This window comes from Pseudomonas sp. KCJK9058 (assembly GCF_046230975.1).
Classification (GTDB): domain Bacteria; phylum Pseudomonadota; class Gammaproteobacteria; order Pseudomonadales; family Pseudomonadaceae; genus Aquipseudomonas; species Aquipseudomonas alloputida.
This window is the reverse complement of the sequence record NZ_JBJJLR010000023.1, coordinates 1-57,671: the sequence shown is the minus strand read 5'-3', so window position 1 is coordinate 57,671 and position 57,671 is coordinate 1. Positions and strand designations below refer to the sequence as shown.

Genomic DNA, 57,671 nt, shown 5'->3' with positions numbered 1-57,671 from the left:
CGGCAGCTACCTGGAAATCAAGCACAACCAGGAACAGTTCGGCGACCGTCAAACCTTCACCTTCGACCACACCCTGTTCGGCCTGGACAGCAAGACCGTGCTCGGTGCCGAATACAACAAGGTGCGATTCAACGTCGACAGCAATTCACCCTACAACGATGTCGGCGGCGACTACCTCGACCCGTGGCAGCCGCAGCCCGGCGGGTTCCATAGCGCCTCGCCGTTGCGGCCGCAAACGCTCTCGACCACCCATACCTTTGCCCTGTTTGCCGAGAACCGCCTGCAATTGAGCGATCGCCTGTCTTTGGTTACCGGCGTGCGTCGCGACCAGAACCACATCGACCGCGACAACTTGATCAACGACAGCCACAGCGATCGCAGCCTGCAAGGGGGCAATTGGCGCGTCGGGCTGGTATACGCAATCAGCGACGACCTGTCGTTGTACAGCCAGTACTCAACCAGCGAGGACGGGGTCAACAACCTCATCAGCCTCAGCCCCGCGCAGATGAACTATGACCTGACCGAGGCGAAGCAGACCGAGGTCGGCCTCAAGCAGCGCTTTTGGGAGGGGCGCGGCGAATGGACGCTTGCCGCCTACCACATCGTCAAGAAAAAGCTGCTGGTGGACGACCCCATCACGCACGAGAAGCAACAAGCCGGGCAGCAGACCTCCGATGGCCTGGAAGCGACGCTGGAAGTGGCCCTGGCCCATCAGTGGCAGGTGTCGGCCAGCGCATCGCTGGTACGCGCCAAGTACGACGACTTCGACGAAAGGGTCGGCGGCCTGCCGCAGGACCGGGCAGGCAACCGGCCGGCCAACGTGCCACGGCGTACCGCCAACCTTTGGTTGAGCAAAGGCTTCGGCCAGCAGGTGGAGGCTGGCATTGGGGCCCGCTATGTGGATGAGCGTTATGCCGATACCGCCAATACCCAGAGCGCCCCCGGGTACACCGTGGTCGATGCCAACATCGCCTGGCAGGTGTTGCCGGATGTGAAGGTGGGGTTGCAGTTGAACAACCTGTTCGATCGCGAGTATGTGCAGTCGGCGTTCAGCGGGCAGCAGTGGTTGATGGGGATACCGCGGTCGTACTTCGCGACGGTGGATTACAGCTTCTGATCTGGGTGGCTTGTGCCGCGAAGAGCCCGGCACAGGCCACACAAAAACCTCTATTCCCTTTCAGCGTGTTGTTATACGATAACGTTTCACATGAAATTCATTCCTACTAGACAACCCATGACAAGTGCCAGCGCCACGCCCACGCTGATCACCCAGCGCCTGCAGAGCATCGATGCCCTGCGCGGCCTGGTGATCCTGTTCATGCTCCTGGACCACGTCCGCGAGACTTTCCTCCTGCACCACCAGGTCAGCGACCCCATGGCCATCGACACCACGGAACCGGCGCTTTTCTTCAGCCGCACCCTCGCTCACCTGTGTGCGCCTGTGTTCGTCCTGCTGACCGGCCTGTCGGCCTGGCTGTATGGCGAGAAGCATCAGGGCCGTGGCGACGTCTCGGCGTTCCTGTTCAAACGCGGGCTGTTCCTGGTGGTGCTGGAGTTCACCCTGGTCAACTTCGCCTGGACCTTCCAGTTGCCCCCGAGCGTGATCTACCTGCAAGTGATCTGGGCCATCGGCGTCAGCATGATCGCCCTGTCGCTGCTGGTGTGGCTGCCACGCGCCGCACTGCTCGCCCTTGGCGCCAGCATCGTCGCCGGCCACAACCTGCTCGACGGCCTGCACTTTGGCGTGGATTCAGCGCTGCATGTGCCGTGGGCAATCCTGCATGATCGCGGCTGGCTGGCGTTTTCCGAAAACCTGCACCTGCGCACGTCTTACCCGGTGCTGCCGTGGATCGGCGTCATCGCCTTGGGCTACGGCCTGGGCCCCTGGTTCGCCCGCGGCAGCGATGCCGGCCAACGCCAGCAACACCTGCTAGTGGCGGGTTTGCTCGCGCTGCTTGGCTTTGTCCTGCTGCGCTTGTTCAACGGTTACGGTGAGGCGCCGTGGAGCGGTTACCCAACCTTCACGCAAACCCTGATGAGCTTCTTCAACATCACCAAGTACCCACCGTCGCTGCTGTTCCTGACCCTGACCCTGGGCTGCGGCCTGTTGTTGTTACGCGCGTTCGAACGGGCCGGCCAGGCGCGCTGGATCACTGCCCTGGCGGTGTTCGGTGCGGCACCGATGTTCTTCTACCTGCTGCACCTGTATGTGCTGAAGCTGCTGTACCTGGCCTGCGTAGCGCTATTCGGGCTCAACCATGGCGACTACTTCGGTTTCGACGGTGTTGCAGCGATATGGCTGGGCGCAGTACTGCTGGCGGTTTCGCTGTACCTGCCGGTGCGCGGGTTCGCCCGACTGAAGCAGCGCCGCCGTGACATCCGTTGGCTTAAGTACTTCTGAAAAGCGTTTTCACCTGGCGACGCGATGGTCTACCATGCGGGCCGCCGGTTTCCACCACGGAACTAACAGGGAATCCCAGGCCTGCCAATACGGGCCAAACGGAACTGCCCCCGCAACTGTAGGTGCCGAGCCTGCTCCATCAATGCCACTGGGCCTGTCGCCCGGGAAGGCCGGAGCCGGGCCGTGACGCACCAGTCAGGAGACCTGCCGGCCTACATTCACCAACCGGCGGGGTGTCCGGGATTGGCCATCCGTGTTGCCCCGGCCACCCGCTGGGCCTCGGCGATGCCTGTCCGTGCGTTCCTCACCAGAACTGTCCGATAGGAGATCGCCCAGCATGCTGCCCCGTTTCGCCACCCTGCTCGCTGGCCTAGGCTTCACTGGCCTGGCCCAGGCCGCTGCCACCCACTATCCGCTGACGGTCGACAACTGCGGCAAGCCGCAGGTTTTTGCCCAGGCGCCGCAGCGCGCCGTCACCATCGGCCAGGCCGGTACCGAGCTGCTCTATGCCCTGGGGCTGGGTGACAAGCTGGCGGGCACCTCGCTGTGGTTCAACAATGTATTGCCTGAATACCAGGCGGTGAACGCCAAGGTGCCGCGCCTGGCCGACAACGACCCCAGCTTCGAGGCGGTGGTCGGCAAGCGCCCGCAACTGGTCGCGGCGCAGTTCGAATGGATGGTCGGTGCCCAGGGCGTGGTCGCCACCCGCGAGCAGTTCGATGAGCTGAAGATCCCCACCTACGTGCTGCCATCGGACTGCGAGGGCAAGGACAACCTGGTCGGTGCAGACGGCACCCGCCTGCAAGCGTTCCAGGTAGACAGCATCTACAAGAGCGTCAGCCAACTGGCCGAGATCTTCGACGTTCAGGACCGCGGCGCGGCCCTGAACGTCGAGTTGCAAGGGCGCCTCGACAGCGCCAGGGCACAACTGGCCGGCAAGGACCTGTCGGCAACTTCGGCGCTGTTCTGGTTCTCCAGCGCCGACCTTGACATCGACCCCTATGTGGCCGGCCGCCAAGGTGTCGCCGATTTCATGCTGCGCACCCTCGGTGTGCGCAACGTGGTCGAGTCCAGCGAAGAATGGCCAAGCGTAGGCTGGGAAACCCTGGCCAAGGCCAATCCGACCTGGCTGATCATCGCGCGCATGGACCGCCGCCGTTTCCCCGCCGACGACTACCAGAAAAAACTCGAATTCCTGCGCAGTGACCCGGTAACCCGCAACATGGACGCGGTGAAGCACGACCGCATCATTATCCTCGACGCTGACGCCATGCAGGCCGGCATCCGCCTGTTCCGCGGCGTGCAGACGCTGTCCACGGCCTTCGCCAGCGGTAAAGCAGCCCCGTGATGAACCGCCTGTTACCCTGCATCGCGGTTGCCCTGGCCGCTCTGTTGGCCGCCCTGCTGGCCGGTACCGCCATTGGCGAAACCAACCTGTCGCCCAGCGTGGTTGGCCAGGTGCTGGCCAACCACCTGTGGCAAGCCGATTACCCGGTGGACCCGATCGACGCCGGCATCATCTGGAACTACCGCCTGACCCGCACCCTGGTCGCCGCCGCTTGCGGCGCCGGGCTGGCCACCTGCGGTGTCATCCTGCAGGCGATGTTGCGCAACCCACTGGCCGAGCCCTACCTGCTGGGGCTGTCTGCCGGCGCCTCGACCGGCGCGGTACTGGTCGGCCTGCTGGGGCTGGGTAGCCTGGCATTAAGCATGTCTGCTGGGGCCTTCATCGGCGCCGGGGCCGCATTCGCCCTGGTGCTGGTGCTGGCCCGCGCGGCCGGCCCCAGCAGCAACAATGCACAGGTCATCCTTGCCGGTATCGCCGGCTCGCAGCTGTTCAATGCACTGACCGCCTTCCTGATCACCAAGTCAGCCACCGCCGAGCAGGCGCGCGGCATCCTGTTCTGGCTGCTGGGCAACCTGAGCGGTGTACGCTGGCCTTCGGTGTGGCTGGCCGTACCGGTGGCGATTTTCGGCTTGCTGGTGTGCCTGTGGCATCGCCGTGCGCTGGATGCCTTTACCTTCGGTGCCGATTCGGCCGCCTCGCTGGGCATCCCGGTGCGGCGCACCCAGTTGCTGCTGATCAGTTGTGCAGCGCTGGTGACGGCTGTGATGGTGTCCATTGTCGGCGCCATCGGTTTTGTCGGGCTGGTTATCCCCCATGCCCTGCGCCTTCTGCTCGGCCCCGGGCACAGCCGTCTGTTGCCCGCCAGCGCACTGGGCGGTGCGCTGTTCCTGATTGCGGCAGACATTCTTTCGCGCACGCTGATCACCGGCCAGGTGATCCCGGTGGGCGTGGTTACGGCGCTGATCGGTGCCCCGGTATTCGCGCTGATTCTGGTCAGCCGACGGGGGCGCCCATGACAGCCATGACCGCTGTTCGCATCCCCCCGCTGGCCTGCCATGGGTTGGGGTTGCAACTGGCCGGCACTACCGTGCTCAGCGCTATCGATCTCAGCGTTGTCGCCGGTGAAACCCTGGGCATCGTCGGCCCCAACGGCTCGGGTAAGTCCTCGCTGTTGAAGTTGCTGGCAGGGCTGCGCAAACCCGCCTGCGGCAGCGTGCAGCTCCTGGGTGAGCCACTGGCACAGATGCCCCGCCGCCGTGTTGCCCAAGCGCTGGCACTGGTCGAGCAACAGGCCGACACACTCGATGCGATCAGCGTGTTCGACGCGGTTGCCTTGGGCCGCACGCCGTGGCTCTCGGCCCTGGCACCGTTCTCCCGGCAGGACTGCGCCATCGTCGAGCAAGCCCTGGCCGACCTCGACGCCCTGCACCTGCGCACGCGCCTGTGGGGGTCGCTGTCCGGTGGCGAGCGCCAGCGTGTGCACATCGCCCGTGCGCTGGCCCAACGGCCGCAGGTGCTGCTGCTGGACGAACCGACCAACCACCTGGACATTCAGCATCAGCTAAGCCTGCTGCAACAAGTGCAGGCGCTGCCGGTCACCACCCTGGTAGCGCTGCATGACCTCAACCAGGCGCTGACCTGCGACCGTGTCGCGGTTCTCGACAAGGGCCGTCTGGTCGCCCTCGGCAACCCCTTCGAAGTGCTTACCCCCGAGCGCCTGTTGAGCACCTTCGGCGTCCACGCCCACTACCTCACCGACCCTTTCGACGGCGCGCGCATCCTGCGCTTTCGCGCCCCCTGAACCTGGTAGCCTTGCCCATGCTGTTGCGCCCTGTCGCCCTGCTGCTCACCAGCACCCTGCTTGCCCCGACCGCACTGGCCGAAGTGCATGAAGTGAAAATGCTCAACCGTGGCAGCGACGGCGCCATGGTCTACGAGCCTGACCACTTGCGCATTGCCCCCGGCGACAGCGTACGCTTCCTGCCGAGCCACAGCGGGCATAATGCCGCCAGCGTGGCGGGCCTGCTACCCACCGGTGCCGAGCCGTTCAAGAGCAAGCTGAACCAACCGTTCGAGCACACCTTCCGCGTGCCGGGCGTATACGGTATCCAGTGCATTCCGCACGTGGCCATGGGCATGGTCATGGTGATCCAGGTCGGTGACGCGCCTGCAGCCGAATTGCCGGCCAGCTTGCCGGCGCGGGCCAAAGCCCGCTTTGCCGCACAGTTGCAAAAGCTCGAGGCCGGGCAGTGAGGCGGCTATTCGGGCCGCTCACACCCTGGCCGGCTCCGCCCCGTTGCACAGCAATGGCTTTACCGAGGATGGCAACTGGAACCTCATCAACCGCCGTGCGTTCGACCCAGTGACCCAGGGCGCGATCTTCATCGCCAATAGGCACGTTCCCACAGGTCAGCGTAATCGCAACTGCATGTGCGTGGTCTGCCACACCGGGTCCTGCTCCACATCCACCACCGTGAAGCCTTGCCGCTCCCAGAACGCAATGGCACCCGGCAGAAACGGATGAGTATGCAAGTAAAGGCAGTCCAAGCCCGCTTGCATCGCCCGTTCGCGCAAGGCACCAAACAAGGCAGCCGCCAGGCCATGCCTGCGGTAGGCCGGCAACACGAACAGCCGCACCACCTCGACTACCCGCTCTGCGCGGTAATCAAGCTGGGCAAAGCGATGGTCATAGGGCAAGTAACCGATCACCGCGACCAGCCGCCCACCCTCACGGGCTTCCAGAAAGCAGCCCGCACCGTCCAGGTAAGTGTCGGCGAAATGCGCCAGGTCACGCGGCAAGGGTGCGTTGGCGAGCATCGGGAAAAGCGCGCGCCGGGCGCTGTCGACAAACGCCAGCACTTCGGCAATAGCGTCACGCGCCACAGGTTGCAGGGTCCAGTTCGGCATCGGTCTATTGCCAGTGTGGTTGGGAGCGCACGGTTCTACCGCAGCGTGCCGCATAAGGCAAATCACAGGGCTCGTCGTGCCAAGGCGGACATCGGTATAATCAGCAGTCTTCACTGCCCGACCAGGCCACACCATGCCTCGCCTCCCGAAGTTGCTGTTACCCCTGTTGCTGGCTGCTGCATTCACCGCCTGCGACCAGAAACCCTCCCGTGAAGATCAGATCCTCAGCCAGCTGCCGCTGCAGGACGCCTACACGCACAACATCGAGCGCATGTCCGCGCTGCTGGGCCGCACTCACCCGCAGCTGTCGCAAGCGACCATTCAGGACGTACTGCGCAAGCACCTCACCGTCGAGGACCAGCGCCGGGACCTGTTCCGCCTGTACAGCGAAAAAAACTTCAGCGACGCCGAATTCGCCACCATCGTCGCCGCCACCCAGGACCCCGCCAAAGCTCGCGCCCTGGAAGACACCGAAGCCGGCAAACGCTTGAGCGAAAAACTCACCGCCCTGATGCGCGAAACCGCCCGCGATGTGAACGTGCAAGCCTTGGTGGAGCAGCGTATGCAAGAGGTGGAAGATGAGCTTGATGCGCTGGACAAAGCAGGCTCTTGACCGCTGCCCGGCAAGGTAACTTCCGTTCAGCCGCCCTTTACGATCACCCGAGGTCAGGATTGACACACACCAAGCATGGATTGCGCCTGGATCTACGTACACTCATTCTGGTGCTCTGCGCCCTTACCGCAGTGGTCATGCTGTGCGCCAGCTATTTCGCCAGCTACCGGGTGCAGCGCCAGCTATTGATCGACAACGCCCTGGAAGCCAACCGGGTGTATGCGACCAAGCTGGCCAGCATCACCGAAACCTTCATTGGCAACGCCTTGCAGCAACTGATGTTCAGCGCCGGCGTGCAAAGCCGGCAGTTGAGCGACACCACAGCGCTGCAGTTGGAAACCGACCGCGTACTGGGCCAGAGCATGGCCTTCAACTCCACCTTCGTGATCGATGCCAACGGTGTACTGCTGGCAGTATCCCCCGCCCCGCTACGCCACCTGGTCGGCACCCACGTGCAGTCACCCGGCGCTCTGGAAGCCCTGCAGGAACGCCGTCCGTTGGTTTCCACGCCCTACCTGTCGGCGGCCGACAACCTGGTGGTGGCGCTGTCGCAACCCATTTTCGACCGCAACGGCCGCTACCTGGGGTATGTGGGTGGCAGCCTGTACCTGCGTGAACGCAACATCCTCAACAGCCTGCTGGGCGAGCATTTCTACAAGGACGGTTCGTACCTGTATGTGGTCGACCGCAACCGACGCCTGCTGTACCACCCCAATAGCGAGCGGGTAGGCACGGTGGTGGAGGGCAATGCGCTGGTCGACCAGTTGGCGACGCTGGACAGCGGTACCCGGCAGCTGACCAATAGCCTGGGCGTGGAAATGCTCGCCGGCTTCGCCACCGTCCCCAGCGCCGGCTGGGGCGTGGTAGCGCAGCAGCCCTTGGTGCAGACGGTGGCGCCGTTGCACCACCTCGTGCTGAACGTGATCGCCAGTTCAGCGCCCTTGGCGCTGGTTGGCAGCCTGCTGCTGTGGTGGCTGGCCCGTACCATCGCCCGCCCGCTGTGGAAACTCGCCGCCGGTGCCCGCACGATGGACCGCGCCGGTACCGCCGAGCACTTGCATCAGGTGCGGGCCTGGTACTTCGAGGCGGCAGAGCTCAAGCGCGCGTTGCTGTTCAGCCTGAACTTGCTGCAAGAGCGTATCGGCCGGCTCAATCGGGACGCCCAGACCGATCCGCTGACCGGCCTGGGCAACCGCCGCAGCCTGGAAATCAGCCTGTCGTTACTGGAGGCTGAAAACCGGGAGTTTGCAGCCATTGCGCTGGATATCGACCACTTCAAGCGGATAAATGACAGCCATGGACACGAAGTGGGCGACCAGGTGCTGCGCCAGCTGGCGGAGCTCATGCGCCGTTGTTGCCGCGAGGGCGACCTGCTGTGTCGCACCGGTGGCGAGGAGTTCCTGATATTGCTGCCTGGGGCCACCCTGAACGTGGCGGCCGCGGTGGCCGAACGGTTGCGTGTGACCGTACAGGATATGCCGGTGGAACCGGTGGGGGCAGTGACGATTTCGCTGGGGGTGACGCACTGGGATGGCGAGACTCACGGCGAGCCCATGAACGCATTGGGCGAGGCTGACCGGGCGCTTTACCGGGCCAAGCAGGAGGGGCGCAACCGGGTCGCTTTTGCCTGAACGTCTAGAGTTGTCTGCAGGGGGCGGGCTTGCCCGTGAAATGCCGTTACAGGCAACGATGAATCGGTGACTTGTAACAATTCCTGTCATAAAACTGCAGTGTTTCAGTCATAGGATTGACCCCGACCTGACATTTTCACTTCATGGATGAGCGTCTCATGCGTCGTGTGGTTTTCAATCAGAAAGGTGGCGTCGGCAAATCCAGCATCGCCTGCAACCTCGCCGCTGCCAGTGCCGCCGAGGGCTACCGAACCTTGCTGGTCGACCTCGACCCGCAGGCCAATGCCACCTTCTACCTCACCGGGCTGGTCAACGACACCATTCCTGCCGGCATCGCCGACTTCTTCCGCCAGACCTTGTCGCCGGTTACCGCCGCCGGCAAGAAGCACCGCGTGGCCATCACCGAAACCCGCTACCGCAACCTGCACCTGGTCACCGCCAGCCCTGACCTCAGCGACCTGCAAAGCAAGCTGGAGAGCAAGTTCAAGATCAACAAGCTGCGCAAGTTGCTGATAACGCTGGGCGAGGACTATGAGCGAATCTACATCGACACCCCACCCGCGCTGAACTTCTACACCTTCAGCGCGCTGGTGGCGGCCGAGCGTCTGTTGATTCCGTTCGACTGCGACAGTTTCTCGCGCCAGGCCCTGCACAGTGTCATGGCCGAGGTCGAAGAACTGCGCCAGGACCACAACCCCGCGCTGGTGGTGGAAGGTGTGGTGGTCAATCAGTTCGCCGGGCGCACGGCGCTGCACCAGACTTTGGTCGATCAACTGCGCAACGAAGGCATGCCGGTATTGCCGGTGTACCTGAGCAGTTCGATCAAGATGCGCGAATCGCACCATGCCTCGGTGCCATTGGTGCATTTGGCGCCGCGGCATAAACTGGCCCTGGAATTCATCGATTTACTGGATGTGCTTGAGCGTGCGGCCTGACAGGCCGTTGGGGGTACTCCAGCTGTCACCTGCTGCACCGGTCGAATCAGGTATACCGAGGTCGCCCTCGACAAAGCGCGTTGCAGCGCTCGGCTATCTACTGGCAAGCACAATAACGATGGCGCGGCCCGACTGCGCCACTTTCAACATGGCTGCCAAAGGAAACCGGAGAGCACCCGCATGTCCGCACATCATGAGGTATCCCCCGCCACCCTGCGTAGGGTGATTGCCGCTTCGGCCATCGGCAATTTCGTCGAATGGTTCGACTTCGCCGTGTACGGCTTTCTCGCCACGCTGATCGCCAGCCAGTTTTTCGCCAGCGAAGACGCCAGCGTAGCCTTGCTCAAAACCTTCGCGGTGTTCGCCGTGGCCTTCGCCCTGCGTCCCTTGGGCGGCATCGTCTTCGGCGCCTTGGGCGACCGCCTGGGACGCAAGCGCATCCTGTCGCTGACCATCTTGCTGATGGCCGGCTCCACCACGTTGATCGGCCTGCTGCCGACCTACGCCAGTATCGGCCTGGCAGCCCCGGCGCTGCTGACCCTGGCCCGCTGCCTGCAGGGTTTTTCTGCCGGTGGCGAATATGCCGGGGCCTGCGCCTACCTGATGGAGCACGCGCCTGACAACAAGCGCGCCTTTTATGGCAGCTTCGTGCCTGTGTCGACCTTTTCCGCCTTTGCCTGTGCGGCGGTGATCGCGTATGGCCTGGAAGCCAGCCTGTCGACCGAGGCGATGAATGCCTGGGGTTGGCGCATTCCGTTCCTGATTGCAGCACCGCTGGGCCTGGTCGGCCTGTACCTGCGCTGGCGCATGGAAGAAACCCCGGCGTTCCGCGAAGCCGTCGCCCAAGGCAAGGAGCACGAGCATTCACCGCTGAAGGAAACCCTGCGCCACCATGGCCGGGTCATTCGCAACCTGGGGGCGTTCATTTCGCTGACCGCATTGTCGTTCTACATGTTCACCACCTACTTCGCCACCTACCTGCAACTGGTCGGCAACCTGACCCGCGCGCAGTCACTGCTGGTAACCACCGTGGCCCTGCTGTTCGCTGCGGTCGGCTGCCCGCTGGCCGGGGCATTTTCGGACCGGGTGGGGCGACGCAAGACCATCGGCTTTACCTGCCTGTGGGTGATGCTGTGCGTGTTCCCGGCGTACTGGCTGGCCAGCTCTGGCTCGATGTCGGGTGCGCTGCTGGGGGTGATCCTGCTCGCGGTGGGGGCATTGTGCAGCGGCGTGGTTACCGCAGCCTTGCTGTCGGAAAGCTTCCCTACCCGTACCCGCTACACCGCTTCGGCAATTACCTACAACGTGGCCTACACGCTATTTGGCGGCACAGCACCGCTGGTGGCAACCTGGCTCATCGGACAGACCGGCAGCAGCCTGGCACCGGCGTTCTACCTGGTGGTGATTGCGCTGGTGGCGTTGGTGGGCGGGTTGGCGTTGCCGGAAACGTCGCGGATTTCTTTGCATGACGACCTGGGTGTGGACGGGGTACGGGCTGGTGCCCGAAGGGTCGTTTGAGGTTGTTGGGGCTGCCTTGCAGCCCCACGTACTCAGCCTTCCTGCTGCTCATCCCGCCGATACGCCCACTGATACAACGCCGGCAACACCAGCAATGTCAGCGCGGTAGAAGACAAGATTCCGCCAATCACCACCGTTGCCAGTGGCCGCTGCACCTCTGCCCCGGTCCCGGTAGCCAGGGCCATCGGTATGAACCCCAGCGAGGCCACCAGCGCCGTCATCAGTACTGGCCGCAAGCGGGTCAGCGCCCCCTCCTCGACCGCCGCCCGCAGCGTGCGCCCTTCCTCGCGCAGCCCGCGGATAAAGGCAATCATCACCAGCCCGTTCAACACTGCCACTCCCGACAATGCAATGAACCCGACGCCGGCAGAAATAGACAGCGGAATATCACGCACCCACAGCGCCAGCACCCCGCCGGTCAGGGCAAAGGGGATGCCGGTGAACACCAGCAGGCCATCCCTGAGGTTGTTGAACATCATCAGCAACAGCGCCATGACCAGCAGCAAGGCCACCGGCACCACCACCTGCAGGCGCTCGGCTGCCGACTGCAACTGTTCGAACTGCCCTCCCCAACGCGTCCAGTAACCCGGTGGTACCTGCACCTGGTCGATCAGGGCCTGCTCAGCCTCTTGCACAAACGAGCCCAGGTCGCGTCCACGCACGTTGGCACTGACCACCACCACGCGCTTGCCATCCTCGCGGCTCACCTGATTCGGGCCCAGTTGCAGGTTCAGCGTGGCGACCTGCGACAGCGGGATGAAACCGATTTGCCCGGCCCCCTCAGCGGCACTGGCCGGAACCGGAATCAGCAGGCTGGCCAGCCCGTCGACATCGGTACGCAAGGTCTCCGACAGGCGCACGACCATGTCGAAGCGGCGGTCGCCTTCATACAGCGTACCGGCGGTGCGGCCGCCCACGGCAATGGCGATGGCATCCTGCACATCGCCCACATTCAGGCCATGACGTGCGGCCTTGTCACGGTCGATGTCGATGGTCAGTACCGGCAGGCCCGTCGTCTGCTCCACCTTCACCTCGGACGCGCCCGACACCCCTTGCAGGCTGGCAGCGATCTGTGCGGCAGTGCGGTTGAGCACCTCCATGTCGTCACCGAACAGCTTCACCGCCACATCACTGCGCACCCCGGAAATCAGCTCGTTGAACCGCAGCTGAATCGGCTGCGACAGCTCGTAGTTGCTGCCCGGCACACTGGCAGCGGCGCGTTGCACCTGGGCGATCAGCTCATCCCGCGGTTTGCCCGGGTCAACCCATTGTTCGCGCGGGCGCAGCATCACGTAGGCATCGGAAATGTTCGGCGGCATCGGGTCGGAGGCAATCTCGGCAGTGCCGGTGCGGGCAAACACCCGCTCCACCTCCGGCACCTGAGCGATGATCGCCTGCTCCAGGCGCTGTTGCATGTCCACCGACTGCGACAGGCTGGTGCCCGGCACGCGCAGGGCCTGCAGGGCGAAGTCACCCTCGCTGAGGCTGGGGATGAACTCGCTGCCCATGCGGCTGGCCATCACGCCCGACAACAGCACCAGGGCGGCGGCGGCGGCACATGCCAGTTTGCGCCGGCCCAGCACCCAGGCCAGCACCGGGGCATAGCGCTGCCGTGCCGTACGCATCACCAGGCCTTCCTCTTCCTTGACCTTGCCGGTGACGAACAGGGCAATGGCTGCCGGAACGAACGTGACCGAAAGGATCATCGCGCCCAACAGGGCCATGACCACGGTAAAGGCCATAGGGTGGAACATCTTGCCCTCGACCCCGGTCAGGGCAAAGATCGGCAGGTACACCACCATGATGATCAACTGCCCATAGATCAGCGGCCGGCGTGCTTCGCGGGCAGCGGCAAACACCTCATGGAACCGTTCGCCGCGGGTCAGCATGCGACCGTGGCGCTGCTGGGCATGGGCCAGGCGACGGATGGCGTTTTCCACGATCACCACCGCGCCGTCGACGATGATGCCGAAGTCCAGCGCGCCCAGGCTCATCAGGTTGGCACTGACCTTGTTGCTGAACATGCCGGTAAAGGTGAACAGCATCGAAAGCGGGATAACCATGGCCGTGATCAGCGCAGCGCGAATGTTGCCGAGGAACAGGAACAGCACGGCAATCACCAGGATCGCACCTTCGATCAGGTTCTTCTTCACCGTGGCGATGGCTTTCTCCACCAGGTTGGTGCGGTCGTACACCGTCACGGCGACTACGCCCTTGGGCAGGTTGCGATTGATCTCGACCAATTTTGCAGCGACCGCCTGCGACACCGTGCGGCTGTTCTCGCCAATCAGCATGAACACCGTGCCCAGCACCACTTCCCGACCGTTTTCGGTGGCTGCCCCCGAGCGCAGCTCTTCGCCAAGGCCAACCTGGGCGACATGGCTGACGCGGATCGGCGTGCCGTCGACGCTGGAGATAACGATGTTGGCAATGTCTTCGGCCGAGGCCACCTGGCCCGGCGCGCGAATCAGCAACTGCTCGCCATTGCGCTCGATATAGCCAGCGCCAATGTTGGCGTTATTGCGCTCCAGCGCTGCAATCAGGTCGTTGAGGGTGAGCTTGTAGGCCGCCAGGCGCTTGGGCTCTGGTGCAATGAGGTATTGCTTGGCATGGCCGCCGATGCTGTTGACCTCGGCCACACCCGGTACATTGCGCAGCTGCGGCTTGATGATCCAGTCCTGAATCACCCGCAGGTCAGTTGGGGTGTAAGGCGTACCGTCTTCCTTGAGCGCCCCCTCCTGGGCTTCCACCGTCCACAGGAAAATTTCCCCCAGCCCGGTGGAGATCGGCCCCATGCCCGCCTCGATGCCCTCAGGCAATTGCTCGCGGGCCACCTGCAGGCGCTCGTTGACCAGTTGGCGGGCGAAGAAGATATCGGTGCCATCATCGAAAATGACCGTGACTTGCGACAGGCCCGAGCGCGACAGCGAGCGGGTCTGCTTGAGCCCTGGCAGGCCAGCCATCGCGGTCTCGATGGCAAAGGTGATGCGCTGCTCGGTCTCCAGCGGCGAATAGCCGGGGGCGGCGGTGTTGATCTGCACCTGGACGTTGGTGATGTCCGGCACAGCATCGATTGGCAGTTTCTGGTAGCTGTGGATACCCACCGCGGCCATCAGGACCACGGCCAGCATCACCACCAGGCGCTGCTCGATGGCAAATTGAATCAGGCGTTCGAACATGCAGGTGTCCCCGTGATCAGTGGCTGTGCTCGGCCGAGCCCTTGCCCAGTTCCGACTTGAGGACAAAGCTGCCGGCGGCCGCAACCTGAGTACCGGCGGCCAGGCCGCTGGTGATTTCCACCTGGCCAGCATCGCGACGGCCAGTCTTCACCGGGCGCGCCTCGAAGCCTTCCTCCGTGCGGGCGAACACCACGGTCTGCGCCTCCCAGGTTTGCAGGGCGCTTTCCGGCACCGCCACGGCGGCATCGAAGCGGTCGACGCTGACAGCCACATTGACGAACAGCCCGGGGCGCCAGGCGCCATTGGGGTTGGCCAGTGTGGCACGCACAGTGGCGGCACGGTTCTGCTCGCCGAGCAGGCTGCCGACGTAGTTGACCTTGCCCAGAACCTGGGCGCCCAGGTCCGGCGCACTGACCGTGACTTCACGGCCGGTCACCACCTTGCCCAGGTCACGAGGGGCCACGGCGAAGGTGGCCCACACCCGGCTCAGGTCGGACAGGGTGAACGCGTTGCTGGTCTCGTCGACCACCTCGCCCACGGTCAGGTGCTTCTCCACGACGACCGCATCGAAGGGGGCGCGCAGTTCATAGCGGTTGCCGGCACCGGCCGGCCCCACCGCTGCGACCTTCTGCCGAGCATTGGCCAGGGCGATCTCGGCCTCCTGCAGCGCCTGACGTGCCTGCAGGTAATCCTGCTCGGCGCTGATTCGCTCCTGCCACAGCTGTTGTTCCCGTTGAAAGGTCAACCGCGCCAGTTCCAGGCGACGTTGAGCGGCCTGCTGCTCACTGCGCAGGTCGGAGATCTGCTGACTGGCAATCACCGCCAGTACCTGGCCGCGCTTGACCGCCTGGCCCAGCTCGGCGTGCACCGCTTCGACCACACCCGGCACGCGGGGTACCACATGAGCGGTGCGGTCCTCGTCAAAGCGGATCTCACCCGGGAAGCTGATGGCGGTGCCCAGCTCACGGGGGCCTGCGTCAGCCAGTTGTATGCCAGCCGATTCGATCTGCGCGATAGACAGGTGCATCTGGCCTTCTTCTTCGCCGTGCTCCTTCTCCGCATGGCCTTCGACGGCCTGCGCTGCAGCATGGCCGTGGCTGTCTTCACCATGGTCGTCATGGGGGGCTTGAGCCTTGGACGCCTGGCCGAGGTTGCCGGTCCAGGCCAGGCCCGTGAGGCCAAGCGCAGCAATGGCGGCAGCCAGAAGGGCTAGCTTGCGTGGGTTAGTCATTGTTGCTCCTGCTATTGGGTTTGTTGCTCACGCCATCGAGATCGCCGTAGATCCGCTCCACTTGTGCACGCGCGTCGGTCGCCGAGGCCAGCGCCTCGAGGTACAGCCCGCGAGCCTCGATCAGCGTGCGCTGGGCGTCGAGTACATCGAGGAAAGCGAACTTGCCCATTTCAAAACCGCGGGTGGCGGTGTCCACGGCCTGCTGCGCAGCAGGCAGGATGGTGCGGTCATAGGCTTCAACGTCCTGCATCGCCGTCTCCCACTGGCTGATGGCACTACGGGTTTCACTGCGCAGACGCAGCGCCACGGCATTGCGCAGGTCACGCGCCTGGTCGGCGCGGCGCGCAGCTGCCAGAACATTGCCTTGGTTGCGGTCGAACAGCGGCAACGGCATGGACAGGCCAACCACGTTCACTCGCTCCCGGTCTTCGCGGCTGTACTGGCTGCCAAGGCTGACGGTGAGGTTGGGGATACGCTGGGCTTTTTCCGCCCCCAGGGAGGCGTCGCCGCGCTCGACTTGGGCAGCGGCCAGGCGCCATTCGGCAGTCTTTTCGACCTGGTCAAGCAAGGTGTCGGCACCCGGCGCAATGCCTGGCGAAAGGTTGGCTGCCTGCAACCGGTCGAAGCTTGCCAGCGGGCTGCCCGTCAACCGGGCCAAGGCCTGGTAGGCCACGCTGCGCTGGGTTTTCGCGCGGCGCACTTCGGCCTGGGCCTGGGCCAGTTGCACCTGGGCACGGGTGGCCTCCACCGGTGATGACTGGCCTGCCGTAACCCGCCCTTGCACCACCCGCAGACCTCGTTCAGTCAACGCCTGCGACTGCTGAGCCAACTCCAGCGCGGTCTGTGCACGCAAGGCAGCGTGGAAAGCCTGCACCACATCGGCCCGCAGGGCGTTGCGCTGGCGCTCCAGGTCAAGCTGGGCAATGGCCTGGCCGGCACCCGCCACGGCGAGACGTGCGCCGCGCTTCCCGCCCAGCTCCAGCGGCTGGCTGAGGGTGACGGTGGTGGTGCTGGTGTCGCGGCGGGTGTCCTCGACCTCCCAGGCCAGCTCCGGGTTGGGGAGCAGCCCGGCCTGGCGCCGTTCGCCATCGGCAATGCCAATTTCACGGCCGGCTGCAGCCAGCTCCGGGTTCTGGGCGAAAGCGGCGGTAAGCGCCTGGGGCAGGCTCAGCACCTGGCTGGCCTGGGCGCCGGTGGCACTGGCCAGCAGCAGACAGAGCAAGGCGATCTTGCGGGGGATGGGCACGAAACAGTCCTCTGGGCGAAGCATTGGCGAGGGACTGTAGAAAGGGCTGGTTATCGGGGCGGTGGCGGCAAGATTACAATTGTGTAATGACGCCCTGCAGTTCGTTGCAGGGGCAGCTTTGCACGGCTGGGTACAGGGCATTCAACGCCCAATAAGTTCGATAATCGCCCACTTTCCCGGTGCGACGATCTTGGCCAATTGACGGAACTAACCAGTCAGTACAAAACTACGTGCATTCAACAACAACAAAGCGATGCCCGTCATGAAGCCCCTTATTCTCGTGCTCAACGGCCCCAACCTGAACATGCTGGGCACCCGCGAGCCTGCCCAGTACGGCCACGAAACCCTCGCTGACCTGGCTCAGGGATGTGCCGACACTGCCCACGCCCACGGCCTGGAAATCGAATTCCGCCAGACCAACCACGAAGGCGAACTGATCGACTGGATCCACGCCGCCCGTGGCCGCTGCGCCGGCATCGTGATCAACCCCGGCGCCTGGACGCACACCTCGGTCGCCATCCGCGATGCCCTGGTGGCCAGCGAACTGCCGGTGATCGAGGTGCACCTGTCCAATGTGCACAAACGCGAGCCGTTCCGTCACTTGTCGTTCGTATCGTCCATCGCCGTCGGTGTCATCTGCGGCCTGGGCAGCCACGGCTACCGCATGGCGCTGAGCCACTTCGCCGAGCTGTTGCAGGAGCGTGCGGCATGAGCCAGCAAGCCATCCTCGCCGGCCTGATCGGCCGCGGCATCCAACTGTCACGTACGCCGGCCCTGCACGAACACGAAGGCGACGCCCAGGCCCTGCGCTACCTGTACCGGCTGATCGACGCCGACCAGCTGCAACTGGACGACAGCGCCCTGCCCGGCCTGCTCGAAGCCGCGCAACATACCGGTTTCACCGGGCTGAACATTACCTACCCGTTCAAGCAGGCGATCCTGCCGTTGCTCGACGAACTGTCCGACGAGGCCCGCGGTATCGGCGCGGTAAATACCGTGGTGCTCAAGGACGGCAAGCGCGTCGGCCACAACACCGATTGCCTGGGCTTTGCCGAAGGCTTGCGCCGTGGCCTGCCCGACGTTGCACGGCGCCAGGTGGTGCAGATGGGTGCCGGTGGCGCTGGCTCGGCCGTGGCCCATGCCCTGCTGGGTGAAGGGGTAGAGCGGCTGGTGCTGTTCGAAGTGGATGCGACCCGTGCGCAGGCGCTGGTGGACAACCTGAACGCCCATTTCGGCGCAGAGCGCGCCGTGCTTGGCACCGACCTGGCCACAGCACTGGCCGAAGCGGACGGGCTGGTCAACACCACGCCGGTGGGCATGGCAAAGCTACCGGGCACGCCACTGCCGGTGGCGTTGCTGCATCCCCGCCTGTGGGTGGCAGAGATCATCTACTTCCCGCTGGAGACCGAACTGCTGCGCGCGGCCCGGGCACTGGGCTGCCGCACACTGGATGGCAGCTACATGGCGGTGTTCCAGGCGGTGAAGGCATTCGAGCTGTTCAGCGGGCGGCAGGCGGATGCGGCCCGGATGCAGGCGCACTTTGCCAGTTTCACCTGATAGAAAAGTGTTGGCTTCTTCGCGGGCACGCCCGCTCCCACAGGTACTGCGCAAACGTTACTTATTGCACTCTCCCTGGGGGAGCGGGCATGCCCGCGAAGAGGCCGGTACAGGAGAATCACCCTTTTTCATCCAGCAACGCCTGTATCACCTGTTCCTGCTCGCCATAATCCCCCTCGCCAACGTGCACATGGCGCACCTGCCCCTTGCGGTCGACAAAGTAATGCGCAGGCCAGAACTGGTTGCCCCAGGCATTCCACACCTTGTAGTCATTATCTACCGCCACCGGATACCCGATACCCAACCGGGCTAACTTGTCCCGCAACGTGTCCACATCATGCTCGTAGTCGAACTCGGGCGTGTGTACCCCCACCACCACCAGCCCTTGATCGGCATAGCGCCGCGCCCAATCATTCACATGCGGCAGGCTGCGCCGACAGTTGATGCAGTCCCAGGTCCAGAAGTCCACCAGCACCACCTTGCCCTTGAGCCCCGGGGCATCCACGGGCGGCGAATTCAACCACTGGCTGGCGCCTGACAGCGACGGCATGGCGCCGTAGCTGTCGCGTGCCTTCAGGTGCCCAGCCAACCCAAGCCCCATCAGCGCCAGCGCAAAACCACCTGCCTTGAGCATCCGGCGCCGATCAATTGTCATGGCAACCGCCCGTGGCGTAGGTGCGGTACTGCACGCTTTGCCGCTGGCCATGGGAGTCAAGGTAGTCCATTCGGGTGTTCACCAGGCCGCAGGCGTTGCTCTGATCGTCCTGCACCGACAGCACTTTCTTCACATCCAGAGGCTCACCGTAGCGGTACTGCATGACCCCGCCATCCTGCATCGGGGCCGTGGCGGCCTGGGCAGCGATGGCGCCGAAGCTGAGCACGGCGAACAGGCTGGCGCTGGCGATAGTCTTGACGTTCATGGCATCTCTCCTGGGTAACACTTGGGGTGGGGAGTGTTGCTCCCCGGTCGAGAGCCATTTCACGTCAGCCAGGTATCCCGCATGTGTCTCCCAGCGTTGTGATATGCGTCCTGCTGTATCCCTACCCGTGCCAGATACACTGCAATACAAACTCCCGCAGGCAAGGGCGAACGCGCTCGGTACACTGCGCCCAACCCCCTTTGCACAGGAACCCAGCGCATGGAACACGTCGATCACATCCTGATCGTCGACGACGACCGCGAGATCCGCGAACTGGTCGGCAATTACCTGAAGAAGAACGGCCTGCGCACCAGCATCGTTGCCGACGGCCGGCAGATGCGCGCCTTTCTCGAAGCCAACAGCGTCGACCTGATCGTGCTCGACATCATGATGCCTGGCGACGACGGCCTGCTGTTGTGCCGCGAGCTGCGCGCCGGCAAGCACCGCAATACGCCGGTGCTGATGCTGACCGCCCGCAATGACGAAACCGACCGCATCATCGGCCTGGAAATGGGCGCCGACGATTACCTGACCAAACCATTCTCGGCCCGCGAACTGCTCGCCCGCATCAACGCCGTGCTGCGCCGCACACGCATGCTGCCGCCCAACCTGACCATCAGTGAAAGCAGCCGCCTGCTGGGTTTCGGTCAGTGGCGTCTGGACACCACCGCGCGCCACCTGCTCGACAACGAAGGCACCCTGGTGGCCCTGAGTGGCGCCGAGTACCGCCTGCTGCGGGTGTTCCTCGACCACCCGCAGCGGGTGCTCAGCCGCGAACAGCTGCTTAACCTGACCCAGGGCCGCGAAGCCGACATCTTCGACCGCTCCATCGACTTGCTGGTCAGCCGCCTGCGCCAGCGCCTGGGTGACGATGCCCGCGAGCCCAGCTGCATCAAGACCGTGCGCAGCGAGGGCTACGTGTTTTCGCTGCCGGTGCAATTGCTCGAGTCCCCCTCATGAAATGGCCGCGCACCCTGGCCTCGCGCCTGGCGATGATCTTCTTCACCGGCCTGGTGTTGGCTTATGGTCTGTCGTTCGGCCTGCAGGCCTACGAGCGCTACATCAGCAGCCGTTCGATGATGCTCAGCAACCTCGAACAGGACGTGGCGACTTCGGTTGCCATCCTCGATCGCCTGCCTGCAGCCGAGCGTGCCGCCTGGCTGCCGCGCCTGGAACGGCGCACCTACCGCTATCGCCTCGACCAGGGCCTGGCAGGCGAAGCGATGGCCAGCAGTGACCCACCGATGGCCGCCGCGTCGATCGTCAAGGCCATTGGCAGCGACTACCGCCTGACCTTCCTGGAAATCCCGGGGCCCAATGCGCACTTCCAGGCGCACCTGAACCTGGCCGACGGCGCGCCACTGACCATCGACGTGACACCCGCACCGGTCCCGGTAGCCCGTTGGTTGCCCGTGGTGCTGCTGATTCAGCTGGCTGTGCTGTTGCTGTGTACCTGGCTGGCGGTACGCCTGGCCATCGGCCCGCTAACCCGTCTGGCCCAGGCAGTGGACAACCTCGACCCGGACCAGCCCGGCGTGCAACTGGATGAAAGCGGGCCACGCGAGGTGCGTTACGCTGCCGTGGCCTTCAACGCCCTGCAGGCGCGCATTGCTGCCCACCTCAAGGAACGCATGCAGTTGCTGGCGGCCATTTCCCACGACCTGCAAACCCCGATCACTCGCATGAAGTTGCGGGTCGAAGTGATGGATGAGGGGGTCGAAAGGGACAAGTTCTGGAGCGACCTGGATGAAATGGAACACCTGGTGCGCGAAGGCGTGGCGTATGCCCGCAGCATGGACAGCAGCACCGAAGCGACCTGCCGGGTCAACCTTGATGCCTTTCTCGACAGCCTGGTATTCGACTACCAGGACAGCGGCGCCCAGGTCGAACGCCACGGCAGCAGCGATACCCTGCTTGAAACACGCCCGCATGCGCTGCGCCGGGTACTGGTGAACCTGGTCGACAACGCCCTGAAGTTTGCAGGTGCTGCCGAGCTGCAAGTGTCACGCGAGGGCAGTACCACCATCATCCGCGTGCTCGACAACGGGCCAGGGATACCCGGTGACGAGCTGGATGAAGTGCTCAAGCCGTTCTACCGGGTGGAAGGTTCACGCAATCGCAGCACGGGTGGCACCGGCTTGGGATTGGCCATTGCCCACCAGCTGATCCAGGCCATGGGGGGCCGGCTGACCCTGAGCAACCGCGAACAGGGCGGATTGTGCGCGCAGATCGAACTCACCTGAAGTGCGATCGTTGGCAGGAACGGCCTTGGATCTCGATCGGGCCGTTCCTGTAAAACGCGAGGTCGCCTCTACAAACAGATACACAACTGCATCCCCCTGACACACTGCAGATACCCCGCCCCGAGACACTCCCGGTCACACAACCACACCCCGGGAGTCCCTGATGAAAGCCCTCACCTTGCCCTCCGGCTGGAAGCTGTTCGCCGCCCTCGCCGGCCTGACCTTGGCGATGACCGCCATAGTCCTGGCCAGCCAACCTGACCCGGACGGCTTGCGCAGTGCCATTCGTGCCACCGCACGCAGCTCGTTCGCACTGTTCCTGCTGGCGTTCCTGGCCTCGTCGCTGGTGACCTTGCTGCCTGGCACATCAAGCCGCCGCATGCTGCAAGAGCGACGCTACCTGGGGTTGGCATTCGCGTTCTCCCACACCGTGCACGGCGTGCTGATTTATCGCTACGCCCAGCAATTTCCCGAGCTGTTCTGGGCCGGCCGCACACTGACTTCCAGCCTGCCCGGCACAGTCGGCTACCTGTTCGTGCTGCTGCTCACCGCCACCTCGTTCAAGCCCCCCATGCGGCTGTTGGGCGGCCGTGCCTGGCAAGCGCTGCACAGCAGCGGCATGTGGGTACTGGCTGCCGTGTTCTGCCTGTCGTTCTACAAACGCATCCCCATGGGGGGGTGGTACCCGCTGGCGTTCGCCCTGATGTTCAGCGCCATCGCCGTCAAGCTCACCGCCAAAGTGGCCCGTAAACAACGCCGCAGCACCCGCGCCCTTGCCTGAGAGAGCACCGCAAATGACGACCTTGACCCGTACCCTGACCACCGTTGATCGCCTCGGCAGCTGGAGTGCCGACGTGCCATTACGGGTATTTCTGGCCTGGGAGTTTTTCGAATCCGGCCTGGAGAAATTCAATGGCAGCAACTGGTTCGCCGACCTGCAGTCCAACTTCCCGTTCCCCTTCAACCTGCTGCCCGCGGAGCTGAACTGGCAGCTGTCGATGTGGGCCGAGTTGGTGCTGCCGTTGCTGCTGCTGTTGGGCCTGGGTACCCGGCTGGCATCGTTGGGTTTGATGGTGGTCACCGTTGTAGCGATAGCGGCAGTGCACTGGCCGGCGCACTGGTCGGGCCTGGCGGAGCTGGCCCAAGGCTATGCCATTACCGACCAGGGCTTCGGCAATTACAAATTGCCATTGATCTACCTGGTGGCGTTACTACCCCTGCTGCTCAAGGGCGCCGGGCGCCTTAGCCTGGATCATTGGCTTGGCATGCGGTTCGGCAGATGAGGATCGGGGGCTGCTGCGCAGCCCCCTATGCCTTCAGACGGTTCCGACAATGACGCCCTGCTCGCGCAATGCCTCCAACAATGCCAACCCTTGCTGCACATCCCCGCCCAATGCCTGCAGCCGCTCTCTTCCAGTCCCCTGCTCCACCAGCAACCGATACGCCATAGGTGCCAACCGGGCAAAACGCACCTGCAACCGGGCATCGCGATAAACCAGCAGCAAGCTCGGCGATGCTGGGGCAGCCGTTGGCTGGTAGTCCCCGCCAATGCGTTCCACCGGCCAACGATAGGCCAGCACCCGCGCCACACAAGACAACAACGGCGCTCCAGCCAGCAGGTCACCACCCGGGTCATGCGCCGGGTCCTCGGCATCGCTCAGGTACAGCTGCGCCTCGACCCACTCATAATGCGCCAGCTCCAACTGCCAAGGGGTGTCCAGCGCCACACCTTGCAAGTAGTCGACGAAGGTCTCGGCAATTTCGGTAAACAACGGCGTCTGGCAACGGTAACTGGCGTAGAAATCACGTACTCGGGCGTGCCAGCGCTGCTCGCCCAACGCCTGGCGCATGACCGGGAAGCTGCCAGCCAGCAACCCTTCGATGGCACCATAGAACAATTCACGGTAAACCTTCAGGCGCCGGGCCTCGACGCCGGGCGGCGGGGCATGGCACTGTGGGTCGCGCAGGTGACGGGCCAAGGCATACTGCTGCGCACGCAGGGTCTCATTCATCTGCTTGCCCTCCGGCAGCGCATTGCGCAGCACGCATACGCGCCGTCTCGGCCAACAGTTCGGCCAAGGGCGGGTAGTTGAAATCACGCTCAAGCACCGTCGGCTTTACCCCAAAGCGCACGCAAGCGCTGGCGTACAGCGTCCAGACATCCTCCTTCACGGCCGCCCCGTGGGTATCCACTTTGAGGTCAGGCGCTTCATCGTAATGCCCGGCAACGTGCATCCCGGTCACGCGCGCCGGGGGCAAGCCTGCAAGGAATTGCTGGGCGTCGTAGCCATGGTTGCAGGCGTTGACATAGACATTGTTGACGTCCAGCAGCAGGTCACAATCCGCCTCTTCGAGCACCGCCTGGATGAAGTCGAGCTCGCTCATCGCCTGATACGGCGCGGCGTAGTAGCTGATGTTCTCCACGGCAATGCGCCGCTCCAGCTGCTCCTGAGCCTGGCGTATGCGCGCGGCCACATGGTGTACGGCTTCATCGGTGAACGGGATGGGCATCAGGTCGTACAGGTGCCCGTCATCACTGCAGTAGCTCAGGTGCTCGCTGTACAGTCGCACCTGGTATCGCTCGAGAAACTGCCGGGTCTGCTCAAGGAAATGGCGGTCCAGCGGGGCACTGCCACCCAGCGATAAAGACAACCCATGGCAGGTGACAGCAAAGCGCTCCGCCAACTGGGCCAAGCCCTTGCCATAGGCGCCGCCCACGGCAATCCAGTTTTCCGGCGCACACTCGAGAAAGTCCACTGCACCCGCCTCCATGGCCAGCAGTTCCGGCAACAGGCCGCGACGCAAGCCTAGCCCGATGTTCAACATCGCAGGACACATAAAAGTTCTCCAACAAGCACAACGCCCCGCCTGGCCAGCAGGAGGAGCGTTGTGGCGTTTCATGGGGTAGAACGTCAGGGCTTGCCGGTCAGGTGGCTGAACAAGCCATCAGGCATGGCTTTGCCATTGGCCTGGTAAATCGCCTTGAGGTGATCGGCCGCTTCCTGCTCGGAGATGAAACCGTCATGGTTGCGGTCGATCGTGTCGAAATCACGGGCACGGTCCTTGGCCACCGCCAGAAACTCATCGCGCGAGACCTTGCCATCGTGATTGCTGTCGGTTTTGGCGAACGAAGCGTCACCGCACTTGCCTTCACCACACTTGCCCTCAGCCCCAGCCTTGGCGCCGGCGCCGCACTTACCCTCACCGCACTTGCCTTCGCTTTGGGAAGCCTTGCCGCTCCCCCCGCACTTGCCCTCACCACACTTGCCCTCGCCGGCCACTTTGGCCGAGGCCAGTTGGTAACCTTGAGCCAGCGGCTCGACGGCGAACGCACTGTTGCTCAATGCCATGCTGCCGATCAGGGCGGCGCCGAGCAGGCCGAGGGTGTTTTTTGCTTGAGTCATGATGCAGCTCCACTGGGGTTGGAAAGTGGAGCCATTAGGCCGTTGCGGTTTGTCGTGGATGTATCGTGCCAGGCGCACTTTTGTATGGCAGTAGGTCTGCAGCACAGGCAGATACAGTGCGATACACACCACCCGGCAACGGGCCCCAAGTTGCCTTGGGGCCATCAGGCGTGATCAGTCTTCCAGCGGTTTGGGCGGGGCCGCTGGCTTGGCGGGCTTGGCTGGCTTGCTGTCCTTGTCCTTGGCTTGCGGGGCCGCCGCTACGGGCTCGGGCGCCGCCACCGCCTTTTCGCTGGCAGGCAGTTCATCGACCGCTTTGAGGATCACCTGTGGGTCGATGGCCTCGCCGGTGTCGTCGTCCTTGAGCATGTGCCGCTCACCATCCTTGCCCACCAGGATCACCTTGGTACCCTTGCTCGCACCCAGCTTCAGTTCCCGAATCAGGGCCATTGTGGTCTGCTGCTCGAGGTTCTTGTCCTCTCGCTTGCCCATCATGTTGGCGACGCTGTACAGGACAAGGTTGCGCTCCTTGAACGCTGCCTGGGTGGCCGGGTCTTCGAGCGCTTTGTTCAGCCCCCGCAACGTTGGGTCGGCACTGCTGGGAGCGATAACCACCAATGGTCTGGCCTTGCCCAGTTCCTTGGCTAGAGGCGCATCACTGTCTGCGGCAAACAGGGGGCCGGCAACAGCAAGCAAGGTTGCGAGGGTCAGTGACCGGACAAGCATGCGTATCTCCTTATTGTCTCGATAAACCAATGACTACAGATCACGGAGAAAAATCCGACAGGGAGCCTAAACCACTTCATTCCAGAACGGGGTGCGCAAAAGTAACTGTCGATTTCCGAGCCACCTGAAGCCAAGACTACGGCGCTGGTACAAACCACATTCAGCTTGACTGAGCATAGCCCAAAGCCGCTTTGGCAGGGCCGGGCAAGCCTTTGCCCTGAGCGCATGTCAACGTACATCGATCGAGGGCCCCTTGGGTCCCATTTCCATCGCTTGAATCGTCATATCCAGCATCAGCCCTCTGCGTGCAGCGCGCTGAGCATCACGAATGGCATCCGCCTGGTCGATCCTGGCCCCTTCGCTCAGCGCTTCGTCGTCAAGCACGGTTTCAAGCTGCCTTCTGAACGGCAGGTCGACCGCAGCGAATCGCTCAGGATGGGAACGCTCCAGGTGCGCCTGCCAAAATTCACGGTCAACCATGGAGCGGGCAATCTCTTCCGGTGTTTCTGCATCCCGCACCGCAGCCTCCGCCTCTGCAAGGTCCGCCTCCAGGACGCCTGAGATCGCAAGAAAGCTCATTTCTCCCACCTGCAATGGCAGGTCGAGACGCTCCCTCAGCCCGATCCTGAAAGCCAACCCCACCTCGCTTCCTTCCAGCGTCCTGCCATGCTGTAGCGCCCATCGGGTAGCGAACATGTCGACTGCATCCTGGCGCCATAAACGTCTGCCCAGGTCTAGCAAAGCGCGTTCGCTTTCTCCCTGAGCCGCGTGCTCAACCTGCCAAACCAGCAAATTCAGCTCAAGGTTGCTCAAGCACCAGGTTGCACCGTCCTGGCACCCCCACTCATCATTGGCCACTGACAGCAAGTTCTGCCGCAGCTCTGGCGTAATGGCCATCGCTTGCAATACCGCCATTACCCGATTGCCCAGTGCACGCGCATTGACACGGAAGTCTTCGGACAGCAACAACTGGCGAAGCACACGGAAAAAACGCTCGGCGTCCTGCCCTGCATCCAGCGAGTCCCAGGCAGCAAGCATCAAGCCGCGATGCTCCGGGGCCACGGCATCCCCCCAGACTTCACGCGCGTGCTGCAGCCGCAGAAGCACTTGCTCCTCGTCGAGGGCCGGATCGACGCTGCTCAACGAAGCCTGCAAGCGTAACGTCTGGGCCTCGCCCAAGGGGTTCGCATTCAAGCGAAACCGCCGCCGATGCCACACGGGCAATTGGTAGAAGCCCTCTGGAATGTGCCTGATCCGGTTATCCCGCAAGTCAACGGATACCAACTGAGCGTTGTCGAACACGCCCAGTGGAAACTGCGAGATCTGTGTGTCGCGCAAGTTCAGCCAACGCAATTCAGCCAAACCCGCCAACGTGAACCTGCTCCCCAGGGGGTTGTGGGACAGGTCGAGAGACTGCAGGCTCGTGCAACTGGCCAGTGTGGCGGTTTGTGCAGTGTTCAGGACGATCCGGTTATTGGTCAGGCTCAGATGCCGCAACTGCGGTATCTGCAGCAACGGCTGCGGAAGGCGCGTCAACAGGTTCCCTCCCAGATCGAGGGTTAGCAGGTTAGGGAAAGCCAGCAATAGGCTGCTGGGCACCTCCAGAAGGTCAAGGTGCAGCAGCGACAGGCTGGTCACACCTCTGAAGCTGACCTGTGGGGGTATGTTGGGCAAGCCGCTCGATCTGAAATTGCAGAACATGACGTGGAGGTTTTCCTGTGCATTGATCTGCAGTTCCCCCACGCCCACCGACCGCCGCCAACAATTGAACAACGTCTGGCGTAAAGCCTCTCGATCTTCCCTGACATCGCCCTGCCCTCGTGCCACCCAGGTATTCAGTGTGATGCGCAGGATGGCGAACTCATTGCGAAGGTCAGCCAGTACATGTTCAATCTGCTGCCCTGAACGCCTGGCGTCATCGGCGAAGGTCTCGACCTGCTCATCACTCAACCACGGAAAGAGATCGCGCAGCGTTGCCCTCAGGGCACTCCCCCTTGATGCGAAACCACCTACTCCGCCACCACCCAGTGGGTAGCCAATACGTCCATCGGCCAAGCGCATGGGCCCTCGGACAGCACCCGGGCGTACCGCGCCAAGCAAACGACTGATCTCATCACGATGGCGTGCCGCTTCGCGCGCCAGTATCACCCTGAGGTTGTGCGCAAATGGATCGCCGATCCCCATCGCCGCCCTCTGCGCTTCGGTATAGGCTGGCGCCATGACGTCAAACAACTCACCTGCCTCACCCAGCGCCGTGCCCTGGCTGCCATGCAGTTGAAACGTACCGTTCACGTGCACCAGATCGAACGCCCGCTGCCCTTGCTCGGTCTTCGCCAGCATCGGCCCGCCCAGGCAACCTTCGTACAGGCGCCAGCACACACCTTCACCTCCGGGTAGATACCGCAACAAGCCCAAGGCCACCCGTGCCAGGTCTGCATGCTGCGGGGTATCAAGGTACAACGCTTCAAATACCCGAGCCTGGCGGGTAGCCAGCACACTGCCCCTTGCCGCTTCGGCGAGCCCCAGTGCAACCCTGCCGCTGGACAGCAGCCGCGTGCGATCAATGCTGCTGGCGGCCTGTACCAGTGCTTGCGCAGTGCGCGCGCTCAGCCTCGGGAACACCCGGCGCAACGCCGCGCTGCCAGCGGTGTCGCTGGGCTGCAAGGCTTCGAAAAGGTGCTGCAGCAGTGTTCGGCGCTGTGTCCATGCCAACGCGGCCAGTGCCTGATCTGTCAGGCCACTCGCGCCTGGCAGGCGCCGAGCGTGATCGAGCACTGTTGTATCTGCTACCGGCTCGCCGCTGCGCAGACGGCCAATCATGCTGCGGATGCGTTGATCAAGCCTGACCCGCTCCACACTGTCGATCATCCCTGGGCTCGGTGCCTGGGCGTGTACATGCAGGCCACGCAGGTCGTCACCATCAAGGCCATGGAACAGCAGAACCTCATCGATCTGTTCGTCATTCAGCCCATTGAAGGGTTCGCCCAAACGCCGGAACATGCGGTATTTGTCGGTCCACCGAGCCGGTTGCTCGCTCCACAACCGCCAGGCACCTGCGCCATTGTGGCGCAGCAACGGCCCGTGGCCGTCGACCGGATACAACTGCCATTGATCATCACCCGCCTCTGCCACGCGATAGTGATGCCCGTCCATTTCGATCCAGGCCCGCCCGTCCTGACGCCGAATACCCAAGGCATCCCGGCTCGAGGCCGCAACGGGGGCCTGGCTTTGAAACAGGGTCAAGTCGTGTTGCCAAAGTTTCTCAGTGCCGTCCTCCAGCCGGGCCGGCACCATGGCATCGACCTTCGCAGAGCGTGCCCAAACCCGTCGAGCGACACCCACCCCGGCGACTGTGGTCGCCAGCACGGCAAGGTCTGTCGCCACGTGGGTCAAATGGTCGAGCGCCTCCTGACGATCGCCTTGCTGCCAGGCCTCGGCGCCATGGTAGACCTCACCCAGCAGTTCGCAGGCCGTCACGGCCAGCAGCGCCAGGCCAACCCCGGGCACAAAGAAACTGGCCAGGTTGAGCAGCGCCCATCCTTCGGCTGCAAGGCGCAGGTCATGCTGGCGCTGAACCTCACGATCCAGTCTGGCCACAGGCACCGCGATCATCGCCGCATCGTCCTTGATCTGGTGGATACGTGCCTGTGCCAGGCTGATGAACAACGGCTGCGGGTAAGCCTGCAAGCGCGGTTCGAGATCGCGAAAAGCCCAGCCCGGCAGGCCATCGAAGCGCTCCGCGACCTGGGCGAAAAAAGCCTGGCTGTCGCGCCGCAGCACGAAGCGGCTGAAAAAACGCTGGTAAGCCTTGTCTCGCAAGCGACGGCCCAGTTCGCGGTTCAGTTTGTCGAGGCTCTCGAACGCGCGCCAGGGCGAAAAAGGGTCTCCAGGCACGTAAAGCAACACCCGACGCGTCGTATTGAACAAAACGCCCTGCTCAACCACTACGAACACGGTCACCTGCTCAATCTGGCAACCCAGCAATTTCAGTTGCCTGGCCTGCACAAGGTCGCCCGCCAAGCGCGGCAGTTTTCCCTTCTCGCACACAGCTACCATCACATTGAGTTCGCTGGCATCCAGCGTTCCCTCTTGCCTGGCTTTGTAGGCGTCCACAAGCATGGTGTAGCGCATGGCATCTACAAGCTGCGATACCAGGCGCTCGGCACTGCCAGTGGGCGTGAGGATGGCATCCAGATGACGTTGATAGCGCTCACCCAGGTCCAGCTCACGACACAGTCCGGCAAACTCGATGCTCGTAGGGGGGTTGACCGTGCCGTGGCGTGGAAGCAGCAGGCGGTTACCGCGCGGCTGGCCACCTTCCTGCGCCTGCGCGGCCGTGAAGTTACGCAATGCCACTTCGAGCAGCGGCTTTTCTTCATAGACCACGGTAGTCAGGTGCGCGCCCACCGGCTGACTGTTGATCACAGCTTCCCGGCGGCCCTCCAGGAACCTGAGCAAGTGCGGGTTACGGCCAAGCCCGTAACGCTCGTCGAGGGCCTTTCCCAGGGCTGATGCGACGAAACTGTCGAGGCCTTCGATGCCTTGCAGCACCGTGTTCACTTGCTCACAGCAGCGAAGGCTGTTTGACAATGCCCTGCCGATCTCAGGCAGTTGCTCAGCGGGTGCATGACGCAACCAGGGTGGCAGGCGCCTGCCGATGATGCCGTCCTGGAACGCGTCGATGGCGGCCTGCGCATCTGACGGCAAAGGGGTGTCCATAGCGGGGGCCTCTTCATGAAAAGAGGCCAGACTAAGTTGCCTGCTCCCCGCCAGGCGCTATATAGCTAATGCCTGCGTTCAGACAACCGCCAACCCGCTAGCTGAGCGGACGCTGCACCGTGTTCCGGTCCAGCGCCTCCAGCGTCAACTGCAGCAACACCGCATGCTCGCGTTGCTGATTGCGGATCTGCAGCCGCGCGATTTCCTCGTCCCGATTCCCCAGCGCCATCAGCCGTTCCAGCTCAGCGTGCATGGATTGGGGCACTTGCAAGCGAACCGCGCAGGCCTTGCGCAAGTAATCCTGCCAGAACCACTGGCGTGACAGGTAATCAGCAATGCCCTCCCGGGTCTGTCGCGCCAGAACCCTTTCACGGGCCAGGAGAAGGTCCTGGCTACTCAAGGCAGGGATACCTGCATAGAGCATTTCATCGGGTTGGCCAGGCAAGTCCAGAGACTTGCGCAAGCCGATTCGATAGGCCAAGGCGAATTCGATCGATTCAGCGCTCGCCCCCACCCGATGAGCATGTTCAGCGGCAATTTGCTCAAGCACCGCCAACCGCCACATCCGGGCACCGAGCTTCAGCAAGGCCCGTTCAGGCCGGGCAGATCCGCTGTGCCTCGTGCGCCATATCATCACTCGCAGTTCCAGGTTGGCGAAACGCGCGGTGGCGTTATCCTGGCAACCGGTCGCCGCAGCGTGCTCGAACAGCTCCTGCCTGAGGGCATCATGCTCAGACATCGCCTGGAACATGTCGAACACACGGGCCGCGAGCGCGGATGCAGTCGATGAGAAGCTGAAGGCGCCCGATTCTGTCAGCATCGACAGGGTATTGAAGAACGCTTCCGATTGTTCCTCGGCCTCCAGATGGGCCCACAGTGCAGCCATTTCATCTCGGCGTTCGCCAGGCAGCGCATCCAGAATGCGCAACCGGTAAGGCACGCGACTGGCCTCAAGCAAATGCCAGTTTGATAACCCAACCTGCGCCCCCCCCAGCCGATTGCCGGAAAGCTCGACCCTGCCCAAGCGCCACAGCTGCGACTGATGAAAACCCTCGGGCAGTTCAGAAATACGGTTGCCGCTGAGGTTCAGGGTATGCAGTTCTGGCGCGTCCATCAGCCCGTAGGGGCACTCGGGCAACTGGGTGTTCGACAGGTAGAGGGCATTCAGCTCCGTCATTGCCTGGACGGAAAATGCCCTGCGCAACGGGTTGTCCGAAAGGTTCAGGTACACCAGGGATCGGCAATCTGCCAGGACCAACGCCTGGCCTTGGTCGAGGGTGATCTGGTTACCAGACAAGTCGAGTACCTCCAGCTTCTGGACAAGCATCAGAGGCAATGGCAAACGCCGGAGTCGGCAATGGGTGATTTCCAGGTTGCGCAAGTTGGGAAACGCCCGCAGAAACTCATCCGGAACGTGCTCCACGCGCATGGCGCGCAAGGCCAGGATCGAAACGTGGGGAAAGCCCACTTGCGCGGGCAGGGCCGGCAGGTGGCCCAAGCGGCTGATGGTCTGGGTCAGCATGAAGCGCCCGTCGTCCAGTGCTGCTTGTCCTTGCAGTTCCGGCACAAGACAGCGCCAGCAGTTGATCAGCCCCTTTCTGAACTCACGCCGGGCGGGCAGTTCTGATGACAGCAAGGCACTGCGCGCCCACTGGGTCAAGTGCCTCTTGAGCACCCCGTATTGCTGTTCCAGCCTATGTAACCTGGCCTGCGCGTCGCCTGATGCGAGCCAGTGCCCAATCTGCTCGTCACTGAAAGCTGGGTACAGATCACGCAGCCGAGCCTGAAGCGCCCTAGGCCTGTTCCGCCCCAGCGCCCCCCAGAACCTGCCGCCCGCCAAGGGGTAGCCAACCCTGCCATCAGCCAGACGTTGTGGCGGGAGAAACGAGCCGGTCGGCTGTTCCAGCCTGAGCAGATTCACCACGGTCTGGCGTTGCTCGATAGCAACGTCGGTCAGCGCCTGGCGCAGCGCAGGCACAAACGACCGGCCTTGGCCGATGGCCGCTTGCGATGCGTCGTCATAGGCTGCGGCCAAGGTCTCGAACAACTCCCCCCTCTCACCGGCAACCGTGTGCGTTCGGGTACGCAGGCGGAACAGCCCATGACGATGAAGCAAGTCAAACGTCTGCCCCGATCCCTCGACCGTCACTAACGGCTCGCTGGCATCACCGTCGTACAATCGCCACCCGGGCCCGCCAGCCCCCGGCACATGCACCAGCAGATTAAGTACCACACGCGCCAGGTCGAGGTTTTGCGGCGTATCGATGCTCAGCGCCTCATACACCCGCGCTATTCGAATCCGCGCAACCTGCAACCTTGCTGCCTCGGCCATCGGCAACGGCACGCGCCCCGTCTCACGCAAAAGCTGCAGGTCATCCTCGCTGGCATCGCGTAGCACCTCATCCGCAGCCAGGCGGTGCAGGCTGGCAAAATTCTGCCGTAAGAGACGGCCCGTTTCCGTGTCGGGATTCTGCTCTTCGTACACCGCCTGCAGCAGTGCTCGTCGCCCGGCCCAAGCCACATCGGCCAACGCTGCTCCGTCCTTGCCGGCGGCCTGTGGAAGGCGCATGACCTGCTCCAGCAGCAGCGGGTCTGCCGTTACCCCTCCCTCGCGCAAGTGGTTGATCAACGTCCCAATCCTGCCGGCGAGCCGCACGCGTGCGACGGTGTCGACCAGCGCTGCTTCCGGCGCAAGGCCATACACATGCCATGCCCGAAGGTGCTGATCATCGAGGCCATGAATCGCCAGCGACTGGTCGATCTGCGCATCGTCAAGGTCGCTGAATGGCCCGCCCAGGCGGCGGAACAACTGGCGTGTGTCGCCCCACTCGGCGGGCTGTTCGCACCACAGCCGCCACGCGCCGGCCCCATTGTGACGGAGCGGCGGCGCATAGCCCTGGTAAGGGAGCAATTGCCACTGTTCATCATCATTGTGCCAGGTCACCTCATACCAGTGGCCGTCCATGCTGATCCAGCGGCGCTCGCCAACACGGTGCACACCCTCCATGTCCGGCACCGCCGTATCTGACGGGCTTTCGCAGCGATAGGGGCCGAGGTCTGCGTTCCACAGTTTTTCCTCACCGTTTTCCAGCTGCGCCGGTACCAGGTTGTCCACCACACTCCAGGCGCGTCGGGCCATGGCGACGACGGCAACGGTTGCCCCGACAGCCAGCAATCCTTTGCCTACATTCAGCAGGTGCGCCAGTGCCGCATTGCGTTCGTTGTCCTGCCAGTCCCCTACCGCCTGGAACGTCTGCTCAAGCAGTTCCCAGGCCATCACCCCCAACAACACCGCGCCGATGCCCGGAACGAAAAACCCTGCAACACCCAACAGGGTCCAGCCTTCAGCACGCAAACGGCGGGCGTGTTCGGCCTGGACCTCGCGATCAAGCAAGGCTACGGGCGGGGCGATGACCGCAGCATCGTCCTTGATCTGCGCAATCCAGTCGTCAGCAAGGTGTTCGAACAATGGCAGGCGATAGGCAAAGGTCTGCTCATCGAGGTCGCGGGTTGCCCAGCTGGGCACGTCATCGAGCCGCTCACTGACGGCCGAGAAGAATCGCTGGCTATCGCGTCGGCGCACGAAGCGGTTGAAGAAGCGCCGGTAGTCATCTTCGCGCAGGCGTTTGCCAAGCACCCGGCGGGCATAATCTTCCAGGTCGCTGCGCACGCTCCAGGGGCCGTGCGGGTCACCCGGTACATAGACCAACACGCGCTTGCTGGTGTTGAACAACAAGCCCGCGTCGATCACGTCCAGCACGACGATCTGCTGCAAGCGGCAACCGAACACCGCCAACTGGCGCACGCGAACCGAGGCGCCTTCGAGCTTGCCGAGCGTGTCCTTGGTGCAGAGCGCCACCACCCACCGCAGTTCGTCTGCGCTCAATACGCCCTGCGCCCTGGCCTGCAGGGCATCCACCAGCATGCTGTAGCGTTGCCGTCGCGTCAGCCCCCCCCTGACTTCAGGCTGGAGTACCGAATCCAGATGCGCCTGGTATTTCTGCCCAAGATCCAGCGCTCGACACAGCCTGGCGAAGCCCGGTGCAGACAGTTCACTACGCCTTGCGCCGCGCACATCGACCAGGCAATTGCCCTGTGGCTGGTCGCGCTGCTGTTCTGCGGTGAAATTGCTCAAAGCGGCCTCGAGCAGAGGGATGTCGTAGTAATCGCTGCCGACAACCGGAAGCCGACTGGATACATAATGGATCGTGGGCGAGGTAAAGGTGTACCACTGGCGAAAGTACAGGCGATCGACGTCAAGGTCGCCGTGGGCACCGAGCGCTTGCTGCAGCAAGGGCTGGGTAAATGCATTCAGGTTGCGTAGCCGCGCCAGCGCTGACACCAAGCCTGCGCGGCAGGCCAGCAGTTCAGGCAGCGCCTCGCTCAGCAGGGTGAATTCGGCCACGCTCAGCCGCTTCATCCAGGCCGGCAGCCGCTGTGCGATGTAGTGGTCCTGGCATGCTTGTGCCATGGCAAGGGTATCGACCGCAGCCGATGGTTGACGGCTATTGTTCTGCATCTCTGCCTCCGCGACGACATGGAGGGCCGAGTCTGAAGACTGTAGCGTCAGGCTGACGCCTAGCTATCTACCACCTGTTCAGAACAGCAGTAACTGATGGTCGGTAAGGCGCGCGAAATCATCGCCGACAAAGGGCAGGATGGCGTCGGCCACCGGCAGTAGCTGACGGCTGATGTAGTGATCGTAGTCGATCGGTGCCTGCAGGTTTTCCAGCGGCTCAGGCCCGGCGGTGGTGATCACGTAGCTGATCCAGCCCCCACGCTGGTACTGCAGAGGGCGCTGCAGACGCTTGTTGTAGTCGTCGGCAAGGCGTGCGGCACGCACATGCGGCGGCACGTTGCGCTGGTAATCGGCCAGCGGGCGACGCAGGCGCTTGCGATAAACCAGCAGTTCGTCCTGCTCGCCCGCCAACGTTCGCCGCACGTACTCGCGGACATAATCACGGTAGGGCTCGCTGCGGAACACTCGGCCGTAGAGTTCCTGCTGGAACTGCCGGGCCAGCGGTGACCAGTCGGTGCGCACCGATTCCAGGCCCTTGTAAACCATCTCTTGCGAACCATCGGCCCGCTGCACCAGGCCGGCATAGCGCTTTTTGCTGCCTTCATCGGTACCGCGGATGGTGGGCATCAGGAAGCGTCGGTAATGCACCTCGAACTGCAGTTCCAGGGCGCTCTGCAGGTTCATGGTCTCGTGCAGATGGGCTTGCCACCATTGGTTGACCTTTGCCACCAGCTCGCGGCCGATGCGCGCCGCGTCTGCCTCGGCGTGGGCACCCTTGAGCCAGACAAAGGTGGAGTCGGTGTCACCGTAGATCACATCGTAGCCACACGCCTCGATCAGGGACCTGGTCTGGCGCATGATCTGGTGGCCGCGCATGGTGATCGACGACGCCAGGCGCGGGTCGAAGAAACGGCAACCGCTGGAGCCAAGCACGCCATAAAAGGCATTCATGATGATTTTCAAGGCCTGCGACAGCGGCGCATTGCCCTCGCGCTTGGCCGCTTCCCTGCCCTGCCACACCCGTTCGACGATGGCTGGCAGGCAGTGCTGTGTGCGTGAAAACCGCCCACCGCGAAAGCCCTCGACCGAATGTGCGTCGTCAGGCTGACGCAGGCCTTCGATCAGCCCGACCGGGTCGATGAGAAAGGTCCGGATGATCGACGGGTACAGGCTCTTGTAGTCCAGCACCAGCACCGAGTCGTAAAGCCCTGGCCGCGAATCCATGACAAACCCGCCGGGGCTGGCTTCGTCAGGGCGGCTGCCAAGGCTGGGCGCGACAAAGCCAAGGCGGTGCATCTGTGGAATGTACAAGTGACAGAACGCGGCTACCGACCCACCGCTGCGGTCCACGGCCAATCCCGTCACCGAGGCACGTTCGAGCAGGAAGTCGAGCAGCCGGGTATGGGCGAAAATGCGCGTGACCAGTTCGCAGTCCTTCAGGTTGTAGCGTGCCAGGGCCGGTTTGTCTTCGGCGAAGCGGCGATTGATTTCGTCCATGCGTTGGTACGGCGTGTCGATGGCCTTGCCTTCACCCAGCAGGGTCTGGGCAACGTTCTCCAGGCTGAACGAGGCAAAGCTCCAGGTGGCCGAACGCAACGCCTCGATGCCATCGATCAGCAGCCGTCCCGGCGCATCGGCGAAAACATGGCCGCCACCGGCATGGCTGCGCAGGGTCATGACCGCACCGTTGCGCCCCAGGGCCAGTGGCACCTGCAACGACTTGGCGTGCTCATGCAGCAGGCGCAGGTCGAACTGCACCAGGTTCCAGCCAATGATCGCGTCCGGGTCATGCCTGGCCATCCACTGGTTGAGCCGGGTGATCAAGGCGGCGCGATCAGCGCAATACTCCAGGTCGAAGTCAAGCCCGCTGGCATCGCCGTTGGCCGGGCCGAGCATGTACACCTGGCGCTGACCACAGCCCTCCAGCGCGATGCTGTACAGCTCGCCACGCTCGCTGGTCTCGATGTCCAGCGACACCAGGCGCAGCGCCGGGCGATAGCCTGGCTGCGGCTTGAGCTGGGCGTCCCGGTAAACGCCCTGCGTATCCGGCTGACCAGTGAACTGCACCGGCGCCGTGATGAAGCGCTCCATGAGGTAACGCTCCGGCGGGCGGATATCGGCCTCGAACACGTCGATACCGGCCGTGCGCAGACGCTGCTCCAGTTGCATCAACTGGCGATGCTGGCGGGCATACAGGCCGAGCATCGGGCGATGCTCGAAGTCCTTCAGGCGCAGTGGCTTGAGCTTGGTCCCTGCTTCGTTGGCCAGCAGCACACGGGCATGCTCGGCCTGCGCCTGAGGAATGAAAGCCACCGACTCCTGCGCCGCCAGCCGCAACAGCCGCGGCCCGGCATCGGTGGCCAGCCAGAACTCCACGCAGGTGCCTTCCGGCGTATCGTGCCAGTGCCGGGTCAGGACAAAACCCTGCTGCAACTCCACTGCGTCGACCTCTGGATTGTCTGTAGATGGCGTTATTCTACCTGTGTCGTGCCTGGCATGAGTGTTTTAGCGCCTCCCCGCCACAAAACCGCTTCCCCGCCCGGCCACGGCAAGCAGCCAGGCCAAGGCGATCAACCCCAGCACCACCCCGCCAAACCACGCCACGCCGGCCCCAGCCAGCAGCAATCCGCCAATGATCCCGCCCAGGGCAATGGCGCAGTTCCACACCGTCACCAGCATCGACTGCGCCACGTCACCACCCGGGCCTGCGGCGTCGGCGCACGCTGTCTGCAGCAGGGTCGGGGCGCCGCCATAGGTCATTCCCCACAAGGCGATGCTCAAGTACACAAGCCACGACGATGCCTGCCCCAATGCCAGCGTGGCCAAGGCAAAACCGGCCAGGCTCAGCAACACCAGCTTGCGCAGGTGTCGGTCGACCAGCAGCCCTACCAGGCCGATCCCGGCCAGCGCCGACAGACCAAACACCATCAGCACAGGGCCAATGTCCGCAGCCATGCCAGCCGCCGCCAGCAACGGCACGATATAGGTGTAGAGAATGTTATGGCCAAGGATCCAGGTGAGGATCACCAGCAATACGATCAACACCCCCGGCGTGCGCAATACCTGCATGGCCGCCGGGCGCTTGCCGGCAGCCTGCCCCGGGTAGTCCGGCACGGATCGCAACACCCACACCACCAGCAGCGACGCCACCAACGTGACGACCACGAACGTCGCGCGCCAGCCCAGCCCCGCTCCCAGCCAGGTCGCAATCGGCAAGCCGAGCGACAAGGCAATCGGCTGACCGAGCATGGCCAGGGCCATGGCCCGGCCCTGCAACGGCACCGGCACCATGCGCCGGGCATGGCCAGCGATCAGGCCCCATGCCAGGCCGGCCGCAGCCCCCGTGAAAAAGCGCAGCACCAGGGTCAGCGTGTTGGAGTCCGACAAGGCCGTCAGCCCGTTGAACAGCACGAAGCCGATGATCGCCAGCAACAGCGCCCGGCGCCGATACCAGCCTTGGGTCAACGTCACCAACGGGATGGCGGTCAGTAACGAGCCCAAGGCATACGCCGTGACCCATTGCCCAGCCATAGCTTGGCTGATGTGCATGCCATCGGCGATCTGGTCGAGCAGACCCGCCGGCAGGGTTTCGCTGAGGATGGCGATGAAACCGGTCATGGCCAGCGCCAGCAGCCCGCCAACGGGCAGACGTTCGTTGCTGGCGGCCAGCACCGGTGCGGAAGATGTCTGGGACATTGCAAATGCCTTGAGTGGGAAACGAGGCGAACAGTCTGCAAGACCAGGCCATTGCGGAAAAAGACGGTTACAATGCCGCTCACCCAGGACATCAGCGTCCGCAATCAGGAGTGCGACATGGACAGCCTCAGCGGCTTCGTGGTCTTCAATCGGGTGGCTGAAACCCGCAGCTTCGTTGCCGCCAGCCAGTCACTGGGGATCAGTGCCTCGGCAGTGGGCAAACGCGTGGCGCGCCTGGAAAGCCGCCTGGGCGTGCGCCTGTTCCACCGCAGCACACGCAGCATCACCCTCACTGCCGAGGGCACGATGTTCCTCGAACGCAGCCGGCGCATCCTTGCCGAAATCGAAGCCACCGAGCAGGAGCTGTCGCAGGCCAGCGAAACGCCGCGCGGGCGCCTGCGGGTGAGCATGCCGCAGGTGACCAGACTGGTAATGCCGGCCCTGGCCGAGTTCATGGCCCTGTACCCACAGGTTGAACTGGACCTGGACTTCTCCGACCGCATGGTGGATATCGTGGGTGAAGGCTTCGATGTGGTGATGCGCGGCGGGCAGCCGGTGGATTCCCGGCTCAGCGCCAAATTCCTCGGGCACTTTCAGCACCGCCTGGTAGCCTCGCCCGAGTACCTGCGCGAACGCGGCACACCCTTGCACCCACGCGACCTGGCAGCGCATACCTGCCTGCATTATCGCTTCCCCAGCAACGGCAAGCTGGAAACCTGGCCGCTGCGCCAGGAGCATCCCGAGCACGCCTATGACATCCCCATCTCGATGGTCTGCAACCACGTCGAAACACGCGTCTGCTTTGCCTTGAACCACCGCGGCATTACCTGTCTGCCGGACTTCAACGTGGGTCGTGAATTGGGCAATGGCTCACTGGTCAGTGTCCTCGACGACTTCATGGAACGGCGCGGCAGCTTCTATCTGCTGTGGCCGTCCGGGCGGCAGATGCCGCCAAAGTTACGGGTATTCATCGACTTCATGCTCGATCGGGTATTCAACCGTACAGGTAGTTGATGTCCTTGTAGGCCAGCGGCGGTACCTGGCCGAGCAGGAAGTCACGCAGCTTGTGCATTTGCCGCGCTTTTGGGCTGGCCTTGAGCCAGGTCATGTAGTAACCGTCGCCGGTGGCCACGGCATGCTTGAAAGGCGTGACCAGGCGCCCGGCGGCCAGGTCGGTGCTGGCCAGTACCAGATCGACCACTGAAATGCCTAAGCCTTGCTGGGCGGCCGATATGCCCTGGTCGAGGGTATCGAACACCTGCCCCTGGTCGATGCTGATGTCCAGCGCATCCATTCGTGCCAGCCAACGCCGCCAGTCACGCCGGTCGGGTGACGGGTGCAGGAACTCGCATCGGGGCAGGTCGGACAGTTGCGGTTGTGCCTGCGTCATGTAATCCGGATGGCATACCGGGATCAGCCATTCATCGAACAGCTTGAAACTCTCGATATCGGCAGGAAAACGCCCGCTGGCCAGGAGAATGGCGCAGTCGTAGGGCTCGGAATAGAAGTCCACGCTGTCGATATCCATCCACACACTGGACAGTTGCACGCTGCAGTTGTCCTCGACCTTCTTGAATGCATCAAGCGCCCGCAGCAGCCAGCGCACCGTGAGCGTGGACGGCGCCTTCAGGCGCAGCCCGTAGCGATCCTGACGCAGCAGTGCGCAGGCATTTTCGATGATCTTGAAGCCGACCTTCAGCTCTTGCGCCAGCAGGCGGCCGTGCTCGGTCAGGCTCAGTTTCGGGCCCCGACGTTCGAACAGGTCGCAGCCGAACAGGGCTTCGAGGGTCTTGATGTGGTGGCTGACGGCGCCCTGGGTCAGGGCCAGCTCCTCAGCAGCGCGGGTGAAAGAGCCATAGCGAGAGGCCACCTCGAAGGCACGCAGCGCGTGCAAGGCCTGAATCCGTTCCGACATGGCGGCGTCCCGAGCATGAGTAAGACTAATAGTAGGTCATAACTCCACGCGTTTTACAACGACAGGAGCGTCTCGGAAAATGCCGGTAAATAACAAACATAACCAAGATCCTGCCTGCATGTGACTGGAACGTTCACTTAAATCAACGCCTGGGGAAATCATGTTTACGGGATATGGAAATTGCTATCGCCTGGATGCGCTGGAGCTCGCCGCTGAACATGGTCACACCATGCAACACTGGACGTTCAAAACCATAGAACACTTTCGCAGTATTCTCGCCAACCCCGAATTCCCCTGCCTGTTCGGCCGCAAGGCGGTAAACGGCGAAACCTGCCACATTCTCTTCGCCCGCGCCGAACAACTGGCCGATGATATCGCACAGGGCCTGGCCAATTATGTGCGCACCGTCGCACCGATCGCACCCAAGCAGCGCATCGGCAGCCCATTGGTGGTGTTTCTCGAAACCGCCGCCGGCAGCAGCCTGGCCGAGCAACAGGCCTTGGCCTGGAAGGTACTGCGCGGCGTGCATGCGCGCGACCCGCACCCTTGGCCGCAGGGCATCCCGACCGATCCCGACGATACCGGCTGGTCATTCTGCTATGCCGGCATGCCACTGTTCATCAACATGAACTTCCCCGGCCATCAGCAGATGAAAAGCCGCAATCTGGGCCAGCACATCACCTTCGTCATCAACCCGCGGGAGAACTTCGACGAAGTGGCCAACGCCAGCACCGAGAGTGGCAAGCGCATCCGCGAACGGATTCGCGAGCGCGTGCACCACTACAACGACGGCGTTGTGCCCGACACCCTTGGCTTTTTCGGCGATACCGACAACTACGAGTGGAAGCAGTATCAACTGCAGGAGGCAGGCTCGCTCAACCCGTCACGCTGCCCCTTCCACGCCCATGCCGCACACCAGGCGACACCCGACATACTGATCGAGAACTGACCGTGAATACCGCACTCACCGCCACCTACGCCCTCACCGTGCTGCTACTGATCGCCACTCCCGGCCCGGTGGTGGCACTGATCGTCAACACTGCGGCCGCCTCCGGCTCGCGCAAGGCCATGTTCACCGCCGTCGGCACCAACTGGGCATCACTGGTGCTGATCGGCGCGGCAGCGTGGATCATCCTCACCAGTGCCGCCATCGACAAAACATGGCTCAGCACCATGAGCCTGCTGGGCTGCCTGTTCATCGGCTACATTGCCATGGGCACGTTGAGGGACGCCCTGCAGGCACCCGCGTCAGACGCGGCGAGCGAGGCCCCCAAGGCTGGGCGCGGTGGGCTGATGCAAGGTTTCATGGTGGGCATTTCCAACCCGAAAGACATCATTTTCTTCATCGCCTTCTTCCCGCAGTTCATTCAGATCACCGAATCGTTCGGCAAGAGCATGGTGGTGCTGTCGCTGCTATGGGTAGCCATCGATTTCGCCGTGCTCAGCCTGTACATCTTCGCCATCGGCAAGATCGCCTCGCAGCGCAGCAACCGCATCATCAGCCTGGCGTCGGGCGTCGCCCTGCTGCTGATCGCCGCCGGCGGCCTGCTGTACAACCTCAAGGAACTGGCGGCCTGAATCTGCTGCAAAGTACCCGGCTTAAGCGAAGGAGAGACCATGACCACGACTGACACGCGCCCGTCTCCTTCGCCGCTGCAGCAGGACTACCAGCGCTTTCTCCTGCTGGGCAGTCGCCGTGCCCCCTATACCCTGCATGTGCACGAAACCGGCTACCGCTCCGGCACCATCAACACCGATGCCCTTGGCTTGCGCTACAGCCATTGCGCCGGCAAGCGCTTTTCGGCGGCCGAGCACGGTGGTGCGTCGCGCATCAACCTGCTGGTCGGCGGCTCCACAGCCCTGGGCATCGGCGCCAGCTCCGACGAACACACGGTGGCCTCGCACCTGTCGATGCTCACGGGCGAAGTCTGGCTGAGCCTGGCCGGCTGCGGGCTCAACGCCACCCAGGAATTGATGATGTTCCTGACCCACCAGCACCGCCTTGGCCAGCTCGGCCATGTGGTGGTGCTCAGTGGCCTCAACAGCCTGGCCCACGAAGCCCTGAGTGAAGTCCTCGCAGGTACCAACGACCCGCAGCACGCCAAGGCCTACCAGGCCTTTCTCAACAGTTTCAGCGAAGGCATGCAGCCCTGCGCACCGCCCCGTCGGCAGTCGCTGTGGCGGCGCATCGGCCAGGCGCTGGCCCCTCCCGTGGTCACAGCCCCGGTCAGCTGGCAACTGTCCTCACCGGAAAAACGACTGGCCCGTGCCGCCGACAACATTGGCCGCACCTTGCGCCAATGGGACCGTCTGCTGGCAGACAGCCACGCCACGCTCACCTTCATCCTGCAACCGCTGCTGCCCTGGTGTCGGGATACCCTGCCCGCCGGCGAGCAAGCCATGTTGACCGCGCTGCAGCAACAACCGGCCAACTTCGACCGGCTGCTGGAGGGGGCATTCGACAGACAGTTGCATTCGGCATTTTTCCGCCGCATCAAAAGCCAGGCCGACCCGGTGCCCTGCTACGACATGAACTGCATGCTCGACAGCTCGCCCGTGTTCGGCGCAGACCTGTTCATCGACCGCCTGCACCTGAACGATCTGGGCAACAATGCCTTGGCCAAGGTGATCACCGCCAAGCTTGGGCTGGCCCAGGAAAAACATGCCCAGCGCAAGGTCACGCCGATCAAGCTCGTCTGACAGTTGCCGAGTGGTCTTCCGGCCGCCCCCCTTGGGTGGCTAGAATAGGTCGTCGTTACGATTTGCCCGAGGCGCACGTTTGACCGCCATGAACACCGAAGTCGTCCATCCGTACCTGGCCATCCATGGGGTTTGCCTGTGAGCCTTGTGCGACGCCTGCCCCCGCTGTTGGCTGCGCTGCTGCCACTGGCCGCGCAAGCGCTGGAGGTACGCATCGACCCTCATGCCGACTTGCTCTACCGTCAGGCCTTGCCACTACTGGAGCAGGCCGATAACCAGGACGACGCTGCCAGCACGCTGCGCACAGCAGCGGGCGGCGACCCAGAGCTTAGCCGCCAGGGCCAGGCCATGGCCCACACGTTGCCAACGGCGGTAGCCCTGCTGAAAAAATCGGTAGCGCTTGGCCACCCGGTCGCACAGTACCGCCTGGCGCTGTACTACATGACGTACCTGCCCGCCGCGCAAATCCCGGACGCCGCCTGCCCGTTGCTCGAAGCCAGCCTCCAGCAGGGTTTTGCCGCACCGGCGCCCGCCATCGCCACCTGGTGCCGGCCCTACAACGTCAGCAGCGAGTACCGTACAGCGCTGGAGGCCATCCCCAGCATGGCCACCGTGTACGCCCCCTACTACCCGCAACCGGCCACGCGCCTGGCCTGCAACCGCAGCCGGCCACAAGGCCTGGAAATGCTGTGGGGGCGTCAGCGCGACTACCAGGCCGAGGTGTACCGCCTGCTTGGCGACCTCGACCCACAGCAGCGCACGAGCCTGCTGCAGAAAGCCGTAGACATCAATGGCTGCGCAACGGCGCAACAGCTGCTGACCAGCCGCCCATAACCCAGGGTCATTCGGGGCCGCCTTGCGGCCCTGTTGTCAGTTGCCCACTGAGGTTGAGACGAACACGCCTCGACCAGCAAGATCGTTCAAGCCATCCCCTGCCCCGTCTGTCATGCTGGCCTGCCTCGTAGCCGTCATGCAGCCATCATGCCCCACATCGCCCGCCAAGCCTTTCTTCACGGCGCCATTGCCATTCTCCCGTTGTCCCTGGCCGTTGCCCCTTGGGGCCTGCTGGCCGGTTCCATGGCCATCGAGGCCAACCTCAGCGCCTGGCAGGGGCAGGGGCTGTCGGCCATCGTCTTCGCCGGCGCCGCGCAGCTGGTGGCCATTGGCATGCTCAAAGGGGGGGCCAACCTGGCATCGATCCTGCTCACCACCCTGCTGCTGACCTCACAGCACCTGCTGTATGGCCTGTCGATGCGCCCGGTACTGTCCAGCCAGCCGCTGCGCTGGCGGCTCGGCCTGGGCTTTCTGCTGACCGACGAATTCTTCGCCCTGACCAGCCAGTACGACCAGCAGCAATTCAACCGCTGGTATGCCTTGGGGGTGGGCCTGACCTTTTACATCGCCTGGAACCTGTTCACCCTGGCCGGCATACTGCTGGGCCAGAACATTCCACACCTGGACCAGTTCGGCCTGGATTTCTCCATTGTCGCCACTTTTGTCGCCCTGATCGCGCCGCTGGTGCGCAACCTGGCCACCGTGGTGTGCGTAGCCGTGTCGCTGTTCTGTTCGGTGCTGTTCAGTTACTGGCACTGGGAAACCGCCCTGGTGGTCGCAGGCCTGCTGGGCATGTGCGCCGGGTTCATCTGCCAGAAATTCGCCGGAGCCCGCGCATGACCTGGATCCTGATTTTCGCCATGGGCGCCATCGTGTTCCTCAACCGCTACGCATTCCTGGAGCCGCGCCTGCCCCTGCGCCTGAGCTCGAATGCCCGGCAGTTTCTCGGCTTTGCCGTGCCGGGCATGCTCACCGCCATCTGCGGCCCGATCATCTTCATGGCCGACCACCAGCTCAACCTGAGCGTGCTCAACCCCTACCTGCTGGGCTCCCTTGTGGCCATCGCCCTGGTGCTGTTGACCCGCAGCGTATTGCTGAGCATGCTGGTGAGCATGTTGATCTTCTTCCTTCTGCGCAGCTGGCTGGCATGAGCCCGCCCTTGCGCGAGCAGACACACCTCTGGCAGGCGCCAGCCCTTGGCGACGTCGAGATGCTGCACGCTCGCTACTACCAGCAGCGCTTTGCCCCGCATGTGCACGAAGGCTATGTATTCACCGTGATCGAGTCGGGCGCCCAGCGCTTCTGGCACCGCGGCAGCGAGCACCTGGCACCGGTCGGCAGCATGGTGCTGATCAACCCCGACGAACTGCATACCGGCGCTACGGCCCATGAAGCCGGCTGGCGTTATCGCGGCTTCTATCCCGAGCACGAGCGGGTGACCGGTGTGCTCGACGAACTGGAACTGGGCCGCCACGGCATGCCCAGCTTCAAGGACAGCGTGATCCATGACCCGGCCCTGGCCCTCGCGTTCAGCCAGCTGCATCAGTTGTCCGAAGCCAGCGCCAGCGCCTTGCAGCAGCAGACGGCCTGGCGCCAGGCGGTGCTGGCCCTGGTGCAGCGGCACGGGCAGTGCGCCGAGCCTTCGGCCCCTGGCCACGAACCCCTGGCCGTAGCCCGCGCCCGCGAACTGCTGGAAAGCCAACTGGCCGACCCGCCCTCACTGGAAGCGCTGGCGGCAGCAGTCAACCTGTCGCCGTTCCACTTCGCCCGGGTGTTCCGCCAGGCCACCGGACTGCCACCCCATGCCTGGCTGAAGCAACGCCGCCTGGCCCGCGCCCGCGAAATGCTGAAGCACGGCCTGGCCGCTTCGCAAGTGGCGTTCGACCTCGGCTTTGCCGACCAGAGCCATTTGAGCCGGCAGTTCAAGCAAGCCTATGGGGTGACCCCGGGGGCGTATCGGCAAGCCTGCGTTCACTCTGCTCTACGCGCATGAAAGGGCGGCAGCGCCCTCTCGAACTTGCATCTATACGCCAGGCCCAAGCTATGTACGGCTGTCGACATCTGGGCCACGTCCTTTCATGTTCCAGCGCACTGGCGCGATGAATAACATGAGCGTCATCCAGATAAAGGTTGCCGGCCCCGCAAGCACGAAGACCAAACTGGCAATCAATCCTGATACGGCATCACCCATCACGGCGGTGAAGTAATAGAGGGAAAAATTCCTGCCCACTTCATGCTCCCTCGACAAGCACTGGATGTTGGTCACGATTGCGATATCGACAAATGCACCAATGAAGCCAACCAGGAACAGAATTAACAGAAACAGCCAGTTATTGAATTGCAGCGCCACTGCTGCAGCAAAAAACAGCCCGCCATAGAGCATCCAGTAACGCAGCACCAATCCTGCGGTTGTGCGCGGATTGAAGCGCGTGTAGAGCATGCCCCCCACCACCGTGCCTGCCGCAAGCAGTGAAAACACGTATCCAACCGCCGCTTCAGAGGCGAACTGCTCCAGCACCGATGCTGGAAGGATAAAGCGAATCACCGACGTGGCGAACATCGCACAGAGTGTGGTGCAGCCAATGACAGCGAACAACGGCGCATTGCCGGCCCTCAACTGACTCACACTGCTCGCCGCATCCCTGATTATGGCGCACCCATCGAATGCCTGTTGGACACTACGCCTGGCAGGCGTCAGGGTAGCGATACAAATGGCCGACACGACAAGGCACATTGCAAAAAACAAGAAAGTGGCTTCTCGAGACAGCAGTAACACACAGGCCGAAAAGACCAGCGGCCCGAGGATCGAGGCGGCGTCCTCGATTACCTGGATACCGCTGTTCACCGTGGCTAACTCATCCTTTTCGACAAGGTCCGGAAAGTACGCGCGAAACGTGGGCACATAAAGGCATTCGAGCGCTGTCATGACCATTGCGAGGCCCACCAACGCAAGTAATACTGGCGTGAACACGCTGAACAAGGCAAAGAAGGAAAGTGCCAGCAGGCCTTTTGTCACCTCAATTGCTAATAGTGTGTGTTTCTTGTTGGCGTTATCTGCCAGCCAGCCACCCAATGGCGAAAACACCACACTTGGCAAGTAACGAAAAAAGTAGGCGATGCCGATCAAAAGCATATCCGCATCTGTGATGGACACGATCGCCACGGCAAATGCAGCCTCGAAGGCAAATTCACCACATTTGGAAAAGCTGTAGCCCAGCGACAGCGAACGCGTTCCGGGGTTAAGGCGCAATGCCAGCATTAGCGGGTACTTCCTGGCGACATCGCTCCTGAACACTCGGATTGTAGATTCATATGGGCACTCCTTTGAGCCGATTGAGATTGCCAAATATTGGCCAACTCAATCTAAGACTCGGCCAGGATTGAGCTCAACATGAAAGTTGTAACAACGCCGATGCTTTCTGCAAGCGAAAATCAGAAACCCGGAATTTTCCTACAACAACCATGCTTTGAATGCAGACCCGACGGCATTTTCCCGACTGTGCAGTTGAGCACTTCTACAGGTCACTTTCAGATACCGAGCCCTGAATCCCTTGCACGGCACGAGCATCAACTTTAAACATGCTGTTTATAAGTAACGAGTTGTTACTGCGCCGCAAGAGCAGCCACTGGCAGCTGCCGCAGCGCGCCTTGCAAAGGCCGCAAGAGCCTGGCCAACCCTCTGCTACACTGACAAGGCTGAATGGAGGATCCTGTCATGTCCGAAAGAGAGCTCACCACCCTTCTGTCGTTGATGAACCAGCGCCAGGCCTGTCTGAGCAGTGCCTGCAAGGAGATTGCCGACTGGATCGACCGGCAGGGCGATGTGCCCGCCGCCGGCAAGATCCGCGCTAGCCTGAAGGCACTGGAGGCCGATGAGGCCCAGGTTCGCAAGACCCTGACGTCGCTGACCCTCGACAGACCGCTGCCGCGCTTTCGTAGCTGAAAGGCGCAGTTGAAAAGAAAAGGGCCGCTGAACGCGGCCCTTTGATCTATCAGTGGTTCATGTGCATGTGATCATGCCCACCACTCGCGTCGGCGTTGAGTGCACGCACTTGTGCCTGAACTTCCAGGGTTTCCTTGGCGCCCTTGGCATCCTCGATGGTCAGGGTCAGAGGCACTTTGTCACCCTCCTTCACCTGATTGTGCAGGCCCATCAGCATGACATGCAGGCCATTCGGGTCCAGGGTCACTGCCTTGCCGGCTGGCAATTCGATAGCCTTGACCTCACGCATGCCCATCACGTCACCGTTCATGGTCATCTCGTGCACCTGCACGGTCTTGGCCACGGGCGAAGCCACACCCACCAGCTTGCTGTCGCTGCTGGCAGTCAGGACCATGAAAGCACCGGTGGACTGCTGGTGCGGCACGCTGGCACGCACCCAGGCATCACTCACGGTGGTCTGGGCCAGGGCCGGCAGGGCCAGCCCCATCAGTACCAGGGCAGCCAGACCGCGTTTGATCGGTTGCATCGACATTCAGCAGATCTCCATCAGGGTGACCAGATCTTCGGCGCATTCCTTGGCGTTCAGGGAATGGCCCAGGCTCAGGCGCAGGGTGCCACGTGTATCGTAGACGTAGCTGGTGGACGAGTGAGAAATGGTGTAGGTGTCTCCGGCCGGAACCTTCTCGTAGAACACCTTGAATTCCTTGGCCACGGCGGCAATTTCCTCGGGGGTGCCGGTCAGCGCGGTGAACGTCGGGTCGAAGGCCTTGACGTAAGCATCGAGCACCTCGGGCGTGTCGCGCTCCGGGTCCAGGGTGATGAACACCACCTGGAACAGGTCGCGGTCGCGGCCCCTGAGCAGCTTGCGAATCTGCGCCGCCCGCGCCAGCGTGGTCGGGCAGACGGCCGGGCACTGGGTGAAGCCGAAGAAGACCATCGGCATGCTGCCGTAGAAGCTCGACAGGGTGCGCACGTTACCTTGCGGGTCTTTGAGGCTGAACTTGCGCCCGAGGATTTCGTTGCTCATGTTCTTGCCGTACTTGAACTCGAGCCCCCGGGCCGGGCTGCAGCCTGCCAGCAGGCCAAGCCCGAGAACGCCCATGCCGGCGACAACCGCACGCCGGGTCAAAAGATCATTCATGAAACCATCCTTTACAGGGAAGGTGCCGGCCCTCGGGACGGGCCGGTCGAAAAACCGGGGCATTCTGGCATGACACCCAGAGGGGTTCTACCCGACCATGGCGGGTATGGCCTGCAGCCCTTTGAATACGGGCTGCGGCCTGTTGTCGCAGGGGTTGAAACCGTAACACTTTGTTGCTAAGGGAGCCGCCTTCAACTCAGTAGTAGGCGTTTTCTTTCTGGCTGTGGTCAGTCACGTCGCGCACGCCCTTCAGCTCCGGAATACGCTCGAGCAGGGTGCGCTCGATGCCTTCCTTCAGGGTGACATCGGCCTGGCCGCAACCCTGGCAGCCACCACCGAACTGCAGCACGGCAATGCCGTCATCGACCACGTCCACCAGGCTCACCTGGCCGCCATGGCTGGCCAGGCCGGGGTTGATCTCGGTCTGCAGGTAGTAGTTGATACGCTCGTTGATCGGGCTGTCTTCGTTGACCATCGGCACCTTGGCGTTTGGCGCCTTGATGGTCAGCTGGCCGCCCATGCGGTCGGTGGCGTAGTCGACCAGTGCGTCTTCCAGGAACGGTACGCTGACGGCGTCCAGGTATGCAGTGAAGCTTTTCAGACCCACGGCGGTGTCGTCAGGCTTCTCTTCGCCCGGCTTGCAGTAGGCGATGCACGTCTCGGCGTACTGGGTGCCCGGCTGGGTGATGAAAATGCGAATGCCGATGCCGGGCGTATTCTGCTTGGAGAGCAGATCGGCCAGGTAGTCATGGGCGGCGTCGGTAATGGTTATAGCGCTCATGTAGGTTCCTCACAGACTTGCGGCCAAGTGTACGCCAACCCAGCCTTCGAACAAAGTCCTAGCAATTGACTCGGGAAAGCGCATATTCAGGGGCCGCCCCCCGTTGCGCCGCCAGCCAGGCCTGCATTCGCCGGTACAGGCCGCGCTCCAGCCACTGGTAGCTGAACCACGACATTAGTCCAATGGACGGCACGCACAGGGCAAATGTCAGGAACGGGTTCAGATGCAGGCGCTGACTGGCGAACCAACCGGCATACAGCACCAGCACATGTATCAGGTACACCGAGTACGAACAGTCGCCAAGGGCCTTGAGCAGCCGATTGCCCTGGAACAGCGGCTCCATGGCCACGAAGGCCAGGACGACCATAGCACTCGGTAACCCCCAGTGCAGCAACCGCTGGGAAGCGTCCAGATAGTAGATCGCCATGCCCGCCACACCCAGCAACGCCAGCGGCAACCACCGCCCCTGACGGATCAGCCCGCGGCGGTACAGTACGCCGACACCAATGCCCAGCAGAAACTCGTAGATGATGCCGTTGTTGTAGAAGCGGCTGACCACGCCCATGCGCCCCAGTACCTCACTGACCAGCAACAGAGCGGCAGTCACCAGCAGCAGGTGATGCCGTTGGCGTACCAGGAAGGCCAGGCCGAACAGCAGGTAGAAGAACATCTCGAAGTTCAGCGTCCAGCCCACGTTCAGGGTCGGGTACAGGCCATAGCCACCTGGGTTTTCCGCCGGGATGAACAGCAGCGACAGGAACAGGTGCCGCCAGTCAAACGCCTGATGTGGCATCCATTGGCTGAATGCCAGCAGCAACATGGCCATCAGGGCTGTGTAGAACCAGTAGGCAGGGACGATGCGCAGCGCCCGATTGAGCAGGAACTGGCGTGGTTCGATGGTTTTGTCGCGGGTCGACAGGTAGATGACCAGCCCACTGATGACGAAGAAGATGTCGACGCCTACGGCGCCACGGTCGGTGAGCAGTTGGCCGATGGGGCCGGTGGCGTGGAAGTCGAAGAAGATCTGCATGAAATGGTGGCAGACCACCACCCAGGCGGCGAACGCCCGCAGTGCCTGAAGCGAATACAGCATGGAATACCCTGCGCTTGGCGGTGCATTGAGGCCCGTATCGAGTGCAGAGGCCAGCGCCAGCCTTGAGAGCAGCGCCGTACCTGTTGTAGGAGCGGGTTCACCCGCGAAGGGCTGCAAAGCAGCCCCCTTTGCAATCGATCAAGACCACCCACCCGTTCCGACCGCAAGGTACTCGGAAAGGTCAGCCAACCCGATCAGAGGTTCTCGTAGCGGTTCATGTCCAGCACGCCCGCCTCGACCGGTTCGGTCTCCTTGATATAGCTGTTCAGGTCATGGAAATAGCGCCAGAACGCCGGGTGACTGCGGCGCACACCCCAGCGCATGACAATGCGCTCGAACTTCGCCGCGTCATCTTTGGCGTACTCCATGTCCTCGACGAACTCCGGCACATCCTTGGTCGGGATGTTGAAGATGAAGTTCGGGTAGCTGGAGAGCACCCCCGGGTACAGGGTCAGGGTATCCAGCCCCGGCTGGTAGCGGTACGCCTCACCCAGCAGGAACGCCACGTTGCTGTGCGCGCGGTTGCGCAGCAGGCTGTACACCTGACGCTGGCCGTCCTGCCCTTCGATACGCAGCATGGTCGCCTCGGGCAACTGGTTGATCACCTTCAGCCCGGCCGCCGGGCGCGACACCAGACGGCTGAGCGACTGCTCGGCATTGCGGAATTCTTCGCTCATCTGCGGCCGCGAGCAGAACGCACCCTGGCAGCGGTTGATCGGGTCCGGTGCGGCATTCAGGCTGCCGGTGCGCTGCAGCAGCTTCAGGCCAAAGTCGCGCTTGGGGTTGCGCGGGTCGAGCTTGATGCCACTCGGGGTGTCGGTGTCGATGTCTTCATAATCCATCCACATCTTCACCTTGCCACTGTTCTGGTACCAGTCGCCAAGGATCGCCTTGCGCTGGTCGGCCGGCATCAGGCGCAGGAAGTTGACCTCGGCGCCGTTGCGGATCAGGTCGAAGTACAGGCGCGTCTGCAACTGGTGCGAAACGTTGCCATACACATCGAAGTTGACCGCCAGCTGGTAATACGTGCGCTCGAACAACGGGTAGTCGAACAGCCACACGGTCAGCGGCACATCCCCCACCAGGCCCTTGGTCACCGATGCGCTGTCGAAGTGGCGGAAGATGCTCAGCAGCGCATTGTCGTTACCGGCCCACAGCGTCGACCATCTCGGTGCCGGCATTTCGGCATAGGCTTCACGGCGCAGTTTCTCGTAGTCGTTGCGCTTGTCACGATAGGCGTGCCACAGGCTCAGCACACTGCCCACGTCATCGATCTGACCAGGCATGGCCAGCAGCGGGGTAGCCTCGCCCCGGTACTTGGCATCGGTGATGTAGCGATCGAAGGCCGGCTCCTGGAACAGCGCCCAGAAGTTGTCGCGGATCACGTCAGTGGCAATCTGCCCGCGGCACACCGGGCCACGGATGAAGGTGCGCACGAAGTACTCGGCGTTATCCAGCATGAACTGGTAGCGCGCCACGGCCGGGATCGCCTCGAAGGTTTCAAACGGATTGGCCCGGTGGCGCGGGCCGTAGCCCGGAAGCGCGGCAGCATGCCAGTCACCGGCATAGAACAGCTGCTTCACGCGCTTGAGCTTCTGCGGCCCCATCGGGTAGGTGATGTGCGTCTTGTGCACGATCACGCCCTGCACCGGGATCAACCGGTAGTAGAAGTCCGTGCCCGGCGGGTCGTTGGGGCGGCGGGTGGCAATGATATCGACCGGCTTGCCACTTGGCGTGCGCGAGCGCACCCACTGGAAGAAGTGGCCCTGCTCGCCGCCAGCGAAATAGATGTGCGCCAAAAACAGGTGCTCGTACAGCCAGCGGCCCACCAGCGCCTCGGTGGAACCCGGGCGGTTGAGCAGTTCTTCCCACTCTGCGATCTGCCTGGCTTCGGCCGCGCTCGGCTGGATCGGCTGGTACTCCACCGGCGCACCGGCCGCCAGCCAGTGGCGCAGAGTGGCGTATTCGTCGTCGGTCAGCCCGGTCACCGCCAGCGGCATGCCCTCCTTGGGGTGTGCGCCGGCATAGGCGTCGAATTCATGGGGCAACGGGCACATGTTGTTGCGGCTCAGGCCCAGGACGATCTCTTCGGGCAGCTTGGCGTTGGGCGTAAGCGGGGTCTTGTGGCCCAACTCCAGCATGCGCGCCATCAGCGCGGCCTGACCACCCTGGTTGTCGAGCACCGAGTAGAAGCCCTTCTTGCGCCATTGCTCTTCGCTGTGGGCGTCGTAGAACAGCCGCGTGGTGGGCACCGCCTTGCTCCGCTCGCCCTGGTACACCGGGACCTTGCTGGCCCCGCGTACCGCGCCTTCAGGGCTTTCCAGCTTGAGCTGGCAGGCGGCGTCGTTGCAGGCGTGGCAGGCCACGCACTTCTCGGTGAAGATCGGTTGAATGTCCCGGGTGTAGGAAATAGCCGGGCTCGACTGGGGGGCCTGCCCGAATACCGCGCCGCTGATGAGCAAGGCGAAGGCGCCGGCAAGGATACGATGCACCATGTGCGGAAAGTCCTGGTTCTTGAAAGCCATCACGATTTGTTGCCTGGTCGTCCTGGGTGCCTTGCGCTGCCTCCACCCGCCCAACATGAGCAGTTTTCATGCAAATGGGCGACATGCCTAAAAACCGCGCAGCTTTGTTATGATTCGGCACCTTCTGATATTCGCCCGACCAGGTAGTTCCTATGTCCGACCGCAGCGCTCGTCTCCAAGCACTCCAGAACGCACTCAAAGAGCGCATCCTGATCCTCGACGGCGGCATGGGTACTATGATCCAAAGCTACCGTCTGGAGGAACACGACTATCGTGGCACGCGTTTTGCCGATTGGCCAAGCGATGTGAAGGGTAACAACGACTTGTTGCTGCTCAGCCGCCCGGACGTGATCGCCGCCATCGAGAAGGCCTACCTGGATGCCGGTGCCGATATTCTCGAAACCAACACCTTCAACGCCACGCAGATTTCCCAGGCCGACTACGGCATGGAGTCGCTGGTTTACGAGCTGAACGTCGAAGGCGCGCGCATCGCTCGCCAGGTTGCCGATGCCAAGACCCTGGAAACGCCGGACAAGCCGCGCTTCGTTGCCGGCGTGCTCGGCCCTACCAGCCGAACCTGTTCGATTTCCCCAGACGTCAACGACCCTGGGTTCCGCAACGTCACCTTCGACGAGTTGGTAGAAAACTACATCGAGGCCACCCGCGGCCTGATCGAAGGCGGCGCCGACCTGATCCTGATCGAAACCATCTTCGACACCCTCAACGCCAAGGCGGCGATCTTCGCCGTGCAGCAAGTGTTCGAGGACGACAACGTCGAACTGCCGATCATGATCTCCGGCACCATCACCGACGCCTCCGGCCGTACCCTGTCGGGGCAGACCACCGAAGCGTTCTGGAACTCGGTGCGCCACGCCAAGCCGATTTCCGTGGGCCTGAACTGCGCCCTCGGCGCCAAGGACCTGCGCCCGTATCTGGAAGAGCTGGCCACCAAGGCCGACACCCACGTGTCCGCCCACCCCAACGCAGGCCTGCCGAACGCCTTCGGTGAGTACGACGAAACCCCGGCCGAGATGGCCGCGGTGGTCGAAGAATTCGCCGCCAGCGGTTTCCTCAACATCATCGGCGGTTGCTGCGGCACCACTCCAGGCCATATCCAGGCCATTGCCGAAGCCGTGGCCAAGTACAAGCCGCGCGAGATCCCGGAAATCGCCAAGGCCTGCCGCCTGTCGGGCCTGGAGCCGTTCACCATCGACCGCCAGTCGCTGTTCGTCAACGTCGGTGAGCGCACCAACATCACCGGCTCCGCCAAATTCGCCCGGCTGATCCGCGAAGAGAACTATACCGAAGCCCTGGAAGTCGCCCTGCAGCAAGTCGAGGCCGGCGCTCAGGTAATCGACATCAACATGGACGAAGGGATGCTCGACTCCCAGGCGGCCATGGTCCGGTTCCTCAACCTGATCGCGGGTGAACCGGACATTTCGCGTGTACCGATCATGATCGACTCGTCCAAGTGGGAAGTGATCGAAGCCGGCCTCAAGTGCATCCAGGGCAAGGGCATCGTCAACTCCATTTCCATGAAGGAAGGCGTCGAGCAGTTCAAGCACCACGCCCGCCTGTGCAAGCGCTATGGCGCTGCCGTGGTGGTCATGGCCTTCGACGAAGTCGGCCAGGCCGACACTGCCGCGCGCAAGAAGGAAATCTGCCAGCGCAGCTATGACATCCTGGTCAACGAAGTGGGCTTCCCGCCAGAAGACATCATCTTCGACCCGAACATCTTCGCCGTCGCCACCGGTATCGAAGAACACAACAACTACGCCGTCGACTTCATCGAGGCCTGTGCCTATATCCGCGACCACCTGCCCCACGCCCTGAGCTCGGGTGGCGTGTCCAACGTGTCGTTCTCGTTCCGTGGCAACAACCCGGTGCGTGAGGCGATCCACTCTGTGTTCCTGTACCACGCCATCCAGAACGGCCTGACCATGGGTATCGTCAACGCCGGCCAGCTGGAGATCTACGACGAGATCCCGGCCCAGCTGCGTGAAAAGGTCGAGGACGTGGTGCTCAACCGCACCCCGCATGGCACCGATGCACTGCTGGCCATCGCCGACGACTACAAGGGTGGCGGCGCAACCAAGGAAGTGGAAAACGAAGAGTGGCGCTCGCTGCCGGTGGAAAAACGCCTGGAGCACGCGCTGGTCAAGGGCATCACCGCGTTCATCGTCGAAGACACCGAAGAATGCCGCCAGCAGTGCGCGCGCCCCATCGAAGTGATCGAAGGCCCGCTGATGAACGGCATGAACGTGGTCGGCGACCTGTTCGGCGCGGGCAAGATGTTCCTGCCGCAGGTGGTCAAGTCGGCCCGCGTCATGAAACAGGCCGTTGCTCACCTGATCCCCTTCATCGAAGCCGAAAAAGGCGACAAGCCGGAAGCCAAGGGCAAGATCCTGATGGCCACGGTGAAAGGCGACGTGCACGACATCGGCAAGAACATTGTCGGCGTGGTGCTGGGCTGTAACGGTTACGACATCGTCGACCTTGGCGTGATGGTGCCGGCGGAGAAGATCCTGCAAACGGCCCGCGAGCAGAAGTGCGACATCATCGGCCTGTCCGGCCTGATTACCCCGTCGCTGGACGAAATGGTCCACGTTGCCCGCGAAATGCAGCGCCAGGGCTTCGAACTGCCGCTGATGATCGGTGGCGCCACCACCTCCAAGGCGCACACGGCGGTCAAGATCGAGCCCAAGTACAGCAACGACGCAGTCATCTACGTCACCGACGCCTCGCGCGCGGTCGGCGTGGCCACCCAGTTGCTGTCCAAAGAACTCAAGCCGGGCTTCGTCGAGAAGACCCGCCTGGAATACGTGGACGTGCGCGAGCGCACCGCCAACCGCAGCGCCCGCACCGAGCGCCTCAGCTACGCCCAGGCTATCGCTGCCAAGCCGCAGTACGACTGGGCCAGCTACCAGCCAGCGGTGCCCTCCTTCACCGGCGTCAAGGTGCTGGAAGACATCGATTTGCGGACCCTGGCCGAGTACATTGATTGGACCCCGTTCTTCATCTCCTGGGACCTGGCCGGCAAGTTCCCGCGCATCCTCACCGACGAGGTGGTTGGCGAGGCTGCTACGGCGCTGTACAAGGATGCCCGCGAGATGCTCGACAAGCTGATCGACGAGAAGCTGATCAGCGCCCGCGCGGTATTCGGCTTCTGGCCGGCCAACCAGGTGGCCGATGACGACATCGAAGTCTACGGCGAAGACGGCCAGGCACTGGCCACCCTGCACCATCTGCGCCAGCAGACCATCAAGCCGGACGGCAAGCCCAACTGGTCGCTGGCCGACTTCGTCGCACCGAAAGACAGCGGCGTGACCGACTACGTAGGTGGTTTTATCACCACCGCCGGCATCGGTGCCGAGGAAGTGGCCAAGGCTTACCAGGACAAGGGCGACGACTACAGCTCGATCATGGTCAAGGCCCTGGCCGACCGCCTGGCCGAAGCCTGTGCCGAATGGCTGCACGAGCAGGTGCGTAAAGAGCACTGGGGCTATGCCCGCGACGAACACCTGGACAACGAGGCGCTGATCAAGGAACAGTACAGCGGCATCCGCCCTGCGCCGGGCTACCCGGCCTGCCCCGACCACACCGAAAAGGAAACCCTGTTCCGCCTGCTCGATGGCACCGCCATCGGTGAGACCGGGCCAAGCGGGGTGTACCTCACCGAGCACTTCGCGATGTTCCCGGCGGCGGCGGTCAGCGGCTGGTACTTCGCCCACCCGCAGGCGAAGTATTTTGCCGTAGGCAAGGTCGACAAGGACCAGATCGAACGTTACAGCGCACGCAAAGGCCAGGATATCAGCGTAAGCGAGCGCTGGCTGGCGCCTAACCTGGGGTATGACAGCTAAGCGACTGCGCTGGCTTCTTCGCGGGCTCGCCCACACAGGTATGAAACAGGCTTCAAGGGCCGTGATTTACCTGTAGGAGCGGGTTT

47 protein-coding genes and 1 riboswitch (1 of these 48 running past the window's edge) are annotated in these 57,671 nt (G+C 63.1%); of the genes, 26 read left to right on the top strand and 21 right to left on the bottom strand.

The genetic code is table 11. The features are described 5' to 3' along the window. From ACK59Z_RS14295 to ACK59Z_RS14270, 6 genes are all read left to right on the top strand, one after another. A protein-coding gene (locus tag ACK59Z_RS14295; protein WP_108191464.1) for a TonB-dependent siderophore receptor crosses the window boundary here: on the top strand, window positions 1-1,117 show its 3' portion. Its footprint begins 1,010 nt before the window's first position; the window shows 1,117 of its 2,127 coding nt (coding positions 1,011-2,127); its start codon lies beyond the left edge, outside the window; the stop codon is at window positions 1,115-1,117. 117 nt (window positions 1,118-1,234) lie between these two features. Beyond that, window positions 1,235-2,401 (top strand): DUF1624 domain-containing protein, encoded by a 1,167-nt coding sequence (locus ACK59Z_RS14290; RefSeq protein ID WP_409293285.1) that lies wholly within the window; start codon window positions 1,235-1,237, stop codon window positions 2,399-2,401. Window positions 2,402-2,429: 28 nt separating this feature from the next. Then, window positions 2,430-2,628: riboswitch (cobalamin riboswitch) on the top strand. 110 nt (window positions 2,629-2,738) lie between these two features. After that, on the top strand, window positions 2,739-3,749 hold the full coding sequence (locus ACK59Z_RS14285; RefSeq protein WP_108191394.1) for an ABC transporter substrate-binding protein: 1,011 nt from the start codon (window positions 2,739-2,741) through the stop codon (window positions 3,747-3,749). Continuing rightward, window positions 3,749-4,765: an iron ABC transporter permease gene (locus ACK59Z_RS14280; protein WP_108191393.1), complete on the top strand. Its 1,017-nt coding sequence runs from the start codon at window positions 3,749-3,751 to the stop codon at window positions 4,763-4,765. Before ACK59Z_RS14285 ends, ACK59Z_RS14280 begins: the two co-directional genes overlap by 1 nt. After that, on the top strand, window positions 4,762-5,550 hold the full coding sequence (locus tag ACK59Z_RS14275; protein ID WP_054888682.1) for an ABC transporter ATP-binding protein: 789 nt from the start codon (window positions 4,762-4,764) through the stop codon (window positions 5,548-5,550). The genes ACK59Z_RS14280 and ACK59Z_RS14275 overlap by 4 nt, the downstream gene beginning before the upstream one ends. Before the next feature lie 17 nt (window positions 5,551-5,567). Then, entirely contained in the window at window positions 5,568-6,002 is a 435-nt protein-coding gene (locus tag ACK59Z_RS14270) for a pseudoazurin (RefSeq protein WP_108191392.1), read from the top strand. A gap of 156 nt (window positions 6,003-6,158) precedes the next feature. On the opposite strand, the gene ACK59Z_RS14265 is transcribed toward ACK59Z_RS14270, so the two are convergent. Then, window positions 6,159-6,656: a GNAT family N-acetyltransferase gene (locus ACK59Z_RS14265; protein ID WP_003250486.1), complete on the bottom strand. Its 498-nt coding sequence runs from the start codon at window positions 6,654-6,656 to the stop codon at window positions 6,159-6,161. Between the two features lie 133 nt (window positions 6,657-6,789). On the opposite strand from ACK59Z_RS14265, the gene ACK59Z_RS14260 reads away from it, so the two are divergent. The 4 genes from ACK59Z_RS14260 (at window position 6,790) to ACK59Z_RS14245 (ending at window position 11,353) form a co-directional block, all read left to right on the top strand. Then, entirely contained in the window at window positions 6,790-7,269 is a 480-nt protein-coding gene (locus ACK59Z_RS14260) for a hypothetical protein (RefSeq protein ID WP_003250484.1), read from the top strand. Window positions 7,270-7,328: 59 nt separating this feature from the next. Next, entirely contained in the window at window positions 7,329-8,900 is a 1,572-nt protein-coding gene (locus ACK59Z_RS14255) for a sensor domain-containing diguanylate cyclase (RefSeq protein WP_108191390.1), read from the top strand. A gap of 158 nt (window positions 8,901-9,058) precedes the next feature. Continuing rightward, window positions 9,059-9,835, top strand: a complete 777-nt coding sequence (locus tag ACK59Z_RS14250) for a ParA family protein (RefSeq protein WP_019752000.1) — start codon at window positions 9,059-9,061, stop codon at window positions 9,833-9,835. A gap of 180 nt (window positions 9,836-10,015) precedes the next feature. Then, a complete protein-coding gene (locus tag ACK59Z_RS14245; RefSeq protein ID WP_108191389.1) occupies window positions 10,016-11,353 on the top strand; it encodes an MFS transporter in 1,338 nt (445 codons plus the stop codon). A gap of 32 nt (window positions 11,354-11,385) precedes the next feature. On the opposite strand, the gene ACK59Z_RS14240 is transcribed toward ACK59Z_RS14245, so the two are convergent. The 3 genes from ACK59Z_RS14240 to ACK59Z_RS14230 are packed head-to-tail and all read right to left on the bottom strand — an operon-like array spanning window position 11,386 to window position 17,009. Further along, window positions 11,386-14,532, bottom strand: coding sequence for an efflux RND transporter permease subunit (locus ACK59Z_RS14240; protein WP_054888678.1), 3,147 nt, complete (start codon window positions 14,530-14,532; stop codon window positions 11,386-11,388). A gap of 16 nt (window positions 14,533-14,548) precedes the next feature. Then, window positions 14,549-15,763: an efflux RND transporter periplasmic adaptor subunit gene (locus tag ACK59Z_RS14235; protein ID WP_108191388.1), complete on the bottom strand. Its 1,215-nt coding sequence runs from the start codon at window positions 15,761-15,763 to the stop codon at window positions 14,549-14,551. Then, window positions 15,756-17,009, bottom strand: coding sequence for a TolC family protein (locus ACK59Z_RS14230; RefSeq protein WP_003250472.1), 1,254 nt, complete (start codon window positions 17,007-17,009; stop codon window positions 15,756-15,758). The genes ACK59Z_RS14235 and ACK59Z_RS14230 overlap by 8 nt, the downstream gene beginning before the upstream one ends. A gap of 262 nt (window positions 17,010-17,271) precedes the next feature. Here ACK59Z_RS14230 and aroQ point away from each other — a divergent pair, with 262 nt between their 5' ends. After that, window positions 17,272-17,721, top strand: coding sequence for a type II 3-dehydroquinate dehydratase (gene aroQ / locus ACK59Z_RS14225; protein ID WP_003250469.1), 450 nt, complete (start codon window positions 17,272-17,274; stop codon window positions 17,719-17,721). Next, window positions 17,718-18,566 (top strand): shikimate dehydrogenase, encoded by an 849-nt coding sequence (locus ACK59Z_RS14220; protein ID WP_003250467.1) that lies wholly within the window; start codon window positions 17,718-17,720, stop codon window positions 18,564-18,566. Before aroQ ends, ACK59Z_RS14220 begins: the two co-directional genes overlap by 4 nt. A gap of 118 nt (window positions 18,567-18,684) precedes the next feature. On the opposite strand, the gene ACK59Z_RS14215 is transcribed toward ACK59Z_RS14220, so the two are convergent. Beyond that, window positions 18,685-19,200, bottom strand: a complete 516-nt coding sequence (locus ACK59Z_RS14215) for a thioredoxin family protein (RefSeq protein ID WP_041168480.1) — start codon at window positions 19,198-19,200, stop codon at window positions 18,685-18,687. A 10-nt stretch (window positions 19,201-19,210) separates the two neighbouring features. Next, a complete protein-coding gene (locus ACK59Z_RS14210) occupies window positions 19,211-19,486 on the bottom strand; it encodes a DUF2790 domain-containing protein (protein WP_004573749.1) in 276 nt (91 codons plus the stop codon). A gap of 219 nt (window positions 19,487-19,705) precedes the next feature. On the opposite strand from ACK59Z_RS14210, the gene ACK59Z_RS14205 reads away from it, so the two are divergent. The 4 genes from ACK59Z_RS14205 (at window position 19,706) to ACK59Z_RS14190 (ending at window position 23,012) form a co-directional block, all read left to right on the top strand. Further along, the gene (locus ACK59Z_RS14205; protein ID WP_056800498.1) at window positions 19,706-20,446 is read left to right on the top strand and encodes a response regulator; all 741 of its coding nucleotides are present in this window, start codon (window positions 19,706-19,708) and stop codon (window positions 20,444-20,446) included. Further along, complete coding sequence (locus ACK59Z_RS14200) at window positions 20,443-21,729, top strand: HAMP domain-containing sensor histidine kinase (RefSeq protein WP_108191386.1); 1,287 nt, start codon at window positions 20,443-20,445, stop codon at window positions 21,727-21,729. The genes ACK59Z_RS14205 and ACK59Z_RS14200 overlap by 4 nt, the downstream gene beginning before the upstream one ends. Before the next feature lie 163 nt (window positions 21,730-21,892). Beyond that, window positions 21,893-22,510 (top strand): ferric reductase-like transmembrane domain-containing protein, encoded by a 618-nt coding sequence (locus ACK59Z_RS14195; protein ID WP_019752007.1) that lies wholly within the window; start codon window positions 21,893-21,895, stop codon window positions 22,508-22,510. 13 nt (window positions 22,511-22,523) lie between these two features. Continuing rightward, window positions 22,524-23,012, top strand: a complete 489-nt coding sequence (locus tag ACK59Z_RS14190) for a DoxX family membrane protein (RefSeq protein WP_014591610.1) — start codon at window positions 22,524-22,526, stop codon at window positions 23,010-23,012. Window positions 23,013-23,045: 33 nt separating this feature from the next. Here ACK59Z_RS14190 and ACK59Z_RS14185 read toward each other — a convergent pair whose 3' ends face one another. The 8 genes from ACK59Z_RS14185 to ACK59Z_RS14150 form a co-directional block, all read right to left on the bottom strand. Further along, the gene (locus tag ACK59Z_RS14185) at window positions 23,046-23,741 is read right to left on the bottom strand and encodes a DUF2063 domain-containing protein (protein WP_108191384.1); all 696 of its coding nucleotides are present in this window, start codon (window positions 23,739-23,741) and stop codon (window positions 23,046-23,048) included. Next, window positions 23,734-24,567: a DUF692 domain-containing protein gene (locus ACK59Z_RS14180; protein WP_409293278.1), complete on the bottom strand. Its 834-nt coding sequence runs from the start codon at window positions 24,565-24,567 to the stop codon at window positions 23,734-23,736. The genes ACK59Z_RS14185 and ACK59Z_RS14180 overlap by 8 nt, the downstream gene beginning before the upstream one ends. Before the next feature lie 74 nt (window positions 24,568-24,641). Further along, a complete protein-coding gene (locus ACK59Z_RS14175; protein ID WP_003250451.1) occupies window positions 24,642-25,133 on the bottom strand; it encodes a hypothetical protein in 492 nt (163 codons plus the stop codon). Window positions 25,134-25,307: 174 nt separating this feature from the next. Further along, entirely contained in the window at window positions 25,308-25,859 is a 552-nt protein-coding gene (locus tag ACK59Z_RS14170; RefSeq protein WP_003250449.1) for a DUF4174 domain-containing protein, read from the bottom strand. A 228-nt stretch (window positions 25,860-26,087) separates the two neighbouring features. Then, complete coding sequence (locus ACK59Z_RS14165; RefSeq protein ID WP_409293276.1) at window positions 26,088-30,578, bottom strand: NEL-type E3 ubiquitin ligase domain-containing protein; 4,491 nt, start codon at window positions 30,576-30,578, stop codon at window positions 26,088-26,090. A 97-nt stretch (window positions 30,579-30,675) separates the two neighbouring features. Next, window positions 30,676-35,097: an NEL-type E3 ubiquitin ligase domain-containing protein gene (locus ACK59Z_RS14160; RefSeq protein WP_409293274.1), complete on the bottom strand. Its 4,422-nt coding sequence runs from the start codon at window positions 35,095-35,097 to the stop codon at window positions 30,676-30,678. Between the two features lie 78 nt (window positions 35,098-35,175). Further along, window positions 35,176-37,536, bottom strand: a complete 2,361-nt coding sequence (locus ACK59Z_RS14155; protein WP_108191380.1) for a DNA polymerase II — start codon at window positions 37,534-37,536, stop codon at window positions 35,176-35,178. Between the two features lie 66 nt (window positions 37,537-37,602). Then, window positions 37,603-38,793, bottom strand: a complete 1,191-nt coding sequence (locus tag ACK59Z_RS14150; RefSeq protein ID WP_108191379.1) for an MFS transporter — start codon at window positions 38,791-38,793, stop codon at window positions 37,603-37,605. A gap of 117 nt (window positions 38,794-38,910) precedes the next feature. Here ACK59Z_RS14150 and ACK59Z_RS14145 point away from each other — a divergent pair, with 117 nt between their 5' ends. Next, window positions 38,911-39,807 (top strand): LysR family transcriptional regulator, encoded by an 897-nt coding sequence (locus tag ACK59Z_RS14145; RefSeq protein WP_003250440.1) that lies wholly within the window; start codon window positions 38,911-38,913, stop codon window positions 39,805-39,807. Here ACK59Z_RS14145 and ACK59Z_RS14140 read toward each other — a convergent pair. Continuing rightward, entirely contained in the window at window positions 39,788-40,708 is a 921-nt protein-coding gene (locus ACK59Z_RS14140; protein WP_003250438.1) for a LysR substrate-binding domain-containing protein, read from the bottom strand. The genes ACK59Z_RS14145 and ACK59Z_RS14140 overlap by 20 nt on opposite strands. A gap of 160 nt (window positions 40,709-40,868) precedes the next feature. On the opposite strand from ACK59Z_RS14140, the gene ACK59Z_RS14135 reads away from it, so the two are divergent. The 7 genes from ACK59Z_RS14135 to ACK59Z_RS14105 all read left to right on the top strand — a co-directional run bounded on the left by ACK59Z_RS14135 (window position 40,869) and on the right by ACK59Z_RS14105 (window position 46,235). Beyond that, window positions 40,869-41,657, top strand: a complete 789-nt coding sequence (locus ACK59Z_RS14135; protein WP_014861807.1) for a YqcI/YcgG family protein — start codon at window positions 40,869-40,871, stop codon at window positions 41,655-41,657. Between the two features lie 2 nt (window positions 41,658-41,659). Then, a complete protein-coding gene (locus tag ACK59Z_RS14130) occupies window positions 41,660-42,286 on the top strand; it encodes a LysE family translocator (protein ID WP_003250434.1) in 627 nt (208 codons plus the stop codon). Between the two features lie 39 nt (window positions 42,287-42,325). Further along, entirely contained in the window at window positions 42,326-43,408 is a 1,083-nt protein-coding gene (locus ACK59Z_RS14125) for a hypothetical protein (protein ID WP_019752016.1), read from the top strand. Between the two features lie 138 nt (window positions 43,409-43,546). Beyond that, on the top strand, window positions 43,547-44,242 hold the full coding sequence (locus tag ACK59Z_RS14120; protein WP_019752017.1) for a hypothetical protein: 696 nt from the start codon (window positions 43,547-43,549) through the stop codon (window positions 44,240-44,242). 147 nt (window positions 44,243-44,389) lie between these two features. Further along, window positions 44,390-45,082, top strand: a complete 693-nt coding sequence (locus tag ACK59Z_RS14115; protein ID WP_014861809.1) for an AzlC family ABC transporter permease — start codon at window positions 44,390-44,392, stop codon at window positions 45,080-45,082. After that, window positions 45,079-45,393, top strand: coding sequence for an AzlD domain-containing protein (locus ACK59Z_RS14110; RefSeq protein WP_004573763.1), 315 nt, complete (start codon window positions 45,079-45,081; stop codon window positions 45,391-45,393). Before ACK59Z_RS14115 ends, ACK59Z_RS14110 begins: the two co-directional genes overlap by 4 nt. After that, entirely contained in the window at window positions 45,390-46,235 is an 846-nt protein-coding gene (locus tag ACK59Z_RS14105; RefSeq protein WP_003250425.1) for an AraC family transcriptional regulator, read from the top strand. Before ACK59Z_RS14110 ends, ACK59Z_RS14105 begins: the two co-directional genes overlap by 4 nt. 48 nt (window positions 46,236-46,283) lie before the next feature. Here ACK59Z_RS14105 and ACK59Z_RS14100 read toward each other — a convergent pair whose 3' ends face one another. Then, complete coding sequence (locus tag ACK59Z_RS14100) at window positions 46,284-47,501, bottom strand: MFS transporter (protein ID WP_108191377.1); 1,218 nt, start codon at window positions 47,499-47,501, stop codon at window positions 46,284-46,286. 456 nt (window positions 47,502-47,957) lie between these two features. Between ACK59Z_RS14100 and ACK59Z_RS14095 the strand changes: the two genes are divergently transcribed. Continuing rightward, window positions 47,958-48,185, top strand: coding sequence for a hypothetical protein (locus tag ACK59Z_RS14095; protein WP_003250422.1), 228 nt, complete (start codon window positions 47,958-47,960; stop codon window positions 48,183-48,185). A gap of 49 nt (window positions 48,186-48,234) precedes the next feature. Here the strand turns inward: ACK59Z_RS14095 and ACK59Z_RS14090 are convergent, their stop codons facing one another. The 5 genes from ACK59Z_RS14090 to ACK59Z_RS14070 form a co-directional block, all read right to left on the bottom strand. Further along, window positions 48,235-48,717, bottom strand: coding sequence for a copper chaperone PCu(A)C (locus tag ACK59Z_RS14090; protein WP_108191376.1), 483 nt, complete (start codon window positions 48,715-48,717; stop codon window positions 48,235-48,237). Beyond that, on the bottom strand, window positions 48,718-49,326 hold the full coding sequence (locus tag ACK59Z_RS14085; RefSeq protein ID WP_003250418.1) for an SCO family protein: 609 nt from the start codon (window positions 49,324-49,326) through the stop codon (window positions 48,718-48,720). Between the two features lie 196 nt (window positions 49,327-49,522). Further along, complete coding sequence (gene nfuA / locus ACK59Z_RS14080; RefSeq protein WP_003250416.1) at window positions 49,523-50,107, bottom strand: Fe-S biogenesis protein NfuA; 585 nt, start codon at window positions 50,105-50,107, stop codon at window positions 49,523-49,525. A gap of 58 nt (window positions 50,108-50,165) precedes the next feature. Next, entirely contained in the window at window positions 50,166-51,200 is a 1,035-nt protein-coding gene (locus ACK59Z_RS14075) for an acyltransferase (protein WP_108191375.1), read from the bottom strand. Window positions 51,201-51,394: 194 nt separating this feature from the next. Beyond that, complete coding sequence (locus ACK59Z_RS14070; RefSeq protein WP_409293299.1) at window positions 51,395-53,695, bottom strand: fatty acid cis/trans isomerase; 2,301 nt, start codon at window positions 53,693-53,695, stop codon at window positions 51,395-51,397. 182 nt (window positions 53,696-53,877) lie between these two features. Between ACK59Z_RS14070 and metH the strand changes: the two genes are divergently transcribed. Continuing rightward, window positions 53,878-57,585, top strand: a complete 3,708-nt coding sequence (metH, locus tag ACK59Z_RS14065; protein WP_004573789.1) for a methionine synthase — start codon at window positions 53,878-53,880, stop codon at window positions 57,583-57,585. The last annotated feature ends 86 nt before the right edge of the window (window positions 57,586-57,671 follow it).

Bases quoted from the DNA above. Each gene is read 5' to 3' on its own strand.
- ACK59Z_RS14290 (WP_409293285.1), top strand. From the start codon at position 1,235: ATGACAAGTGCCAGCGCCACGCCCACGCTGATCACCCAGCGCCTGCAG.
- ACK59Z_RS14285 (WP_108191394.1), top strand. From the start codon at position 2,739: ATGCTGCCCCGTTTCGCCACCCTGCTCGCTGGCCTAGGCTTCACTGGC.
- ACK59Z_RS14280 (WP_108191393.1), top strand. From the start codon at position 3,749: ATGAACCGCCTGTTACCCTGCATCGCGGTTGCCCTGGCCGCTCTGTTG.
- ACK59Z_RS14275 (WP_054888682.1), top strand. From the start codon at position 4,762: ATGACAGCCATGACCGCTGTTCGCATCCCCCCGCTGGCCTGCCATGGG.
- ACK59Z_RS14270 (WP_108191392.1), top strand. From the start codon at position 5,568: ATGCTGTTGCGCCCTGTCGCCCTGCTGCTCACCAGCACCCTGCTTGCC.
- ACK59Z_RS14265 (WP_003250486.1), bottom strand. From the start codon at position 6,656: ATGCCGAACTGGACCCTGCAACCTGTGGCGCGTGACGCTATTGCCGAA.
- ACK59Z_RS14260 (WP_003250484.1), top strand. From the start codon at position 6,790: ATGCCTCGCCTCCCGAAGTTGCTGTTACCCCTGTTGCTGGCTGCTGCA.
- ACK59Z_RS14250 (WP_019752000.1), top strand. From the start codon at position 9,059: ATGCGTCGTGTGGTTTTCAATCAGAAAGGTGGCGTCGGCAAATCCAGC.
- ACK59Z_RS14245 (WP_108191389.1), top strand. From the start codon at position 10,016: ATGTCCGCACATCATGAGGTATCCCCCGCCACCCTGCGTAGGGTGATT.
- ACK59Z_RS14240 (WP_054888678.1), bottom strand. From the start codon at position 14,532: ATGTTCGAACGCCTGATTCAATTTGCCATCGAGCAGCGCCTGGTGGTG.
- ACK59Z_RS14235 (WP_108191388.1), bottom strand. From the start codon at position 15,763: ATGACTAACCCACGCAAGCTAGCCCTTCTGGCTGCCGCCATTGCTGCG.
- aroQ (WP_003250469.1), top strand. From the start codon at position 17,272: ATGAAGCCCCTTATTCTCGTGCTCAACGGCCCCAACCTGAACATGCTG.
- ACK59Z_RS14220 (WP_003250467.1), top strand. From the start codon at position 17,718: ATGAGCCAGCAAGCCATCCTCGCCGGCCTGATCGGCCGCGGCATCCAA.
- ACK59Z_RS14215 (WP_041168480.1), bottom strand. From the start codon at position 19,200: ATGCTCAAGGCAGGTGGTTTTGCGCTGGCGCTGATGGGGCTTGGGTTG.
- ACK59Z_RS14210 (WP_004573749.1), bottom strand. From the start codon at position 19,486: ATGAACGTCAAGACTATCGCCAGCGCCAGCCTGTTCGCCGTGCTCAGC.
- ACK59Z_RS14205 (WP_056800498.1), top strand. From the start codon at position 19,706: ATGGAACACGTCGATCACATCCTGATCGTCGACGACGACCGCGAGATC.
- ACK59Z_RS14200 (WP_108191386.1), top strand. From the start codon at position 20,443: ATGAAATGGCCGCGCACCCTGGCCTCGCGCCTGGCGATGATCTTCTTC.
- ACK59Z_RS14195 (WP_019752007.1), top strand. From the start codon at position 21,893: ATGAAAGCCCTCACCTTGCCCTCCGGCTGGAAGCTGTTCGCCGCCCTC.
- ACK59Z_RS14190 (WP_014591610.1), top strand. From the start codon at position 22,524: ATGACGACCTTGACCCGTACCCTGACCACCGTTGATCGCCTCGGCAGC.
- ACK59Z_RS14185 (WP_108191384.1), bottom strand. From the start codon at position 23,741: ATGAATGAGACCCTGCGTGCGCAGCAGTATGCCTTGGCCCGTCACCTG.
- ACK59Z_RS14180 (WP_409293278.1), bottom strand. From the start codon at position 24,567: ATGTGTCCTGCGATGTTGAACATCGGGCTAGGCTTGCGTCGCGGCCTG.
- ACK59Z_RS14175 (WP_003250451.1), bottom strand. From the start codon at position 25,133: ATGACTCAAGCAAAAAACACCCTCGGCCTGCTCGGCGCCGCCCTGATC.
- ACK59Z_RS14170 (WP_003250449.1), bottom strand. From the start codon at position 25,859: ATGCTTGTCCGGTCACTGACCCTCGCAACCTTGCTTGCTGTTGCCGGC.
- ACK59Z_RS14165 (WP_409293276.1), bottom strand. From the start codon at position 30,578: ATGGACACCCCTTTGCCGTCAGATGCGCAGGCCGCCATCGACGCGTTC.
- ACK59Z_RS14160 (WP_409293274.1), bottom strand. From the start codon at position 35,097: ATGCAGAACAATAGCCGTCAACCATCGGCTGCGGTCGATACCCTTGCC.
- ACK59Z_RS14150 (WP_108191379.1), bottom strand. From the start codon at position 38,793: ATGTCCCAGACATCTTCCGCACCGGTGCTGGCCGCCAGCAACGAACGT.
- ACK59Z_RS14145 (WP_003250440.1), top strand. From the start codon at position 38,911: ATGGACAGCCTCAGCGGCTTCGTGGTCTTCAATCGGGTGGCTGAAACC.
- ACK59Z_RS14140 (WP_003250438.1), bottom strand. From the start codon at position 40,708: ATGTCGGAACGGATTCAGGCCTTGCACGCGCTGCGTGCCTTCGAGGTG.
- ACK59Z_RS14135 (WP_014861807.1), top strand. From the start codon at position 40,869: ATGTTTACGGGATATGGAAATTGCTATCGCCTGGATGCGCTGGAGCTC.
- ACK59Z_RS14125 (WP_019752016.1), top strand. From the start codon at position 42,326: ATGACCACGACTGACACGCGCCCGTCTCCTTCGCCGCTGCAGCAGGAC.
- ACK59Z_RS14115 (WP_014861809.1), top strand. From the start codon at position 44,390: ATGCCCCACATCGCCCGCCAAGCCTTTCTTCACGGCGCCATTGCCATT.
- ACK59Z_RS14110 (WP_004573763.1), top strand. From the start codon at position 45,079: ATGACCTGGATCCTGATTTTCGCCATGGGCGCCATCGTGTTCCTCAAC.
- ACK59Z_RS14105 (WP_003250425.1), top strand. From the start codon at position 45,390: ATGAGCCCGCCCTTGCGCGAGCAGACACACCTCTGGCAGGCGCCAGCC.
- ACK59Z_RS14100 (WP_108191377.1), bottom strand. From the start codon at position 47,501: ATGCTGGCATTGCGCCTTAACCCCGGAACGCGTTCGCTGTCGCTGGGC.
- ACK59Z_RS14095 (WP_003250422.1), top strand. From the start codon at position 47,958: ATGTCCGAAAGAGAGCTCACCACCCTTCTGTCGTTGATGAACCAGCGC.
- ACK59Z_RS14090 (WP_108191376.1), bottom strand. From the start codon at position 48,717: ATGTCGATGCAACCGATCAAACGCGGTCTGGCTGCCCTGGTACTGATG.
- ACK59Z_RS14085 (WP_003250418.1), bottom strand. From the start codon at position 49,326: ATGAATGATCTTTTGACCCGGCGTGCGGTTGTCGCCGGCATGGGCGTT.
- nfuA (WP_003250416.1), bottom strand. From the start codon at position 50,107: ATGAGCGCTATAACCATTACCGACGCCGCCCATGACTACCTGGCCGAT.
- ACK59Z_RS14075 (WP_108191375.1), bottom strand. From the start codon at position 51,200: ATGCTGTATTCGCTTCAGGCACTGCGGGCGTTCGCCGCCTGGGTGGTG.
- ACK59Z_RS14070 (WP_409293299.1), bottom strand. From the start codon at position 53,695: ATGGTGCATCGTATCCTTGCCGGCGCCTTCGCCTTGCTCATCAGCGGC.
- metH (WP_004573789.1), top strand. From the start codon at position 53,878: ATGTCCGACCGCAGCGCTCGTCTCCAAGCACTCCAGAACGCACTCAAA.